Source organism: Agrococcus sp. SL85 (genome assembly GCF_026625845.1).
Lineage (GTDB): Bacteria > Actinomycetota > Actinomycetes > Actinomycetales > Microbacteriaceae > Agrococcus.
The window spans coordinates 1,343,845-1,401,357 of sequence record NZ_CP113066.1; the positions used below are offsets into that span (position 1 = coordinate 1,343,845).

Sequence of the window (57,513 nt, forward strand, 5' to 3'; positions counted from 1 at the left end):
TGCCGAGAACATGCAGGTCGACGGCATCTACGAGATCCAGGTGCCGACCGAGGACGTGCTCGAGACGAAGAACGGCCAGGCCAAGCGCGTGAACCGCGTGCGCGTGCCCGGCTACGTGCTCGTGCGCATGCACCTCGACGAGGACACCTGGTCGGTCGTGCGCCACACGCCCGGCGTCACCGGCTTCGTCGGCAACGCCCACAACCCCGCGCCGCTCCGCTTCGACGAGGCCTTCACGATGCTGAAGCCCATCGCCGACGAGCAGCTCGCCGAGGCGCAGAAGACCTCCGCGTCGCCGCAGCCCAACCAGGTCGCGGTCGAGGTCGACTTCGAGGTCGGCGAGACCATCACGATCACCGAGGGCTCGTTCGCCGGCTTCCCGGGCACGATCAGCGAGATCCAGCCCGCGAGCCGCAAGCTCACCGTGCTCGTGAGCCTGTTCGAGCGCGAGACCCCCGTGGAGCTCGGCTTCGGGCAGGTCAGCAAGCTCTAGTCCCCGCCAGGGACCGGAAGCGGCAGCGCGTCCGTCGCGCGCCGCACACATCGAGAAGGAAGAGACATGGCACCCAAGAAGAAGGTCACGGGTCTGATCAAGCTGCAGATCCAGGCCGGCGCCGCAAACCCCGCCCCGCCCGTCGGCCCGGCGCTCGGTCAGCACGGCGTCAACATCATGGAGTTCTGCAAGGCGTACAACGCGGCGACCGAGTCGCAGCGCGGCAACGTCATCCCGGTCGAGATCACCGTCTACGAGGACCGCTCGTTCGACTTCGTGCTCAAGACCCCGCCGGCTGCGGAGCTCATCAAGAAGGCCGCAGGCGTCAAGAAGGGCTCCGGCGTCCCGCACACGACGAAGGTCGGCAAGCTCTCGATGGCGCAGGTCGAGGAGATCGCGCAGCAGAAGATGCCCGACCTCAACGCGAACGACATCGACGGCGCGAAGAAGATCATCGCCGGCACCGCCCGCTCCATGGGCATCACCGTCGAGGCCTGACCTCGGCACCCGAGCCGCTCGGCTCACCAGTGGGAGCGTCGGCCAGGCGCGCACCACGACCCTGAACAAGGAGAACCTCATGGCACAGAAGTCCAAGGCATACCGCGCCGCAGCTGAGAAGCTCGAGGCCGGCAAGCAGTACACCCCCGCAGAGGCCGTCGCGCTCGCGCGCGAGACCGGCTCGACCAAGACCGACGCCACGGTCGAGGTCGCGCTGAAGCTCGGCGTGGACCCCCGCAAGGCTGACCAGATGGTCCGCGGTACCGTTTCTCTTCCTCACGGCACCGGCAAGACCGCTCGCGTCATCGTCTTCGCGCAGGGCCCCGCGGCCGAGGCCGCCATCGCGGCGGGCGCCGACGAGGTCGGCTCGGACGAGCTCATCGAGAAGGTGGCCGCCGGCTGGACCCAGTTCGACGCCGCCGTCGCGAGCCCGGAGCTCATGGGCAAGGTCGGCCGCCTCGGCAAGGTGCTCGGCCCGCGCGGCCTCATGCCCAACCCGAAGACCGGCACGGTCACCCCGAACGTCGCGCAGGCCGTGACGGACATCAAGGGCGGCCGCATCGAGTTCCGCGTCGACAAGCACGCCAACGTGCACTTCATCGTGGGCAAGGCCTCGTTCTCGGCCGAGCAGCTGGGCGACAACATCCAGGCCGCGCTCGACGAGATCGTGCGCCTCAAGCCGTCGTCGTCGAAGGGCCGCTACGTGCAGAAGGCCACGGTCTCGACGACCTTCGGTCCCGGCATCCCGGTCGACGTCACCGCGATCTGAGACCCGTCTCACCACGAAGGCCCCGCCGCTCGGCGGGGCCTTCGTCGCATCCGGGCGGATGTCGCAGCGTGTTCATCCGGATCGCTTGTCCGTGTCACCGGGATCGGCTTGGCTGGGAGGCGGTGCGCCACGAGCGCAGCCGCATCCGACACCGAGAGAGATCCCATGCACCACCGCAGACGCTCCACCCTGGCCGGCGCCGCAGCCGTCGCCGCCGTCGCGCTGATCGCCCCGGCGACCGCCGCCTCCGCCGCCCCCGGCGACCCGATCGAGCTCACGCTCCTCAGCACCACCGACATCCACGGGCACGTCCTGAACTGGGACTACTTCGCGGATGCGCCCTACGAGGCGGGCGAGGAGCTGGGCCTCGCCCGCGCCGGCACCATCATCGACGAGGTGCGCGCCGAGCGGGGGGCCGAGTCGGTGCTGCTCATGGACAACGGCGACGCCATCCAGGGCACGCCGCTCACCTACCTCACGGGCGTGCGCGAGCCCATCTCCGAGACCGGAGACACCCACCCGATCGCTGCGGGGTTCAACGAGCTCGGCTACGACGCCGCCGTCGTCGGCAACCACGAGTACAACTACGGCCTCGAGCTGCTCGACGCCTACGACGCCCAGCTCGAGGCGCCGCTGCTCGGCGCGAACGCCGTCGACGCGACGACCGGCGAGCCGGTGCTGCCGCCCACGACGATGCTCGAGCGCACCATCGACGGCCAGACCGTGCAGATCGGCGTCGTCGGCGTCGTCACGCCGGGCGTGCGCGTCTGGGACCGCCAGATCGTCGAGGGCGTCCTCCGGTTCGAGGACCAGGTGCAGACGGTCGAGCGCTACGTCCCCGAGCTCGAGGCGGCGGGCGCCGACCTCGTGGTGGTGCTCGCCCACACGGGCCTCGACCCGGAGGCGCAGACCTACGACCCGACGGCGCTGCAGGAGAACCTCGCGACCTCGGTCGCCGAGGTGCCCGGCGTCGACGTCGTGGTGGCGGGCCACTCGCACCAGGACGAGCCCCAGACGATCGTCGAGCAGGCGGACGGCGGCCGCGCGATCGTCACGCAGCCCTACTACTGGGGCCGCGGCGTCTCCGACCTGCAGCTCACGCTCGTGCCCTCGGGCGACGGCTTCGAGGTCGACTGGAGCGCGGGCGCGGCGCCCACCGCGGTGCAGCGCTACACCTCGGGCGACGTCGAGGAGCACCCGGGCGTCGTCGCCGCGGTGCAGGCGCAGCACGACGCGACGGTCGCGTACGTGAACACCGAGATCGCGAGCGCCACCGAGACGATGTCGGGCGCGACGAGCCGCTACGAGGACACCGCGCTCATCGACTTCGTGAACGCCGTGCAGACCGAGACGGTGCGCGCGGGGCTCGTGGGCACCGAGTGGGAGGACGCGACCGTCATCTCGCAGGCCTCGCCGTTCAACCGCGCCGTCGTGGTCGAGGAGGGTCCGGTCACCGTGCGCGACATGGCCGCGCTCTACATCTACGAGAACACGCTGCTGGCGGTCGAGCTCACGGGCGCGGAGCTCCGCGACTACCTCGAGCACTCGGCGCGCTACTTCATCCAGCAGGAGGAGGGCGCGCCGATCACCGCGGACGTCGCGGGCGCCTTCGACCCGGCGGCGAACCGGCCGATCCCCGACTACTCGTACGACGTGGTCGACGGCATCCGGTACGCGTTCGACATCTCGCAGCCCGTGGGGGAGCGCCTCGTGCGCTTCGAGCAGGCCGACGGCACCCCGATCGCCGACGACGACACGTTCGTCATGGGCATCAACAACTATCGCCAGTCGGGCGGCTCCGGCTACCCGCACGTTGCCGACGCGCCCGTGGTGTGGAACGGCCTGCTCGAGCTGCGGCAGCTGCTCATCGACTGGTCGGTGGAGCGCGGGGAGCTCGACCCGGCCGACTTCGCGGCGGTGAACTGGACGCTCACCACGACGCCGCTCGCGGCCTCGCCCGAGCCCACGGCGCCCGGCGAGGAGACCGCCGAGCCCACGCCCACCGACGGAGGCCCGGGCGCGACCGCCCCGGGGTCGAGCGAGGAGGCCGGTGCCGGCGCGGGCGAGGGCTCGCTGCCCGAGACCGGCCAGTCGCCGGCGCTGTGGCTGCTGGCGCTCGCGCTCGCACTCGTGGGCGGCGGCGCGCTCGTCGCCGTGCGCGCGCGACGGCGGGCCTAGGCGCCCGCCGCCCCGCCCTCTGGTCGAGGAGGCCGCGCCCTGGCCTCGGCGCCCTCCGCTGGTCGAGGAGGCCGCGCCCGGAGGGCGCAGCCGTCACGAGACCCCACGCGCGCACGGGGTCTCGTGACGCGAGCGGCCTGCGGCCGCGCGCGCCTCGACCAGCGGGAGGCTCGACGAGGAGGTCGCCGCGCTCAGTCGAGCAGGCGGTGCTCGTGCGCGAGCGCGATGAGCTGCACGCGGGAGGCGGCGCCGAGCTTCGCGAGGATCGCGCGCATGTGGGTCTTCACCGTCGTCTCCGCGAGCCACAGCCGCCGCGCGATCTCGGCGTTGGGGAGGCCGCGCGCGGCGAGGTCGAAGAGCTCCCGCTCGCGCTCCGTGAGCGGCTCGAGCAGCGAGCGGTCGGGCGCGGGGCGCACGGGCGCGAAGGCCCGCAGCAGGTCGAAGGTCTCGGCCGGCGCGATCACCTGCTGGCCGTCGACGACGGCGCGGATCGACTGCACGAGGAACTCCGGGCGCGCGTCCTTCAGCAGGAAGCCGCTCGCGCCCGCGCGGAGCGCGTCGACGACCGCGCGGTCCTGCCGGATGGTCGTGAGCACCACGACGTGCGGCGGCGGCCCGGGCAGCTCGCGCCGGATGGCTGCGGTCGCGGCGACGCCGTCGACGCGGGGCATCCGGATGTCCATGAGCACGACGTCGGGTGCGGACTCGCGCACGAGACCCACCGCCTCGGCGCCGTCGAGCGCGGTGCCGACGACCTCGATGCCGTCCTGCGCCTCGAGGATCATCGCGAGCCCCTCGAGGAACAGCGGCTGGTCGTCGACCAGCGCGACCCGGATCATGGCCGCCCGTCGGGCGCGGTCGGGTTCGGCACGCGGCCGTCGGGCGCGGGCGCCGAGACGCGGCGGCCGTTCGGGAGCCCCGGCCCCAGGTCGATCGTCGTCGCCGTCGACCAGTCCTCGGGGGCGGCCTGGCGCGCCCGCCTGCGCCCCTCGGCGCGGCGGGTCGCCTCGACGATCCACGGCGCCACGACGGCCTCAGGCGCTGCCCGCTGCAGCGGCACGGGCAGCGTCGCGAGCTGGTCCTCGCCGAGCGGCGGCGTCGGCCCCTCGTGCACGGGGGAGTACGGCAGGTGCGCGCTCACGACGAAGCGGTCGCCCTCCGCGTCGACCTCGAGCGCGCCGCCCGCGAGCCGCGCGCGCTCGTGCATGCCGGCGATGCCGCGGCCGGCGGGCCGCAGCGTCTCGCGGTCGCGGATGGGGGAGGACACCGCGATCGCGAGCCCGGGCCCCGTCCAGGTGAGCCAGACGGCGACGTCGACGTCGGGCCCGCCGTGGCGGAGCGCGTTCGTGAGGCTCTCCTGCACGATCCGGTAGGCGGCGATGTCGGCGATGCGCGAGAGGTGCCCGTGCCGGCCGGAGTCCTGGAGCGACACCGCGGGCCCCGCGGAGCGCAGCTGCGCGACGAGGCCGGGGATGTCGGCGCTCGTGGGCTGCGGGCGGCGCTCGTCGTCGTCGACGCGCTCGAGCAGCTGCCGCAGCTCCACGAGCGCGAGCCGCGCCGTGTCGGAGATGGTGGTGAGCACCGGTCCGATCCGCTCGGGGTGCTGCTCGTACGAGAGGCGGAGGCCCTCCGCCTGCGCGGCGAGCACCGCGAGCGAGTGCGCCATGACGTCGTGGAAGTCGTGGGTGAGGTCGGCGCGCAGGCGCTCGTCGCGCAGCTCCGACTCGACGACGCTCGTGCGGGCGACCGCGACCTCCACGTGCTGCTCGGCGCGGGCCGCGTCGAGCAGGGCGCGCAGGCCCAGCACGGCCCCCCAGCCGACCATCACGAGGATCCAGACGACGAGCCCTTGCGTGTTCTGGAAGGCGCTGCCGAACGGGCTGCGCTCCTGCGTCGTCGAGTAGACGACCAGCACGATCGCGACGAGGATCGCGACGGGCACGATGCTCAGCGCGCGCGCCAGCGCCGGCTCGAAGCGCCAGGTCGCGATGAGCAGTGCCGCGTAGGCGACGAGCAGCAGCAGCCAGGTCGGGTCGCCCTCGGAGGCGGCCGAGACGAGCGCCCCGAGCGCCGCGACGCCCGCCGCGTGGAGGGGGAACCGCACGGAGATCGCCAGCGCGGTGCCCACGGTCGCGAGCGCGATCAGCACGAGCCAGGTGTAGATCGGCAGCACGGTGAGCAGCACGAGCGTCACGGCCACCGCGAGGGCCGCGGGCCACCAGACGCGGAGGATCCGGGCGGACGACGTGGAGGTCATGCTCCGGAGGCTAGCTCCGCAGCCTCCGGATCCTGGCCGTGACCGGGCGGATCTCCTCCCGGGGGAGGAGGCCCGGCGCCCGACGGGAGGAGCCATCGCAACACATCCGTAACCCTGTCGAAGCAACCCCGCCTCAAGGAAGTCGCTAGGTTGTCCCTACGCAGCCTCACGGTCGAGCCGCGCGGCGTGCGTCCTTGCTCCCAGAAGGAAAGGTCACAGCACCGTGAACACCTCAGCACGACGGCGCTTGCTCGTCGGCGTCGCGGCGGCCTCCGCCGCCACGCTCGCCCTCACCGGCTGCATCCAGAGCCAGCGGGGCGACGGCGACGAGTCCGCCGCTCCGAGCGACGTGGACTCGACGTTCGTCTTCGCCTCGTCCTCCGACCCGGCGGGCCTCGACCCGGCGTTCGCGTCGGACGGCGAGACGTTCCGCATCTCGCGGCAGATCTTCGAGGGCCTCGTCGGCGTCGAGCCCGGCACGGCCGACCCGGCCCCGCTGCTCGCGACGGAGTGGACCTCGAACGACGAGGGCACGTCGTACACGTTCACCCTGCAGGAGGGCGTGCAGTTCCACGACGGCACGGCGTTCGACGCCGAGGCCGTGTGCGCCAACTTCGACCGCTGGTACAACTGGACCGGCCTCACCGCGACCGAGAGCCTCTCGTACTACTACGGCTCGCTCTTCGGCGGCTTCGCCGGCGACGACGGCGCGCTCTACGAGTCGTGCTCGGCCGACGACGCGGGCACCGCGACCATCGACCTCACGCGCCCGTTCTCCGGCTTCATCGCCGCGCTGTCGCTCCCGGCCTTCGCGATGCAGTCGCCCACGGCCCTCGAGGAGTACGGCGCCGACGACGTCGGCGGCAGCGAGGAGGCCCCCGAGTACAGCGAGTACGGCGAGGCCCACCCGACCGGCACGGGCCCCTTCGTCTTCGAGTCGTGGTCGCCCGGCAGCGAGGTCGTCCTGACGGCGAACGCCGACTACTGGGGCGAGCAGGGCCAGGTGCAGGAGATCGTGTTCCGCGTGATCGACGAGCCCACCGCGCGCCGCCAGGCGCTCGAGGCGGGCGACATCGACGGCTACGACCTCGTCGCCCCCGCCGACACCGCCGCCCTCGAGGAGGCCGGCTTCAACGTCATGCAGCGCGACCCCTTCACGATCCTCTACCTCGGCATGAACCAGACGGTGCCGGAGCTGCAGGACCCGCTCGTGCGCGAGGCGATCGCGCACGCGATCGACCGCGAGGCGCTCGTCACGCAGGTGCTCCCCGAGGGCACCGAGGTCGCGTCGCAGTTCATCCCGCCGGTCGTCAACGGCTACAACGACAGCGTCACCGACTACGCCTACGACCCCGAGCGCGCGCGCGAGCTGCTCGCCGAGGCCGGCTACGAGGACGGCCTGGAGCTGCAGTTCAACTACCCGGTGAACGTGTCGCGCCCCTACATGCCGAACCCGGAGCAGATCTTCACCGCGCTGTCGTCGCAGCTCGAGGAGGTCGGCATCACCGTGACGCCCGTCGCCGACGAGTGGACGGACTACCTCGACCGCATGCGCGGCACGGACGACCACGGCATCCACCTGCTCGGCTGGACCGGCGACTACAACGACACCGACAACTTCGTCGGCGTCTTCTTCAACGGCTACTCGAACGAGTGGGGCTTCGAGAACGAGGAGCTGTTCTCGGCGCTGACCGAGGCGCGCCAGATCCCCGACCCCGAGGAGGCCGCCACGGCCTACGAGGCCATCAACGAGCAGATCGCCGAGTTCATCCCCGGCGTGCCGCTCGCGCACCCCGCGCCCTCGCTGGCGTTCGACCCCCGCGTCACGTCCTACCCGGCCAGCCCGGTGAACGACGAGACGTTCAACATGATCGAGCTGAGCGAGTAGCCTCCTCGATCGCCACCCGGATGCCGCGGGCCGACCAGGCCCGCGGCATCCGGCCCGCCCGGACCCCGGCGCGAGCGCGACCCGCGCGCGACCGACACGAGACGACCTGAGAGACACCACGTGCTGCGAACCATCGGCAGGCGGCTGCTGCTGCTGATCCCGACCCTGTTCGGCTTGACCGTCCTCCTCTTCTTCTGGGTGCGCGCGCTCCCGGGAGGTCCCGCCGCCGCCCTGCTGGGCGAGCGCGCGACGCCGGAGGCGATCGAGCGCATCAACGAGGCCTACGGCTTCAACCGGCCGCTGCCCGAGCAGTACATCACCTGGCTCGGCCGCCTCCTCCAGGGCGACTTCGGCAACTCGATCGAGACCCGCCGCCCGGTGCTCGAGGAGTTCGCCAACCGCTTCCCGGCGACGGTCGAGCTCGCGCTCATGGCGCTCATCATCGCCGTCGGCATCGGCATCCCGCTCGGCTACTGGGCGGCGCGCAACCACGGCCGCCTCATCGACCACCTCTCGGTCGGCGGCAGCCTCGTCGGCATCACGATCCCCGTCTTCTTCCTCGCCTTCATGCTGAAGTACGTCTTCGCGGTGCAGCTGGGCTGGCTGCCGACGACGGGCAGGCAGGACCGGAGCATCGACGCGACCCACGCGACGGGCTTCTACGTGCTCGACGGCCTCCTGACGGGCGAGCTCGACGCGTCGCTCGACGCGATCGTGCACCTCATCCTCCCGGCGCTCGCGCTCTCGACCATCCCGCTCGCGATCATCGTGCGCATCACGCGCGCCTCGGTGCTCGAGGTCGTGAACGCCGACTACGTGCGCACCGGCCGGGCGAAGGGCGTCTCGACGGGCGTCATCCGCAACCGCTTCGTGCTGCGGAACGCCATGCTCCCCGTCGTCACCACCATCGGCCTGCAGGCCGGCCTGCTGATCTCCGGCGCCGTGCTCACCGAGACGGTGTTCGCGTTCCCGGGCATCGGCGCGTTCCTCGCCGGCGCGATCTTCGCGCGCGACTTCCCCGTGCTGCAGGGCTTCGTGCTCTTCATCGCGCTCGCGTACGCGCTCATCAACCTGCTCGTCGACATCTCGTACTCCTTCATCGACCCGAGGGTGAGGATCCAGTGACCGCCGCAGACGTCCTCCCTCCCGCCTCCGGCCCGGGAGACGCGAACCAGAGCCCCACCGCCGCGCCGCGCTCCGGCTCCTTCTGGGGCGACGTGCTCCGGCGCCTCCGCCGCAACCCCGCGGCATGGGTGGGTGCCGTCGTCATCGCCGGCTTCGTGCTCGTGGCGCTGCTGGCGCCCTGGATCGCGCCCTACCCCGAGCTCGCCACCCCGGGCCGCGAGTTCCTGCGCCCGACGGCGCTGCCCGGCATCGGCGAGCTCGCGCAGTTCCCGCTCGGCATCGACCGCTTCGGCGGCGACGTCGTCTCGAAGCTCATCTGGGGCGCCCGCGCCTCGCTCGTCATCGGCATCGTCTCGACGATGTTCGGCCTGCTCGGCGGCATGCTGCTGGGTGCGCTCGCCGGCGCGTTCGGCGGCTGGGTCGACACCGTCATCATGCGCGTGGTCGACATCCTGCTCTCGGTGCCGCACCTGCTGCTCGCGGTGTCGATCGCCGCGATCCTCGGCCGCGAGCCGATCGCCGTCATGCTCGCGATCGGCGTCGCGCAGATCCCGATCTTCGCGCGCCTGCTGCGCTCGTCGATGCTGCAGCAGCGGGAGGCCGACTACGTGCTGGCCGCGCGCACGCTGGGCCTCGGCACGGGCCGCATCACGATGTCGCACCTGTTGCCGAACTCGGTGGGCCCGGTCATCGTGCAGGGCACGCTGACGCTCGCGACGGCCGTGATCGACGCCGCGGCGCTGTCGTTCCTCGGCCTCGGCGGCGGCCGCCCGGAGACGGCCGAGTGGGGGCGCATGCTCACCTACGCGCAGCAGGAGCTCGCGATCGCGCCGCACCTCGCGTTCCTGCCGGGCATCTGCATCATGATCACCGCGCTCGGCTTCACGCTGCTCGGCGAGAGCCTCCGCGAGGCGATGGATCCTCGCACGCGGAAGCGCTGACGGCAGACGAGCGGCCCCGGACCGACCGGTCCGGGGCCGCTCGTCTGCGCTCGCGCGCCGCTACGCGATCTTCAGCTCGTTGCCGGGGATCGACGCGAGGAGGGCCCGCGTGTACGGGTCGCGCGGGTTCGTGAAGATCTCCTCCGAGGTCGCGGCCTCGACGAGCCTGCCGTCCTTCATCACGCCGACGTAGTCGGAGATGAGGCGCACGACCGCGAGGTCGTGGGAGATGAAGAGGTACGAGAGGCCCAGCTCGCGCTGCAGGTCCCCCAGCAGCCGAAGGATCTGGTCCTGCACGAGCACGTCGAGCGCCGAGACGGGCTCGTCGCAGACGATGACGTCGGGGTTGAGCGCGAGGGCGCGGGCGATCGCGACGCGCTGGCGCTGACCGCCGGAGAGCTCGGAGGGGTAGCGGCGGGCCATGTCGGAGGGCAGCGCGACGTGGTCGAGCAGCTCGCGCACGCGCTTCGAGCGCTCGATCCGGGAGCCCTTGCCGTAGAACGCGAGCGGCTCCTCGATGATGCGCTCGATCGTGAACATCGGGTTGAGCGACGAGTAGGGGTCCTGGAAGACCGGCTGCACCTTCTGGCGGAACTCGCGCTGCTCGGCGCGCGAGAGCGCGAAGACGTCCTTGCCCTCCCAGCGCACCTGGCCGCTCGTGGGCTCCATCGCCTTCAGGAGCATCCGGGCCGTGGTGGTCTTGCCGGAGCCCGACTCGCCCACGATCGAGACCGTCGTGCCGCGCGGCACGGTGAGCGAGAGGTCGTCGACCGCGACGAACGGCTCCTTCTGCCCGCGCACGGGGAAGTGCTTCGTCACGTGGTCGAACTCGACGATCGCGTCGACCGCCGCGGGCTCCTCGCCCTCGGCGGGCTTCGCGGCGAAGTCCTCGGGGCGCAGGCGCGCCATCGCGACCGAGGGGGCCGCCTTGACGAGCGACTGCGTGTACGGGTGCTGCGGCGCCTCGAGGATCTGCCGCGCGGGGCCCTGCTCGACGACCCGGCCGCGGTGCATGACGACGACCTGCTGCGCGCGCTCGGCGGCGAGGCCGAGGTCGTGCGTGATGAGGAGCACCGAGGTGCCGAGCTCCTGGGTCATCTGCTCGAGCTGGTCGAGGATCGTGCGCTGCACCGTGACGTCGAGGGCGCTCGTGGGCTCGTCGGCGATGAGCAGCTTCGGCCGGCACGCGAGGCCGATGGCGATGAGCGCCCGCTGGCGCATGCCGCCGGAGAACTCGTGCGGGTACTGCTTCGCGCGCCGGGCGGCGTCCGGCAGGCCCGCCGCCTCGAGCGTCGCGACGACCTTCTCGTCGACGTCCTTGCGGTCGGCGAGGCCGTGCGCGAGCAGCGTCTCGGCCACCTGGGTGCCGATGCGCGCGACGGGGTTGAGGTTCGACATCGGGTCCTGCGGCACGAGGCCGATCGACCGGCCGCGGATGCCGCGCATCGTCGCCTCGCTCGCGCCCACGAGCTCCTGCCCGTCGAGGCGGATGGAGCCGGCGGCGACGCGGCCGTTGCCCGGCAGCAGCCCGATGATCGACATCGCGGTCGTCGACTTGCCGGAGCCCGACTCGCCCACGATCGCGAGCGTCTCGCCCGCCCCGAGGGTCAGGCTGGCCTCGTGGACCGCGGTGACCGGTCCGTCCTGGGTGGTGAACGCCACCTGCAGGCCCGAGACCTCCAGGAGCGGCTTCGTCGCGTCGCTCATGCCGACATCCTGCACGACGCCGCCCGTCATCGCACCTTGAGCACGAGCTTGCCGCGCACGTGGCCGCCCCGCAGCTCGGCGAGGGCCTCGTGGACCTCGTCCATGCGGTACGCGTGCTGCAGCTCGACGCGCACGTCGCCCGCGTCGATGAGGCGCCCGATGATGCCGAGGTTCGAGCCGTCGGCCTCGACCTTCACGGCCGAGGAGCGCAGGCCCCGCTCGGCGCTCGCGGCCGCGTACTCGGGCCACGAGCCCGTGGGCACGTTGAGGTAGAGCCCGCCGTGCTTCAGCACGTCGAGCGAGCGCGTGCCGGTGTCGTGCGAGGCGTTGCCGACGAGGTCGACGACGACGTCGACCTTCTGCAGGGCGTCCTCGAAGCGGTCGCGCGTGTAGTCGACCACCTCGTCGGCGCCGAGCGAGCGCGCGAAGTCGACGTTGCGCGAGGAGACCGTGGTGGCGACGTGCGCGCCGAAGTACTTCGCGAGCTGCACCGCGAAGTGGCCCACGCCGCCCGCACCCGCGTGGATCAGGATGCGCTGGCCGGCGCGCGCCTTCGCGATGCGCACGACGGCGTCCCAGGCGGTGAGCGCGGCGCACGGCACGGCTGCCGCGAGCTCGAAGCTGAGCGACTCGGGCTTGGGGGCGAGCGCGAGGCTCGGCACCGACGCCTGCTCGGCGAAGGAGCCGTGGGTGCGCCAGTGGTTCGCGATGCCGTAGACCGCGTCGCCCGGCTGGAGGTCGTGCGCCTCGTAGGGCGCCTCCGCGACGACGCCGGCGACGTCGCCGCCGGGGATCCACGGCAGGAGCGGCGCGACGGCCGCGGCCGCACCCTTGCCGGCGATCGTCTTCCAGTCGATGGGGTTCATGCCCGCGGCGTGCACGTCGACGACCACCTCGGTGCCGAGCCGCAGCGGTGCCTCGGCCTCACCGACCTCGACGTCGTCCGTCGGGCCGAACGCCCTCACCAGCACAGCGCGCATGGGCACCTCCTCGTCGTGCTCGACGCTAGCAAGCGGATGTGACGGCGACGTGTCCGGCAGGAGTCGTGCGCGGCCGCGCGACCGGATAGCGTTCGCTGGTGCGCATGCGTCCCCGCCTCGCCGACGCCGTCGTCGGCGCCCTCGCCGTCGCGTGCCTCGTCGCCGGGGCCGTCCTCATCGGCCGGGCGCGCGCGATGGTCGACCGCTTCCTCTACATCTCGGAGCTCGGGGCGCAGTACATGCTCTCCGCGCCGCTCTTCCAGGTGGGCTTCTCGCTCGTCGTGGTCGGCATCCTGCTCGTCGCGGTCTCGGTGCGCGAGGTGCGCACGAGCCTGCCGGTGCTGCGCCGCTGGGCGCCCGCCGCCTCGCTCGTGGTGGCCGCCGCGCTGTTCGCGGTCGCGGCCGCGGTGCCGTGCTCGCCCGGGTGCCCCTCGCTCCTGACGGACGGCGCCGAGTGGCGCGACTGGACCCACATCGCCGCGGCGGTGCTCGCCTTCGTCGCCGGGTGCGTCGCGATGCTGCAGTTCGCCACGGCGCGCGACCGCTGGGTGGCGCGGCTGTCGACCGTCGGCGGGCTGCTCGTGGGCGTCATCGCCGCGACGGGCGGCATCATCTCGCTCGCGCGCGGCAACACCGACCTCGGCTCGACGCTCGAGTACGTGGCCGCCGCGATCGGCGTGCTCTGGATGATCGCGATGGTCGTCGTGCACGCGGTGCCTCGGCGCGCGCCCCTGCCGCGCCCCGGCGCGGCGACGCCCGTGGCGGCGTCGATCGGCCTCGCGCCGACCGTCGCCGAGGAGTGAGCGCGGCGGCCCGGAGCCGGGGGCGAGGCCCGCGGTCGCGGCCGCGTCAGCGGATGCCGACGAGGAAGCTGCCGAGCTGCTGGCGGAACCACGCGTGCATCGCCTCCTCGCCGGCATCGCGCGCGGGGGAGACGCGCATCGGCGCGCCCAGCTCGTCGCGCCACGCCTCGGCGACGTGCAGGGGGTGGATGGGGTCGCGCTCGCTCGCGAGCACGACCGAGGGCACTGGGAGGCGCAGCTCGCCCGGCCGGTAGGCGGCGTTCCGCGGCGCCTCGAGCAGCCGGATCCTGCGCTCCGCGGCGCGCGGCTGCGTGAGCTGCAGCTCGAGGCCGCGGGCGTGCGCCGGCGAGACGTGCGCGATCGCGCGCCACGCGCCCGTGCGCTGCAGCTCCTCCCATGCCCGCGCGGGCGCGCGCTCGCCGAGCAGCCGCCCGATGACGGGGAAGACGCCCAGGTGCTCGGGGAGCGACCGATCGGTGAGCGCCGGGCGCACGAAGGCGACGCGGTCGAGCGGGAAGCGTCCCGAGCGAGCGATGGTGGCCCCGATGGCGGCACCCAGCGAGACGCCGACGATCGTGACGGGGCTGCCGTCGCCGACGCGCACGAGCTCGTCGGCCACCTCGCGGGCGAGGGCCTCGAGCGCGAAGTCGTCGGCCTCGCCGACGAGCGGGCTCGCGCCGTGCGCGCGGAGGTCGGGCGCGAGGACCTGCACGCCCGGCGGCACCGCGCCCTCGAGGTAGGCGCGCATCGATCCGCGATCGCTCCCGAGGCCGTGGATCGCGAGCAGCATCAGCGCGTGAGCAGCTCGAGCAGGCGGTCGGCGCGGCCGACGAGCGCCTCGATCTCACGCTCGTCGCGCTCGATCCACACGTGCTTCGGCGGCCCGACGGGCACGAAGTCGTCGTGCTGCTCCCACACGAAGAGCGTGCGCTCGGCGCCCAGCACGTGCTGCTGCCACCAGATCTGCCGCAGGTAGTGCTTCGGCACGCCCGTGAAGGGCTTCGAGGTCGTCTTTATCTCGGCGAGCGTTGCGCCGTCGTCGCTGATGCAGTCGGGCGTCGCGAGGTGCAGGCGCTGCGCGACGGAGTGGAAGAGCGCGTCGGAGGGCGAGAGCGAGAAGTGGTCGTGCACCCAGCTCGCGATGTGCGGCTCCCGCGCCCTGCCGTGGTCGGTGTACCGGTTGCCGGAGAAGAGGCGGCCGAAGCCGCGCTTCTCCTCCGCGACGGCGATGATCGAGCGCTGGGTGCCCAGGCGTGCGGCGTCGGTCGCGGTGACGCCCTGCGAGCGTGCGCGCAGCCACGCGACCCGGTCGCTCGAGCGGGCGACGATGCGGCTCGTGTGCGCCGTGCGCACCGCTTCGTCGCCGAAGATGTCGAGCTGCAGGTCCACGCCCCCATCGTCCCACGCTCCGCCGACGCGGCGCGGCGCCGAGCCGCGCGTCGCCCCGCCGCCCGAGCGATGCTCGCGTGGTTCGATGGCCCGATGGAGACCCCCTACGACGACCTGCCCGAGGCGGCGCAGGTCGAGGCGCTGCGGCCCGCCGCGCTCGCCGCGGCGACGGCCTTCGGCCTCGAGGTCGAGCGGCTCGAGGTCGTGCTCCACGGCTACAACACGACGTTCGCGGTCGACGGCGCCGACGGCGTCCGCCGGGCGCTCCGCCTCGGCACCAACTCGCAGAGCACGCGCGCGCACGCGATCGCGCAGCAGGCGTGGCAGCGCGCGATCGCGGCCGAGACCGAGGTGCGGGTGCCGGTGCCGCTCGCGACCCCCGGCGGCGAGTGGTGCGTCGAGGTCGACACCGCCGCGCTCGGCCGACCCCTCCTCGTGACCGTCTCCTCCTGGCTCGACGGCCCCGACGCCGAGCGGCTCGACCCCGACGCCGCGCGCGCCCTCGGCCGTGCCATGGCGATCCTCCACGAGCATGCCGCCACCTGGCCGCTCCCCGAGGGCGGCGGGCTGCCCCGCTTCGTCGAGCCGCTGTTCGGCGACCGCGACGTGCTCGCGGAGGCGCCGCTCGACGCCGCCGGGCGCGCCGTGCTCGCCGAGGCGCGCGAGCGGACGGGCGCAGCCTTCGCGCGCCTCCACGACGGCGCGGCCCTCCGCCCGCTGCACGCCGACCTCCACGGCGGCAACCTCAAGTGGCACGAGGGCCGGCTCGCGATCTTCGACTTCGACGACGCGGGCCTCGGCATCCCCGCGCTCGACCTCGCGATCGCATCCTTCTATGTCCGCTCGGCGGAGGGCGCGCCGCTCGAGGCGGCGCTCCTCGCGGGCTACGCCGAGGTCGCGCCGCTGCCCGACATCGCGTCCGCGGATCACGAGGCGCTCGTCGCCGCGCGCCAGATCCTGCTGCTCAACGCCATCCTCGTCTCCTCCACGGCCGAGCTCCGCGGGCGGGCCGCCGAGTACGCGCCGCTCGCCGTGCGCCGGCTCGACGGCTGGCTCCGGTCCGGCACCTTCGCGCGCGACGCCTGAGCCGTCGAGCAGCGGGTCGGAGGGCGCCTCGCTGTGGGACAGTGAGCGCACAGGAAGCGCAAAGGCTCGCTCGTGCTCCGCGCATAGGAGGCTCTGGCCGAATGGATGGCATGACCGACACCGCTCAGCAGCAGCTGCGTGCGCAGCCCCGCCTCACGCGTCCGGACGGCTCGCCCATCCGGATCGTCGTCGTCGACGACGAGCAGAGCCTCGCAGACCTCGTGGCCATGGGCCTCAAGTACGAGGGCTGGGAGGTCAAGACCGCCGCCAACGGGCAGCAGGCCCTGCAGGCGGTGCGCGAGTTCCGTCCCGACGCGGTCGTGCTCGACATCATGCTCCCCGACTTCGACGGCCTCACCGTGCTGCAGCGCCTGCGCTCGGCCGGCTTCGACGTGCCCGTGCTCTTCCTCACGGCGAAGGACTCGCTCGACGACCGCGTCGCGGGCCTCACCGCCGGCGGCGACGACTACGTCACGAAGCCCTTCGGCCTCGAGGAGGTCGTGGCGCGCCTCCGCGGCCTCATCCGCCGCACCGCCGCTGCCGCCGAGGAGTCGAGCGTGCTCTGGGTGGGCGACCTCATGATGGACGAGGACTCCTACGAGGTGCGCCGCGGCGGCACGCAGGTCGACCTCACGGCGACCGAGTTCGAGCTGCTCCGCTACCTCATGCGCAACCCCCGCCGCGTGCTCTCGAAGGCGCAGATCCTCGACCGCGTGTGGTCGTACGACTTCGGCGGCCGCGCGAGCGTCGTCGAGCTCTACATCTCCTACCTGCGCAAGAAGATCGACACGCTCGGCCCCGCGATGATCCACACCGTCCGCGGCGTCGGCTACCAGCTGCGCGCCGCCGAGTAGGGCCCCGAGGGGTGACGCAGCAGATCCGCCGCATCCAGAAGCCGTCGACGTGGTCGCTCCGTCGGCGGCTCCTGGTCGTCGTGGCCGCGCTCTTCGCGCTGCTCACGGCGGCGGTCGCGATCGCGAGCGTCATGACCATGAAGGTCATCCTCGAGAGCCGCGTCGACGAGCAGCTCGCGCAGGTCGCGCAGCGCACGGTCGTCGCCGCGACCGGGGGCATGCGGATCGAGGCGCAGTCGCTGCCGACGGGCTCGCTCATCGCCGTCGAGCAGGAGGGCGAGCTGACCCAGGCCGCCATCCTCAACCACATCGGGCAGCAGCTCGCGCTGCCCGCGGGCGACGAGCGGGTGCTGCAGGAGGTCGTCTCGGGGGAGCGCACGAGCGTGACGCTGCCCTCCTACGGCAGCTACCGCGTCGAGGCGGTCGACGTGCAGGGCGCGAGGATCATCGTCGGGCTCTCGCTCGGCGACACGAACCAGACGCTCGCGGCCCTCGCCTTCGTCATCGCCATCTCGGCGCTCGCGGCGGTGATCCTCGTCCTCATGCTGGGCGACACGATCATCCGGCGGGCGCTGCGGCCCCTCGTCGCGATGATCGCGACGACCGAGCGCATCTCGCAGCTGCCGCTCGCCTCCGGCGACGTGCAGCTCGCCAACCGCGTGCGCATCGAGGAGCCGGCCTCCGAGGTCGGTCGCGTGCAGGAGTCGATGAACCGCATGCTCGCGCACATCGAGGAGGCGTTCGAGGCCCGGGCGCTCAGCGAGCGGCGCGTGCGCCAGTTCGTCGCCGACGCCTCCCATGAGCTGCGCACGCCGCTCGCCGCGGTGCGGGGCTACGCCGAGGTCACGCGCAAGCACGACACCGCGCTGCAGCCGCAGACGCAGGAGTCGCTCGAGCGCATCGAGGCCGCCGCGCACCGCATGCAGGCGCTCGTCGACGACCTCCTGCTGCTCGCGCGGCTCGACGAGGGCCGCGACGTCGACCTGCGGGAGGTCGACCTGTCGCTCCTCGTCGTCGAGGCCGTCGCCGACGCGCAGGCCGCCGGCCGCGCGCACCCCATCGCGCTCGAGCTGCCCGAGGAGCCCGTCGTGGTGGCCGGCGACCAGCTGCGGCTGCAGCAGGTGGTCGCGAACCTGCTCGCGAACGCGCGCGTGCACACGCCCGACGGCACCGCGATCGACGTCGCGCTGCGCGCAGAGGGCGCGCAGGCGGTCATCGACGTCGTCGACGCGGGCCCCGGCATCCCGGAGGACCTGCAGCGCACCGTCTTCGAGCGGTTCGCCCGCGGCGACTCCTCGCGCTCGCGCGCGACCGGATCCTCGGGGCTCGGCCTCGCGATCGTGAAGGCGCTCGTCGAGGCGCACCAGGGCACGATCGCGCTCGAGAGCGCGCCGGGCCGGACGGCGTTCACCATCCGGCTGCCGCTGTGGGCGGAGGCCGACCGCGCGCCCTCGCCGGACGCGCAGGTGCCCTCGGTCGCGTAGTTGCGCGGCGGCGTGCGGCGCCGCTACAGTGGGGGCATACCAAAGACCGCTGGTCGTTGGCGTGCGCCCGAGAGGGAGCGCGGCAACCGAAGGTTCGCTCGAAGAGCGTCGTCCCGCGCAGGTGCCGAAGATCCGTCGAGATCCCAGAGCTCCGTGCGCGTGCGCCGGAGCTCTTTCCCATGTTCGGGCCGGGGCAGCCAGCATTGAAGCAAGGAGCACCATGGCGAACAAGGAAGCTGCGGTCGCCGAGCTCTCGAACCTCTTCGAGACCTCGAACGCCGTCCTGCTGACCGAGTACCGCGGTCTCACCGTCGGCCAGCTGAAGACGCTGCGCCGTTCGATCAGTGAGCACGCGACGTACGCCGTGGTGAAGAACACGCTCACCAAGATCGCCGCCAACAAGGCTGGCATCGACGCGTTCGACGACTCGCTCGTCGGCCCGTCGGCGATCGCATTCGTGCACGGCGACCCTGTCGCCGTCGCGAAGGAGCTGCGTGCCTTCGCCAAGGCGAACCCGGCGCTCGTGGTCAAGAACGGTTTCTTCGACGGGAACCCGCTCTCGACCGAGGACGTCAACAAGCTCGCCGATCTCGAGTCGCGGGAGGTGCTGCTGGCGAAGCTGGCCGGTGCCTTCAAGGCCTCGCTGTTCGGCGCTGCCTACATGTTCAACGCCCCGCTCGCCCAGGCCGCTCGCGCGGTCGACGCGCTGCGGGTCAAGCAGGAGTCCGCGGCCGAGTAAGGCCCGGTCGGTACCAGAAACAAGGAGAAGACGATGGCAAAGCTGTCGACTGAGGAGCTGCTCGAGCAGTTCAAGGAGCTCACCCTCATCGAGCTCAGCGAGTTCGTGAAGGCCTTCGAGGAGACCTTCGAGGTCACCGCCGCCGCTCCGGTCGCGGTCGCCGCGGCCCCCGCCGCCGGTGGCGCTGCCGCCGAGGAGGTCGAGGAGAAGACGGAGTTCGACGTCGTCCTCGAGTCGGCCGGTTCCGCCAAGATCCAGGTCATCAAGGTCGTCCGCGCGCTCACGTCGCTCGGCCTCGGCGAGGCCAAGGCGCTCGTCGACGGCGCTCCCTCGAACGTGCTCGAGGGCGCGAAGAAGGAGGACGCCGAGAAGGCGAAGGCCGACCTCGAGGAGGCCGGCGCGACGGTGACGCTCAAGTAGCGTCCCCCGCCCCTGCACGTCGGGCCGCATCCCCTCGGGGATGCGGCCCTTCGTCATGCCCCGCTCCGTGCGATGCTCGGTCCATGTCGACGAAGCACCTGCCCGAGCGCATCGGAGATCTCCCGGCGATCGGCCGACCCGCCAACGGCGCGCTCCTCGCGCACGGCACGACGACGCTCGCGGGGGTGGCGGCGCTCGGCGAGCGGGGGCTGCTGGCGCTCCACGGCGTCGGCCCGCGGGTGGTGCGCCTCCTGCGCGAGGCGCTCGCCGAGCGGGGCGTGGAGCTCGCGCCGTGACGCTCGAGCGCATCGCTCCCGGCATCGACCGCTGGGTGATGGCCGAGGCGTCGATGAGCGCCGTGGTCGTCGCCGACGCTGGGGAGGCGCTCGTCGTGGACCCCGGCACGCTGCCCGAGCGGGCGGCGGAGCTGCGGGCGGCCGTGGAGGCGCGCGGGGACCGCGTCGTCGCCGTCGCGATCACGCACGCGCACTGGGACCACTGCTTCGCGCTGTCGGCGTTCGAGGGCGTGCCGATGCTCGCGCATCCGGTCGCGGTCGACGAGCTGCGCGAGCACGGGGAGGCCCAGCGGCAGGCGGTGCTGGGCTTCGCGCGCCCGGCGACCGCGGAGGGCGTGCGCGCGCTGCGCATCGTGCTGCCGGACGTCGCCGTGCCCGAGCGGCGCGCGCTGCGCGTGGGCGGCCTGGAGGTCGTGCTCGAGCCGCTCGGACCGGCCCACACGGGCGGCGACCTCGTGGTGCACGTGCCGAGCGCCGGCGCCTCGATCGTCGGCGACCTCGTCGAGACCGCCGACGATCCGCAGGCCGACGACTCCACCGACGTCGCGGGCTGGATCGCGGCGCTCGACGCGCTCGCGGCCGGCGCGCAGCCGCTGCTCGTGCCGGGGCACGGCGATCCGTGCGGCCACGAGCGGCTCGCGCACCACCGCGCGCTCCTCGGCGGCTAGCGCTCCGGCCAGGCCGCCCCGCCCCGGCCGCGCACCCGCGAGAGCACCGCCTCGGCGAGCCCCTCGGCGGCGCGCTCGAGCGGCTCGTCGCAGGCGTCGCAGCCGCAGATGGGCGCGGCCGCCGGCACGTCGAGCCCCACCTCGGCGACGACGCCGGGGAAGTCGGTCCAGGCGATGCGCACGGGTGCGGTGCCCGGCACCGAGGCGATGCGAACGGCGCGGAGCTCCTGCGCGCCCAGGTCGCGGGGAGGCTCCTCGACGGCCTCGCAGTCATAGGTCGCGAGCAGGTGCGCGACGAGCGCGTCGGCGACCTCGTGCAGCTGCGCGTAGCGCTCCGGGTGCGTGACGACCGAGTACGCCTCGGCAGGCGTCTCGGGCAGGTCGCTCCAGCGCTCGCCGAAGTGGATGGGCGCGCCGTCGTCGCCCTGGATCAGCACCGGCCGCAGCGCCGGCATCCACGCTCGCATGCCGACATCGTGCCGGGGCAGGCTGAGCGGGCTCGGGGAGCGCGCTCGATCGGGCTGAGCGTGGCGCGAGGCGCATCATGCAGCCGGTGCGGCGCTGCGGCCGATCGAGCGCGGCGCAGGCCCGACGGAGGACCGCCCGCGGGCCCTCTGCGGGCGCGACGTGCGGGCCCCGGCGCGAGGCCGAGCGCGCGCCCTCGGCGAACGCGCGCGGCGCGGTGGGCGGCCGCCGCTAGCGTTGGTCCCGATGAGCATGATGGGCGGCGGCGCTCGCCGCGGGGGTCGGGTCGCGATGCGCGACGAGTCGGCGCAGCGCGCCGCGAACGAGGACGCGCCGGCGATCGAGGGCCTCGGCCGGCGCGTCGTCGCGCTCTTCGCGCCGCACCGCGCATCCATCGCGCTGACGATCGTGCTCGTGCTCGTGGAGGCCGCGATCGCGGTCGTGCCGCCGCTGCTCATCCAGCGCGTCTTCGACGAGGCGCTCTTCCCGCCCAGCGGCATGGCGAACCTCCAGCTGCTGTGGGTGCTCGTGCTCACGATGGTGGGCCTCTGGATCGTCGCGAACGCGCTGAGCGTGTGGCAGACGTGGCTCACCGCGAAGGTCGGCAACACCGTCATGGGCGGCCTGCGCACGAAGCTGTTCGAGCGCCTGCAGGGCATGGAGCTCGCGTTCTTCACGCGCACGAAGACGGGCGTCATCCAGTCCCGCCTGCAGAACGACGTCGGCGGCGTCGCGGGCGTGCTCTCGAACACCATCTCGTCGATCGTCGGCAACGTCGTCACGGTCATCGCGAGCCTCGTGACGATGCTCATCCTGTCGTGGCAGCTCACGATCGTCTCGGTGATCCTCGTGCCGCTGCTCGTCATCATGCAGCGCCGCGTCGGCCAGGTGCGCGCGCGCATCGCCACGCGCACGCAGGAGTCGCTGAGCGACATGACCGCGATCACGCAGGAGTCGCTCTCGGTCTCGGGCATCCTGCTCGCGAAGGCCTTCGGCCGGCAGGACGACGAGCTGCGCCGCTACGGCGTCGAGAACGACAAGCAGATCGACCTGCAGGTGCGGCTCACGATGAGCGGCCAGACGTTCTTCGCCGTCGTCTCGGTCTTCATCTCGATCCTGCCCTCGATGGTCTACCTCATCGGCGGCTACCTCGTCGCGGGCGGCGACGGGCTCATCACCGCGGGCACGATCGTCGCCTTCACGACGGTGCAGGCGCGCCTCCTCATGCCGCTCATGGGGCTGCTGCGCGTCGCGCTCGACCTGCAGACCTCCTCCGCGCTCTTCGCCCGCATCTTCGAGTACCTCGACCTGCGGCCCGCGATCGACCCGCCGGCCGAGCCCCGGCCGCTCGACCCCGCGCGGCTCGGCGAGGTCGAGCTCGACGACGTCACCTTCCGCTACCCCGACGCGAAGGACGAGGAGCGCCCGACCCTCGACGGCGTCTCGTTCCGGCTCGAGCCCGGCACCTTCGCGGCGTTCGTCGGCCCCTCGGGCGCGGGCAAGACCACGATCGGCTACCTCGTGCCGCGGCTGTACGAGGTGAGCGGCGGCAGCCTGCGCTTCGCGGGCGCCGACGTGCGCGAGCTCGCGCCCGACGCGCTCTCGGACCACATCGGCATCGTCAGCCAGGAGCCCTACCTCTTCCACGCCTCCATCGCCGAGAACCTCCGCTACGCGAAGCCCGACGCGACCGACGACGAGCTCGAAGCGGCCGCGCGCGCAGCGAGCATCCACGACACGATCGCGGGGTTCCCCGACGGCTACGGCACGATCGTGGGCGAGCGCGGCTACCGGCTCTCGGGCGGCGAGAAGCAGCGCGTCGCCATCGCCCGCGTCATGCTCAAGGATCCCGCGGTGCTCATCCTCGACGAGGCGACGAGCGCGCTCGACACCGTCTCGGAGCGGGTGGTGCAGCAGGCGCTCGACGCCGCCGCGCGCGGCCGCACGACGATCGCGATCGCCCACCGCCTCTCGACCATCCGGCACGCCGACGTCATCCACGTCGTCGACAGCGGCCGCATCGTCGAGCGCGGCACGCACGACGAGCTGCTCGCCCTCGGCGGCACCTACGCGTCGCTGTTCGCGCAGCAGGCGCGGGTCTGAGCCGGGCCGCGCCGGCGCGCGCGGCCTAGTCCTCGACGTCGTCCGGGAGCGGGAGGTCGGCCACGGCCGCGCGCCACCGCCGCTCGAGCTCGTCCAGGTCGGCCGCGAAGTCGGCGTAGCGGCAGCCGAGGCCGTTCGGCTTCACGACGATGCCCTCCGCCCGCCAGTGGGGGAGCGCGCGCTGCAGCAGGTCGCCGCCGAAGTCGCCCGCGTGGCTCGTGATGCGCCACCACGGCAGGCCCTCGCTCCAGTGGCGCAGGATCGAGCCCACCTGGCGCGGTCCGATGCCGCAGATGCGCGCGATCGCGCCGTAGGAGGCGACGCGACCGGGCGGCACGAGCTCGACCGCGCGCAGCACCCGCTCGATCACGAGCTCGCGCCGCCGGTCCATCGAGCGCGCGTCCATCGCCCCATCGTGCCCCATCCGCGCCGATAGGCTGGGGCGTCACCCAGGAGGCAGGATGCGCTACGCAGAGTCGATCCTCGAGACGATCGGCGACACCCCCCTCGTGCGGCTCACGAAGGTCGCCGAGGGCATCGCGGCGACGGTGCTCGCGAAGGTCGAGTTCCTGAACCCCGGCGGCTCGGTGAAGGACCGCATCGCGCAGTCGATGATCGACGACGCCGAGGCGCGCGGACTGCTGCGCCCCGGCGGCACGATCGTCGAGCCGACGAGCGGCAACACGGGCGTGGGCCTGGCGCTCGTCGCGCAGCAGCGCGGCTACCGCTGCGTCTTCGTCTGCCCCGACAAGGTGGCCGAGGACAAGCGGGCCACGCTGCGCGCCTACGGCGCGGAGGTCGTCGTGACGCCCACGGCGGTCGCGCCCGACAGCCCGGAGTCGTACTACGGCGTCGCGAACCGCCTCACCGACGAGATCGAGGGCGCCTTCCAGCCCAACCAGTTCTTCAACCCCGCCGCCCCCGCGGCGCACGAGGCGACGACCGGTCCCGAGATCTGGCGCGACACGGAGGGGCGCATCACGCACTTCGTCGCCGGCATCGGCACGGGCGGCACGATCACCGGCACCGCGCGCTACCTGAAGCGCGCCTCCGAGGGCCGTGTGCGGATCGTGGGCGCCGACCCCGAGGGCTCGATCTACTCCGGCGGCACCGGCCGGCCCTACCTCGTGGAGGGCGTGGGCGAGGACATGTGGCCGGGCAACTACGACCCCTCGCTCGTCGACGAGGTCGTCGCGGTCGACGACGCGGCCTCCTTCGCCATGACCCGCCGCCTCGCCCGCGAGGAGGGGCTGCTCGTGGGCGGCTCGAGCGGCATGGCCGTCGTCGTCGCCCTCGAGGCCGCCCGGTCGCTCCCCGCCGACGCCGTCGTGGTCGTGCTGCTGCCCGACTCCGGCCGCGGCTACCTGCAGAAGGTCTACTCCGACGCCTGGATGCGCGCGCACGGCTTCGCCGACGCGGCCGAGGGCACCACGGTGCGCGACGTGCTCGCCGCGAAGGGCGCCGCGGCGCCCGCGCTCGTGCACGCGCATCCCACCGACACGGTGCACGAGGCGATCGAGATCATGCGCGAGCACGGCGTGAGCCAGCTGCCCGTGCTGCGCGCCGAGCCGCCCGTCGTGCTCGGCGAGGTCGCAGGATCCGTCGACGAGCGCCACCTGCTCGACGCCGTCTTCACCCGCCGCGCGCGGCTCGCCGACCCCGTCGCCGAGCACCTCGGCCCCCAGCTGCCGCGCATCGGCGCCGGCGAGGGCACCGACGCCCTCCAGGCCGCGCTCGCCGAGGCCGACGCCCTGCTCGTGCTCGACGAGGCGAAGCCCGTCGGCGTCGTCACCCGCACCGATCTGCTCACGTTCCTCGCGAAGGAGGCCTGATGACCGACCCCCGCGGCTTCTCGACCCGTGCCATCCACGCCGGGCAGCCCTTCGACCCCCGCACCGGCGCGGTGATCCCGCCGATCTTCATGTCGTCGACGTTCGTGCAGGACGGCGTGGGCGGCTTCCGCGACGGCTATGAGTACGCGCGCGGCGGCAACCCCTCGCGCGACGCGCTGCAGGAGCAGCTCGCGAGCCTCGAGGGCGGCACGCACGGCTACGCCTTCGGCTCCGGCCTCGCCGCCGAGGACGCCGTGCTGCGCGCGGTGCTGCAGCCCGGCGACCACGTGCTCATGGGCAACGACGTCTACGGTGGCACCCATCGCCTCGTCTCGAAGGTGTGGGAGCGCTGGGGCGTCTCGATCACGACGGCCGACGCCTCCGACCTCGACGCCGTGCGCGCGGGGCTCCGTCCCGAGACGCGCATCCTGTGGGTGGAGACGCCGTCGAACCCGCTCATGAAGGTCGCGGACATCGCGGGCCTGGCGCAGATCGGCCACGAGGCGGGCGCCGTCGTCATCGCCGACAACACCTTCGCGACGCCGTACCTGCAGCAGCCGCTCGCGCTCGGCGCCGACGTCGTGCTGCACTCGACGACGAAGTACATCGGCGGCCACTCCGACCTCGTCGGCGGCGCCGTCGTCACGGCCGACGCCGAGCTCGCCGAGCGGATCGCCTTCCAGCAGTTCGCGGTCGGGGCCGTCAACAGCCCCTTCGACGCGTGGCTCACGACGCGATCGCTCAAGACGCTCGCCGTGCGCATGGAGCGCCACAGCGACACGGCGCAGGCGGTGGCGGAGTCGCTCGTCGGGCACCCCGCGCTCACGGCCGTGCACTACCCGGGCCTGCCGGATCACCCCGGCCACGACCTCGCGGCGCGGCAGATGCGGCGCTTCGGCGGCATGGTCTCGATGCAGCTCGCGGGCGGTGCGCCGGCGGCGCTCGAGCTCGTGCGGCGGACGCGGCTGTTCCAGCTGGCGGAGTCGCTCGGCGGCGTCGAGAGCCTCGTCTGCTACCCGAGCGAGATGACGCACGCCTCGGTCAAGGGCACCGAGCTGGCCGTGCCGGAGGACCTCCTGCGCCTCTCGGTGGGCCTCGAGGACGCCGACGACCTGATCACCGACCTGCGGCAGGCGCTCGACTCGCTCTAGGCCATCCCGCAGTGGTGTGGTCGCTTCGCACCCTCCCAGGCGGCGAGGAAGGGCGCGAAGCGACCACAGCCGGCCGGCCGAGCCGGGGTGTGGTCAGCTGAGGCCCGTTCCGCGTGTGCGAAGGGGCGCGAAGCGACCACAGCCTGGGCGGCGGGCCGGGGTGTGGTCAGCTGAGGCCCGCAGGCGGCCGGGGGATGGGCGCGAAGCGACCACACCGCGGGTGGGGCGCGCGGCGCGGGCGGGGTGCGCGGCGCGGGCGCGGCGCGGCGCGCGTGCGCGGGACTAGGCGAGCCTGGAGGCGGCCGACTACCCGGCGGGCGGCGCGGCGAGCGGCCTCGGGGAGCGAGGCGTCGCTGACGAGCACGTCGAGCTCGTCGAGCGGCGCGAAGGTCGCGAGCGCGTGCACGCCCCACTTCGAGGCGTCGACGAGCGCGACCGTCGTGCGCGCCGCCGCCATGAGCGCGCGGTTGGTCTCGGCCTCCGCGAGGTTCGGCGCGGTGCAGCCGCGCTCGGCGTCGATGCCGTGCGCGCCCAGGAAGAGCACGTCGAGCCCGATGGATGCGGCGGCGCGGTTGGCGACGGGCCCGACGAGCGCATCGGAGCGCGTGCGCTCGCCGCCCGTGAGCACGACGCCGTCGCGTCCCTCGAGCGCGAGCGCCACCTGCAGCGAGTTCGTGACGATCGTGACCCCCTCGACCGCGGCGGCGAGGCGCGCGAGCGCGAGGGTCGTCGAGCCGGCGCCGATGCCGATGGCGCTGCCGGGGCGGACGAGCGCGGCGGCCGCGGCGGCGATCCGCGCCTTCTCGTCGCGGTGCAGCGCGGCCTTCGCGAGCGGCGCCGGCTCCTCGGTGAGCGGCGGCCGGACCGCGCGCACGCCGCCGCGCACCCGCTCCACGAGCCCGTCGGCGACGAGCCGGTCGGCGTCCCGTCGCAGCGTCATGGCCGAGACGCCGAGGCCCGCCGCGAGTTCGGCGACGCGGGCGACGCCGCCCGAGCGGAGCGCCGCGACGATGCGGTCGCGGCGCTCGACGTCGTGGAGGCCGGCCTCGAGGGCGGCGGTGCTCGCGGCGGCGGGTGTGCGCATCGGATCCATACGCACACCTTCGCACAAATCCGCGCATGCACGCACGGGATGCGGCATGCTCGTCGGGTGACCGCGATCCGCCAGACTTCCACGCGCCTCGCCGACGGCCGCGAGCTCGTCTACTTCGACGACGCCGGGAGCCCCGAGCGCGAGCGCCGCGCCGACGAGCGCGCCCTCGACCCGCGCCCCGCGACGCCGACGATGCGCTTCGATGCGCTGAGCGCCGAGTGGATCACCGTCGCGACCGCTCGGCAGGGCCGCGTGCACCTGCCGCCCGCCGAGTTCGATCCGCTCGCCCCGCAGACCGCGACGAACCCGAGCGAGATCCCCGACGACTACGACGTCGCCGTGTTCGAGAACCGCTCGCCCTCCTTCGGCCCGGGCGTCCTCGGCGACGACCTGCCCGAGCCCGCGACGCCCGTCGCGACGGGCCGCGAGGGCTCGCGGATCGCGATCGGCGCCGCGCGCCCCGCGATCGGCCGCTGCGAGGTGGTGTGCTTCAGCCCCGACCGCGAGGGCTCGTTCGGCACCCAGTCGACGCTGCGCGCCCGCACCGTCGTCGAGGCCTGGGCCGAGCGCACCCGCGCGCTCTCGGCCGTGCCGGGCATCGAGCAGGTCTTCCCCTTCGAGAACCGCGGCGTCGAGATCGGCGTGACGCTCCACCACCCGCACGGGCAGATCTACGGCTACCCCTCCGTGCCACAGCGCATCCGCCGCATCTGCGCCTCGGTGGAGGAGTACGGGCCCGCCCTGTTCGCCGACGTGCTCGACAGCGAGCGGCAGGGCCCGCGCGTGCTCATCGCGGGCGAGCACTTCACCGCCTTCGTGCCCTTCGCGGCGCGCTGGCCCGTGGAGGTGCAGCTCATGGCGCACCGGCAGGTGCCCGACCTCGCCGCGACGACGCCGGAGGAGCGCGACGAGCTCGCCGTGCTCACGCTGCGCCTCGCCCGCGGCCTCGACGCGCTCTACGACGCGCCCCTGCCGTACATCGCGGGCTGGCTGCAGGCCCCCGTGGCCGCGCACCGCGACGACGTGCGGCTCACCTGGCACGTGACGAGCCCGCGCCGCGCGGCCGACAAGCTGAAGTTCCTCGCCGGCAGCGAGGCGGCGATGGGCGCTTGGGTGGGCGACATCGCGTCCGAGGAGGGCGCCGCGCGGCTGCGCGATGCGATCGCACGCGCCGACGAGCTGCGCCCGGTCGAGGCGCTGGCGGTGCCCCGTGCGTGAGGCGTTCGCGGCCCTGTTCGGTGCCGAGCCCACGGGCGTCTGGTCGGCGCCCGGCCGCGTCAACCTCATCGGGGAGCACACCGACTACAACGGCGGCCTCGCGCTGCCCTTCGGCATCGACCGCCGCACGCGGGTCGCGGTGCGCCTCCGGGACGATGACGCGGTGCGCGTGGCCTCGGGGTTCGCGCAGGGCGACGGCGTGATCGCCACGCGCCTCGACCGCGCGCTCGACGCGCAGGGCTGGAGCCGGTACGTGCTGGGCGCCGCGCACGTGCTGCGGCGCGAGCTCGGGGTGGAGGGCACGGGCTTCGACGCGCTCGTCGCGAGCGACGTGCCCGTGGGCGTCGGCGTCTCGTCCTCGGCGGCGCTCGAGTCCGCCGTGCTCGTGGCGCTCGTGGAGCTGTGGGGCCTGGACGCCGACGCGCACGCGCTCATCCGCATCGGGCAGCTCGTCGAGAACGAGGTCGTGGGCGCCCCGACCGGCACGCTCGACCAGTCGGCGGTGCTGCTCGCCCGGCGCGACCACGCGGTGCTGCTCGACTTCGCCGCGGGCTCTGCCGAGCAGGTGCCGCTCGGCTTCGAGGCCGCAGGGCTCGAGATCCTCGTCATCGACTCCCTCGTGCGGCACGACCACGCCACCGGAGGCTACGGCGACCGCCGCCGCGAGTGCGAGGAGGCCGCCCGGATCGCGGGCGTCGGCACGCTGCGCGAGATCGCTCCGGAGGCGGTGGAGGGCTGGGCGGCCCGGATGCCCGCAGCGGTGCACCGGCGGATGCGGCACGTCGTGACCGACACGGCGCGCGCGGCGCAGGTCGCGGCGCTCGTCCGCGCCGGCCGGCCGCGCGAGATCGGGCCGATCCTCACCGACGGGCACCGCTCGCAGCGCGACGACTTCGAGGACTCCGTGCCCGCGATCGACGCGGCCGTGGAGGTCGCGGTCGCGGCCGGCGCGCTCGGCGCGCGGCTCACGGGCGGCGGCTTCGGCGGCGCGGCGATCGCGCTCGTCGACGTCGCCGAGTCGACGCGCATCCAGGCGGAGGTCGCGGACGCGGTCGAGGCCGCGGGGCACGCCCGCCCGACCGTGTTCGCCGTGCACGCCTCGCAGGGCGCGCGCCGCGACCCGGAGCCTGCGCCCTAGGCCGCCCCACCCGTTGGCCGAGCCGCGCCGCGGCCTCCCCGCCCGCGGCGCGACTACGCGAGCGGCTTGCCGCGATGCTCGGGGATGCGCCAGGCGGCGACCGCGGCGATCGCGAAGGCCGCGGCGAAGACGCCGAAGAGCAGCGCCTCGCCGCCGAACCCCAGGAGCGGCGGCACCGCGAGCGGCGCGAGGATCGAGGCGATGCGGCCGAAGCCCGCCGCCGCGCCCGTGCCCGTGCCGCGCACCGTCGTCGGGTAGAGCTCCGGCCCCACGGCGTACAGCGCGCCCCACGCGCCGAGGTTGCAGAACGACAGCGCGCAGCCCGCGGCGATGATCGCGGCCTCGGCGTCGGCGGTGCCGTACCAGCCGGCCGCGAGCGCCGAGCCCACGAGGAAGAGCGTGAGCGTGGGGCGGCGGCCCCAGCGCTCGATGAGGAACGCGGCGGTCGCGTAGCCCGGCAGCTGCGCGAGCGTGATGATGAGCGTGAACTGGAACGAGCGCACGAGGTCGAAGCCCTGCGCGACGAGCAGCGTCGGGATCCAGATGAAGGCGCCGTAGTAGGAGAAGTTCACGCAGAACCACACCGTCCAGAGCGCAGCGGTGCGGCCGCGCAGCTCGCGGGACCAGATCGAGGTGCGCTCGGCCTCCGGCACCGCCTCGGCGACCACGACCTCCGGCACGTCGGCCGGCGCGGGCACGCCCGCGGCCTCCTCGAACGACCGAACGGTGCGCTCGGCCTCCGGCAGGCGGCCGCGCGACTCGAGGTACCGCACCGACTCGGGCACGCCGAAGCGGATGACGATCGAGAAGATCGCGGGCGCCATGCCGATCGCGAGGCCCCAGCGCCAGCCGTCGTCGGAGGCGCCGATCACGAAGGTGCCGATGACCGCCGAGGCGATCCAGCCCACGGCCCAGAAGGCCTCGAGCCACACGACGACGCGGCCGCGGATGCGCTTGGGGGCGAACTCGCTCACGAGGGTCGAGGCGACGGGCAGCTCGGCCCCGAGGCCGAGGCCGACGACGAAGCGCAGCGCGAGGAGCGCCGCGAGGCCCGTGACGAGCGCGGAGGCTCCGGTGGCGAGGCCGTACACCACGAGCGTGAGTGCGAAGACGCTGCGGCGCCCGATGCGGTCGGCGAGCAGGCCGCCGACGGTCGCGCCGATGGCCATGCCGACGAAGCCCATCGAGGCGATCCACGAGGTCTCGGTGGGCTCGAGCTGCCACTGCTGCGAGAGCGCGGCGATCACGAACGAGACGAGGCCGACGTCCATCGCGTCGAGCGCCCAGCCGATGCCGGAGGTGCCGAGCAGGCGTCCGTGCCTGCGGGTGAACGGCAGCCGGTCGAGGCGCTCAGAGCGCGTGAGGCCGTCGGCAGGGGGGAGGGCGGTCATGCAGGGGGCCTCTCGAGCGCGGCGCCAGGGTCTCGCACCGTTCGACCCACGATAGCCCCGCAGCGGGCGCGGCCGGATACGGTGGCGGCATGACGGACTGGAGCGGCACGGGCCACGACGAGCGCGCGGTCGTCGACGCGTGGGTGGATGCCCCCGTCGACGAGGTCTGGGACCTGTGGACGACCCCGGCGGGCCTCGAGCGCTGGTGGTGGCCGATGTTCGACGACGCCCGCTACGAGGCCGAAGCGCGCGTCGGCGGGTGGTACCGCTTCCGCACGGCGTCGGGCGGCGTCGGCGTGCAGGGCCGCTACGTCGCGGTCGAGGAGGGCAGGCGCCTGCTCTTCAGCTGGGACTGGCTCGCCGCCGAGGGATCGCAGGGCGAGCAGCTCGTCGAGGTGCGCTTCGCCGAGCAGGACGGCGGCACGCTCGTGCACGTCGAGCAGTCGGCGCCGCTCGATGAGGTCGACGACATCCGCGACGGCTGGCAGGACTCCCTCACGCGCCTCGAGGAGCTCGCCGACAGCTGGTGAGCATTCGGCGCCCCCATCCGTGCGAAACGGTCACCACGCAGGGCGGCGAGGTGGGATGCTGGGGGAGCGCGACGAGTGCGCACCGGGAGGCACGATGGCGAGCGAGCGGGAGCGGCGGCCCAACATCCGCGACGTCGCCGCGCGCGCCGGGGTCAGCTACCAGACGGTCTCCCGCGCCCTGAACCGGCACCCCAACGTGAAGGCCGAGACGCTCGCGCGCGTCGAGGCGGCGATCGTCGAGCTCGGCTACCGGCCGAACGCCGCGGCGCGCGCGCTCGTGCGCCGGAGCTCCCGGACCATCGGCCTGCTCACGCTGCCGACGACCGACTACGGCCCGCAGACCCAGCAGATCGCGATCGAGACGGCCGCGCGCGACGCCGGCTACCGGATCGCGCTCACGAACGCCGCCTCCGGCAGCGTCGACGACCTCGCTGCGGGCCTCACCTTCCTGCGCGAGACGAACATCGACGCGCTCGTCGTCTCGGTCGCCGAGACCGCGGTGCTCGAGGCGCTCGGGCAGCTGCGGGTCGAGGTGCCCTACGTGACGCTCGAGCCGACGGGCCTCGCCTTCGGCCACTCCGTCGCGATCGACCAGCGGCTCGGGGCCCGGATGGCGGTCGACCACCTCGCCGGCCTCGGGCATCGCCGCATCGCGCAGCTGCGCGGGCCGCAGGGCTCGATCGACGCGAGCGCCCGCGCGCGCGGCGTCGAGGAGCGCGTCGCGGAGCTCGGGCTCGAGCTCGTCGGCACGCTCGAGGGCGACTGGACGCCGGACTCCGGCTACGCCGAGGGGCCCGCGGCGCTCGCGCTCGGGGCCACGGGGATCGCGGTCGGCAACGACCAGATGGCCCTCGGCCTCCTGCACGCGTGCCGCGACGCCGGGGTGCGGGTGCCCGAGGACGTCTCGGTCGTGGGCTTCGACGACGTGCCGGAGGCGCCGCACTACCCGACGGCGCTCACGACCGTGCGGCAGGAGTTCCAGGAGGTGGGGTCGGCCGCGATGCGGGTGCTGCTCGACGACCTCGGCGGGGGCTCCGGCCTCGTGCACCTGCGGATCCCGCCGACGCTGGTCGAGCGCGCCTCGACCGCACGGCCGCGCGGCTAGCCCGCGCGCGGCGACGGGCCGCACCGATCAGATGTCACGATCCGATCACGGTGTCGCGAAGTTGTGACCGTTTCGCATACAGTGGCCGCACTGCACTGCGGCAGCTGCCGCACGAGACGACGGAGTCACCATGCGAGAGAGCGCGCAGCCCAGCGCGGCCGCCGGCGCCCAGGCCGACCGCCACGTGATCGGCATCGACTTCGGGACGCTCTCGGGCCGCGCGATCGTCGTCCGCGTGGCCGACGGCGCCGAGCTCGGCAGCGCCGTCCACGAGTACGCGCACGCGGTGATCGACGACCGCCTCCCCGCCACCGGCGAGCGGCTCGCGCCCGAGTGGGCGCTGCAGGAGCCCAACGACTGGCTCGAGGTCCTGCGCCGCGCGGTGCCGGCCGCCGTCCGCGCCTCCGGCATCGACCCGGCGAGCGTCATCGGCGTCGGGACCGACTTCACGGCGTCCACCCCGATGCCCGTGACCGACGATGGCACCCCGCTCTGCCGCCTCGACGGCCTCGGCGGCCGGCCGCACGCCTACCCGAAGCTCTGGAAGCACCACGCCGCGCAGGGGCAGGCCGACCGCATCAACGCGATCGCGGCCGAGCGCGGCGAGCCGTGGCTCGCGCGCTACGGCGGCGCCATCTCGAGCGAGTGGGAGTTCGCCAAGGCCCTGCAGGTGCTCGAGGAGGACCCCGAGGTCTACGCCCGCATCGACCGCTGGGTCGAGGCCGCCGACTGGATCGTGTGGCAGCTCACCGGCCGCTACGTGCGCAACGCCTGCTCGGCCGGCTACAAGGGCATCCTGCAGGACGGCGCCTACCCGAGCCGCGACTACCTGGCCGCCCTCAACCCCGGCTTCGCGGCCTTCACCGAGAAGCTCGAGGCCGAGATCGGCGCGCTCGGCGCGGCCGCCGGCCATCTCACGGCCGAGGCCGCGGCGCTCACGGGCCTCCCCGCCGGCATCCCCGTCGCGGTCGGCAACGTCGACGCGCACGTCACGGCCCCCGCCGCGAAGGCGACGGCGCCCGGCAGCATGCTCGCGATCATGGGCACCTCGACGTGCCACGTCATGTCGAGCGAGACGCTCGCCGAGGTGCCCGGCATGTGCGGCGTCGTCGACGGCGGCATCGTCGACGGCCTCTGGGGCTATGAGGCCGGGCAGTCGGGCGTCGGTGACATCCTCGCCTGGTACGTCGCCAACCAGGTGCCGCCCGCCATCCACGACGCGGCCGCGGCCGCCGGCCGCAGCGTGCACGAGCACCTCACCGAGCTCGCCTGGGCCGAGCCGGTCGGCGCGCACGGCCTCGTCGCCCTCGACTGGCACTCGGGCAACCGCTCGGTGCTCGTCGACACCAACCTCTCGGGCCTGCTCATCGGCGCGACCATCACGACGCGGCCCGAGGAGATCTACCGCGCGCTCGTGGAGGCCACGGCCTTCGGCACGCGCGTCATCGTCGAGGCCTTCGACGGCTCGGGCGTGACGGTGGAGCGCTTCGTCGCCGCCGGCGGCCTGCTGCGCAACCGACGCCTCATGCAGACCTACGCCGACGTGCTGCGCATGCCCATCTCGGTCATCGCGAGCGAGCAGGGCCCGGCGCTCGGCTCGGCGATCCACGCGGCCGTCGCCGCGGGCGCCTACCCCGACACGATCGCGGCGGGGGAGGCCATGGGCGCCGCCGACGAGGACGCCTACGTGCCCGACCCCGCGGCTGCCGACGCCTACGACGCCCTCTACGCCGAGTACCTGGCCCTCCACGACCGCTTCGGCCGCGGCGGCGACGACGTCATGCGCCGCCTCAAGGCCATGAAGCGCGAGGCGCGCGCGTCGGCCGCCGTCGCGGAGCCCGCCCGCGAGACCGCGGAGGCCACGGCATGAGCGCGGTCGAGACGGGCGCGGTCGAGACCGACGCCGTCCGCCGCGCCCGCGAGGAGGTCGCCGCGCTGCACGCCCAGCTCACCCGCTACGGCCTCGTGGTGTGGACGGGCGGCAACGTCTCGGGCCGCGTCGAGGGCGAGGACCGCTTCGTCATCAAGCCCTCGGGCGTCGACTACGACGACCTCACCCCCGAGTCGATGATCCTCTGCGAGCTCGACGGCAGCGTCGTGCCCGGCAGCCTCGGCGCCGAGCGCTCGCCCTCGAGCGACACCGCCGCGCACGCCTACGTCTACCGCCACATGCCCGAGGTCGGCGGCGTCGTGCACACGCACTCCACGTACGCGACCGCGTGGGCGGCGCGCGGCGAGGCGATCCCGTGCCACATCACCGCGATGGCCGACGAGTTCGGCGGCGAGATCCCCGTGGGCCCCTTCGCGATCATCGGCGACGACTCGATCGGCCGCGGCATCGTCGAGACGCTCCAGGGCCACCGCTCGCGCGCGGTGCTCATGCAGAACCACGGCCCGTTCACGATCGGGCGCGACGCGCGCGACGCGGTGAAGGCCGCGGTGATGTGCGAGGACGTCGCCCGCACCATGCACCTCGCGCGACAGGGCGGGGCGACGATCCCGATCGTCCCCGGGCACCTCGACCGCCTCTTCGACCGATACCAGAACGTCTACGGCCAGCAGGCCGCGAGCACCACGGAGGACACCGAGTGACGAGCATCATCCCCGACCCCGCGTCGAAGGTCGTCTGGTTCCTCACGGGGAGCCAGGGGCTGTACGGCGAGGAGACGCTCGCGCAGGTGGCCGCGCAGTCGGAGGAGGTCGCCGGCCTCCTGCAGGGCGCCGACGAGATCCCGGTCACGGTCGAGCACCGCCCCGTGCTCACCTCGCCCGAGGCGATCCGCCGCGCGATGCTCGAGGCGAACGCCGACGACCGCGTGATCGGCGTCGTCGCGTGGATGCACACCTTCAGCCCCGCGAAGATGTGGATCGGCGGGCTCGAGGCGCTGCAGAAGCCGCTCCTGCACCTGCACACGCAGCACGAGGCGGCGCTGCCCTGGAGCGAGATCGACTTCGACTTCATGAACCTCAACCAGGCCGCGCACGGCGATCGCGAGTTCGGCTACATCGCCGCACGCCTGGGCACGCCCCGCACGATCGTCGTCGGCCACGCCGCGAGCCCGCGCGTGCGCGCCGAGATCGGCACGTGGTCGCGCGCGGCCCTCGGCACCGCGGCGCTGCGCAGCCTGAAGGTCGCGCGCTTCGGCGACAACATGCGCTTCGTCGCGGTGACGGAGGGCGACAAGACCGAGGCCGAGGTCAGGCTCGGCGTGCAGGTCAACACCTGGGGCGTCACCGAGCTCGCCGACGCCGTCGAGGCGGTGCCGGACGCCGCGGTCGACGCGCTCGTCGCCGAGTACCTCGAGGCCTACGACGTCGCCGACGAGCTGCGCCCGGGCGGCGAGCGCCACGCGTCGCTCCGCGACGGCGCCCGCATCGAGGCGGGGCTCCGCGGCTTCCTGGAGGCGGGCGGGTTCGGCGCCTTCACGACGAGCTTCGAGGACCTCGCCGGCCTCCCGCAGCTGCCCGGCCTCGCGGTGCAGCGACTCATGGCCGACGGCTACGGCTTCGGCGCCGAGGGCGACTGGAAGACCGCGATCCTCGTGCACGCCGCGGCCCACATGGGTGCGGGCCTGCCGGGCGGCGCCTCGCTCATGGAGGACTACACGTACCACCTCGTCGAGGGCGAGGAGCTGATCCTCGGCGCGCACATGCTCGAGGTGAGCCCGAGCCTCACGAGCGAGCGGCCGCGCCTCGAGGTGCATCCGCTCGGCATCGGCGGCAAGGACGACCCCGTGCGGCTCGTGTTCACCGCCGACCCGGGCCCGGCCGTCGTCGTCGCGCTGAGCGACATGCGCGAGCGCTTCCGCATGGTCGCCAACGTGGTCGAGAACGTCGCGCTGCCCGAGCCGATGCCGAAGCTGCCCGTCGGGCACGCCGTGTGGCGGCCCGCCCCCGACCTCGCGACCTCCGCGGCCGCGTGGCTCACCGCGGGGGCGGCGCACCACACCGTCATGTCGACGCAGGTCGGCATCGACGCCTTCCGCGAGCTCGCCCGCCAGACCGGCATCGAGCTCCTCGAGATCCACGAGGGCACCACCGTCCAGGCCTTCGAGCGCGAGGTGCGCTGGAACGCCGCCTACCACCGACTCGCACAGGGCCTCGGCTGACGCCGGACCCTCGCCGCGACCCTCCCGGTCGCACCACCCACAGCCGCACCGCGGCACCAGGAAAGGAACCACAGTGAAGAAGCACCGCATCCTCGGCGCTGTCGCTGCCGCAGGCATGATCGCGCTCATCGCGACCGGCTGCGGCCGCGGCGGCACCGCTGAGCCGGCAGGCAGCGACGGCGCTGCCGAGCCGGGCGGCCAGGGCCAGATCGTCGGCGTCGCGATGCCGACGCAGCAGTCGGAGCGCTGGATCGCCGACGGCGACAACGTGCGCTCGCAGCTCGAGGACCTCGGCTACACCGTCGACCTGCAGTACGCGAACGACGACATCCCCACCCAGGTGTCGCAGATCGAGAACATGATCTCCTCGGGCGCCGAGGCGCTCATCATCGCCTCGATCGACGGCACGACGCTCACCGACGTGCTGCAGCAGGCCGGCGACGCGGGCATCCCCGTCATCGCCTACGACCGCCTCATCAACGGCAGCCCGAACGTCGACTACTACACGACCTTCGACAACTACCAGGTGGGCGTGCAGCAGGCGACGAGCCTCCTCACGGGGCTCGGCGTCGTCGACGAGAACGGCGAGCGCACCGACGAGGCCGGCCCGTTCAACATCGAGCTCTTCGCGGGCAGCCCGGACGACAACAACGCGACGTTCTTCTGGAACGGCGCGATCGACACCCTCCAGCCGCTCATCGACGACGGCACGCTCGTCGTGCCGTCGGGCCAGACCGACTTCGAGCAGGCGGCGATCCTCCGCTGGCTGCCCGAGACGGCGCAGGAGCGCATGGAGAACATCCTCACCGTCATCGGCGACACGGAGCTCGACGGCGTGCTCTCGCCCTACGACGGCCTCTCGATCGGCATCATCTCGGCGCTGACCTCCGGCGGCTACTCGACCGACGCCCTGCCCGTCATCACGGGACAGGACGCGGAGGTCGGCTCGGTGCAGTCGATCATCGCCGGCGAGCAGTACTCGACCATCTTCAAGGACACCCGCCTCCTCGCGGAGCAGGCCGTCTCGATGGTCGACGCGCTCCTCACGGGCGGCGAGCCCGAGGTGAACGACACCGAGACGTACGACAACGGCGAGCTCATCGTCCCGTCGTACCTGCTCGAGTCGACCATCGTCACGGTCGACAACTACGAGGAAGTGCTCATCGACTCCGGGTACTACACCGCGGACGAGCTCTAGCGAGCACCGGTGCGGGGCGGGGGTCCGCCCCTGCCCCGCACCACCCCACCGGCCCCGGCGCGACCGCGCCGGCCCACGCTTGGAAGGGAGGGCGCCATGACGGCGATCCTCGAGATGCGCGGCATCACCAAGGAGTTCCCGGGCGTCAAGGCGCTCTCGGACGTCACCCTCACCGTCGAGCGCGGCGAGGTGCACGCGATCTGCGGCGAGAACGGCGCCGGGAAGTCCACCCTCATGAAGGTGCTCTCGGGCGTGTACCCGCACGGCACCTACGAGGGCGAGATCGTCTACGAGGCCGAGCCCGTGGCGTTCCACTCCATCAACGACTCCGAGCGCGCCGGCGTGGTGATCATCCACCAGGAGCTCGCGCTCAGCCCCCACCTCTCGCTCGCCGAGAACATCTTCCTCGGCAACGAGCGCGTCGGCCGCGGCGGCCTCATCGACTGGCACGCCACGAACAAGGAGGCCCAGCAGCTGCTCGCGCGCGTGGGCCTCGGCGACAACCCGGCGGTGAAGGCCAACGAGGTGGGCGTCGGCAAGCAGCAGCTCGTCGAGATCGCGAAGGCGCTCTCGAAGGACGTGAAGCTGCTCATCCTCGACGAGCCGACGGCGGCGCTCAACGACGACGACTCCGCCCACCTGCTCGACCTGATCCGGCACCTCAAGGGCCAGGGCATCACGTCGATCATCATCAGCCACAAGCTCAACGAGATCAAGGCGATCGCCGACAAGGTCACGGTCATCCGCGACGGCCGCACGATCGAGACGCTCGTCACCTCCGAGGTCACCGAGGACCGCATCATCAAGGGCATGGTCGGCCGCGACCTCGAGTCGCGCTACCCGGAGCGCACCCCGAGCATCGGCGAGGAGGTGCTGCGCATCGAGGACTGGCGGGTGCACCACCCCACCGAGTCCGACCGCGTGGTCATCCACGACGCGAACCTCACGGTGCGCGCGGGCGAGGTGGTCGGCATCGCGGGCCTCATGGGCGCCGGCCGCACCGAGCTCGCGATGAGCGTCTTCGGCCGCTCCTACGGCTCGCGCATCTCGGGTACGGCCTACGTCCACGGCAAGCAGGTCGACCTGCGCTCGGTGCCCGCGGCGATCCGCGCGGGCCTCGCCTACGCGACCGAGGACCGCAAGGCCTACGGCCTCAACCTCATCGAGGACATCAAGCGCAACATCTCGGCCGCGGCGCTCTCGAAGCTCATGAGGCGCGGGCTCGTCGACGGCGACGAGGAGACGATCGTCGCCGAGGGCTACCGGAGGAGCATGCGGATCAAGACCCCCAACGTCGGCGCGGTGGTCGGCAAGCTCTCGGGCGGCAACCAGCAGAAGGTCGTGCTCTCGAAGTGGCTCTTCACCGACCCCGAGGTGCTCATCCTCGACGAGCCCACGCGCGGCATCGACGTGGGCGCCAAGTACGAGATCTACACGATCATCAACCAGCTCGTCGCCGACGGGAAGGCCGTCGTCGTCATCTCGTCGGAGCTGCCGGAGCTGCTCGGCATCTGCGACCGCATCTACACGCTCTCGGAGGGCCGGATCACGGGCGAGTTCCCGATCGCCTCGGCCACCCCGGAGGCCCTCATGCAGCGCATGACCCAGGAGAAGGAGGCGGACCATGTCCTCGCCCAGTGACACGAAGCGCGACGACGCGGCGCGCGACCTCAAGCCCTCGGCCCTGCGCACGGGAGGCGCCTTCCTGCTCTCGCGCGTGCAGCAGATCGGCATCTTCATCGCGCTCGTCGTGATCATCCTGCTGTTCCAGGGCCTCACGGGCGGCCGCCTGCTCACCGCCGGCAACGTCGCGAACATCATCGTCCAGAACAGCTACATCCTGATCCTCGCGATCGGCATGGTGATGATCATCATCGCCGGCCACATCGACCTCTCGGTCGGCTCGGTCGCGGCCTTCGTCGGCGCTGCGACGGGCGTGATGATCGTGCAGTGGGGCTGGCCCTGGTGGGCCGGCATCCTCGTCGGCATCCTGCTCGGCGCGCTCGTGGGCGCGTGGCAGGGCTTCTGGGTGGCGGTGGTCGGGATCCCGGCCTTCATCGTGACGCTCGCGGGCATGCTCATCTTCCGCGGCCTCACGCAGATCACGCTCGGCAACACCCAGATCACGCCCTTCCCCACCGAGTACCGGCAGCTGGGCGGCGGCTACCTGTTCCCGCAGCTGTTCCCGGCGGCGACGAGCCCTGCGGAGTGGATCACGGTGGGCCTCGGCGTGCTCACGCTCGTGCTGTTCGTCGGCTCGCAGCTGCGCGGCCGCGCGAAGCGCGTGAAGCTGGGCGTCGAGGGCGAGCCCGCCTGGTGGTTCTGGACCCGCACGGGCTTCGGCATCCTGCTCATCGTCCTCATCACCTACCTGCTGGGCCTCGCGGAGGGCTCGCGCGGCACGCCGATCGTGCTCGTGGTGCTCGGCGTGCTCGTGGTCGCGTACACCGTCGTGATGACGCGCACGCGCTTCGGCCGCCACATCTACGCGGTCGGCGGCAACCGGCATGCGGCCGACCTCTCGGGCATCCGCTCGAAGCGCATCGACTTCATGCTCTTCGTCAACATGGGCATGCTCGCGGCGCTCGCGGGCATCGTGTTCACGGGCCGCCTGAACTCGGCCGGCCCCGGCGCCGGCAACCTGTTCGAGCTCGACGCCATCGCGGCGGCGTTCATCGGCGGCGCGGCGGTGCAGGGCGGCATCGGCACCGTGATCGGCGCGATCACGGGCGGCCTCATCATGGGCGTGCTGAACAACGGCATGTCGCTCATGGGCGTCGAGACCGACGTGCAGCAGTTCGTGAAGGGCATGGTGCTGCTGCTCGCCGTGGCCTTCGACGTCTACAACAAGCGCCGCGCGCGCTCGCTGGGCTAGGCCCACTCCTCGACGGCCCCGGCTCCGCGCCGGGGCCGTCGTCGTGCTCGCCCCGGCGTCGGATGCCGTCGGCGGCGTCTGGCATGCTTGGGCGCATCGAGCGAGGAGGCGACGATGGCGGAGCTGGTGGTCGAGCAGGCGGTGCCCGCGGGGCGCGAGGTGGTGTGGGCGGCCTGGACCGACCCGGCGGCGATCGCGCGCTGGTGGTGGCGCGCCATCCCGGGCACGAGCATCGCGGCCGAGGCGCGCGAGGGCGGCCGCTACCGCTTCGACGCGGGCGCCGGCTTCGGAGTGCGCGGCGAGTACCGCGCGCTCGCGCCGCACGAGCGCCTCGTGCTCACGTGGCAGTGGATCGACGAGGGTCGGCCGGAGCCGGAGGTCGACGAGGTCGAGGTGCTGCTCGCCGAGGCGGTGGGCGGCACCCTCGTGACCGTGCGGCACACGACGCGGGAGGCCGCGAGGGACGCCTACGAGGAGGGGTGGCGCGACACCCTCGCGCACCTGCCGGGCGCCTGCGCCTGATCCCTCCCGCCGGTGCATGTCGTTCGCCGGGCTAACGAGGGCGTAGGCTGGGGGCACCGCACCCCACTCGAAGAGGACCCCATGCTGCTCGCCATCGTCAACGCCCGCGTCGTGCCCGTCGAGGGCGAGGAGTTCGAGGGGACGATCGTCGTCCGCGACGGCAGGATCGAGGTGCTCGGCGCCGACGTCGCGGTGCCCGAGGGCGCCGAGGTGCTCGACGTCGCGGGCGCGCAGGTCACGCCCGGCCTCGTCGACGCCCACGTGCACCTCGGCGTGCACCCCGAGGGCGACGGCGGCGGCGCGAGCGACACGAACGAGATGACGAACCCCAACACCGCGGGCGTGCGCACGATCGACGCGATCGACCCCTTCGACGAGGGCTTCGACCTCGCGCTCGCGGGCGGCGTGACGACCGTCAACGTCAACCCCGGCTCCGGCAACCCGATCGGCGGGCAGGCGACGACGCTCCACACCCACGGCCGCATCGTCGACCACATGGTGCTGCGCGAGCCCGCGGGCGTGAAGTCGGCGCTCGGCGAGAACCCCAAGCGGGTGTACGGCGAGAAGAAGCAGACGCCTTCGACGCGCCTCGGCACGGCGAAGATCATCCGCGACGCCTTCGTCGCCGCCCAGAACTACGCGCGCAAGCAGGCCGACCCCGACCGCCCCGTCGAGGTCGACCTCACGATGGAGGCGCTCGGCAAGGTGCTCCGCCGCGAGATCCCGTGGCGGCAGCACGCGCACCGCGCCGACGACATCGTCACGGCGCTGCGCATCCAGGCGGAGTTCGGCTACGACCTCGTCATCGACCACGGCACCGAGGCGCACGTGGTGGCCGACCTCCTCGCCGAGCGCGGCGTGCCCGTGCTCATCGGACCGCTCTTCACCACGAAGTCGAAGATGGAGCTGCGGAAGCGCTCGATCGCCAACCCCGGCAAGCTCGCGAAGGCGGGCGTCGAGCTCTCGATCATCACCGACCACCCCGTGATCCCGATCTCGTTCCTCGTGCACCAGGCCTCGCTCGCCGTGCGCGAGGGCCTCGACCGCGAGACGGCCCTGCGCTCCATCACGATCAACCCGGCCAAGGTGCTCGGCGTCGCCGCCGAGGTCGGCTCGCTCGAGCCCGGCAAGCGCGCCGACATCGTGGTCTGGGGCGGCGACTGGATGGACCCGATGGTGCGTCCGCGCACCGTCCTCATCGACGGCCGCGTGGTCTTCGAGCACGACCCCGCCACAGGGGAGGAGCGCGTCGCCGACCGTGCCGAGGCGCCGCTCGTGCTCGAGCGCGGCGAGTGACCGGGCACCCCGGAGACCAGCTCACCCGCAGCCGCCGCATCACGACCCTCGTCGTGCTCGGCCTGCTGGCCGGGCTCGGCCCCTTCACGATCGACCTCTACCTCCCGGCCTTCCCGGAGCTGAAGTCGGAGTTCGCCACCACCGACGCGACCGTCCAGCTGACGCTCTCGGCGACGACGCTCGGCTTCGCGCTCGGCCAGCTCGTCGTCGGGCCGCTCTCGGACCGCGTGGGCCGGCGGGTGCCGCTGCTCGTCGCGACGAGCGTGCACGTGCTCGCGAGCGTCGGCGTGGCGGTCGCGCCCGACATCGCGAGCCTCCTGCTGCTGCGCGTGCTGCAGGGCTTCGGCGCCGCGGCCGGGACGGTCGTCGCGATGGCGATGGTGCGCGACCTCTTCAGCGGCAGCCGCCTCGTGACGGCGCTCTCGCGCCTCGCGCTCGTCATCGGCCTCGCGCCGATCGCGGCGCCCGTGCTCGGCTCGTGGCTGCTCGGCGTGCTCCACTGGCGCGGGCTGTTCTGGGTGCTCGCGGGCTACGCGGTGCTCGTGATCGTGCTGCAGCTGCTGTTCCTCCGCGAGACGCTCCCGAAGCACCTGCGCGCGGAGCCCGGGCACTCGACGCTCGCGCAGCGCTACCGCGCCGTGCTCACCGACCGCGTGTTCGTCGGCGTCGCGATCATCGGCGCGAGCATCTTCGGCGGCATGTTCGCCTACCTCTCCACCTCGTCCCTGCTGCTGCAGGAGGTCTACGGCTTCTCGCCCGGCGGCTTCGGCCTCGTCTTCGCGCTGTGCTCGGTCGCCGTCACGATCGGCACGCAGGTGGCAGGTCGCGCCGCGCGCAGCGTCGGGCCGCAGTGGGTGCTCGCGGTCTCGACCGTGCTGCTCGTCGTCGGCGCGACGCTCATCGTCGCCCTCGACCTCGCGGGCGCGGGCGTCGCGGGCCTCATCCCCTCGCTCATGGTCTTCACCTTCGGCTTCGGCCTCTCGATGCCGTGCGTGCAGACGCTCGCGCTCGCGCACCACGCGCGCGAGGCGGGCACGGCCGCATCGCTGCTGGGCGCGCTCAACATGTCGATCGCGGGGCTCATCAGCCCCGTGGTGGGCCTGTTCCGCATCGAGGACGCCATCCCGATGGGCGTCGTGATGCTCGCGTGCGGCGTCCTCGCGCTCGCCGCGCTCTGGCTCGTGGTGCAGCCGCGACGCGTCGCGCCGATCGAGTGAGGCGCCCGGGGCGCGGCGGCCCCGGCGCCTAGGATGTGCGCATGAGCGACGAGCCTGGCGGCTGCCGAGGCGCAGGTCGAGGAGGCCCGGCGGGCCGAGGCCGAGGCCGAGGCGAGGCTCGCGGCCCTGCGCGATGCGGCGGCCGCGGAGTCCGCTGCCGCGACGGCGGACGCCTCGCCGGAACCTGCGGTCGCGGAGGCGGCCCCGAGGGGCCCGCTCGAGACCGCCGAGGTCGACGCGATCCGTCGCGGCTACGCCTTCGAGGGCCGGGCGCTCGAGCTCGGCGCGCTCGTCAACGGCGACCCCGACCCCGGCACGCAGGTGCGGATCCCGCTGCGGATGCTCAACCGCCACGGCCTCGTCGCCGGCGCGACCGGCACGGGCAAGACGAAGACGCTGCAGGGGCTCGCGGAGCAGCTCTCCGCCGCGGGCGTGCCGGTGTTCGCCGCCGACATCAAGGGCGACCTCTCGGGCCTCGCGACGCCGGGCGCCCCGAGCGAGCAGCTGCTCGCACGCACGGCCGGCATCGGCCAGGCCTGGGAGCCGCGCGCCTTCCCCACGGAGTTCTACGCGCTCGGCGGCGAGGGCGTCGGCATCCCGATCCGCGCGACCGTGCTCTCCTTCGGGCCCGTGCTGCTCTCGAAGGTGCTCGGCCTCAACGCCACCCAGGAGTCGAGCCTCGGCATCGTCTTCGCCTACGCCGACGAGCAGCGGCTGCCGCTCCTCGACCTCAAGGACCTCCGCGAGCTGCTGCTGTGGCTCACGGGCGACGAGGGCAAGGCCGAGCTCAAGCGGCTCGGCGGCATCTCGACGCAGACGGCGGGCGTCATCCTGCGGGAGCTCACCGCCTTCAGCGAGCAGGGCGCCGACGTCTTCTTCGGCGAGACCGAGTTCTCGCCCCGCGAGCTGCTGCGCACGACGCCCGAGGGACTCGGCGTCGTCTCGATGCTCGAGCTGCCGGGCGTCGCGAGCCGGCCCGCGCTCTTCTCGACCTTCCTCATGTGGCTGCTCGCCGACCTCTTCGAGGACCTGCCGGAGGTGGGCGACCTCGACGCGCCGAAGCTCGTCTTCTTCTTCGACGAGGCGCACCTGCTGTTCCAGGACGCCTCGAAGGACTTCCTCGCCGCCATCACGCAGACGGTGCGCCTCATCCGCTCGAAGGGCGTCGGCATCGTGTTCGTCACGCAGACGCCGAAGGACGTGCCCGTCGACGTGCTCGCCCAGCTCGGCTCGCGCATCCAGCACCAGCTGCGCGCCCACACGCCCGACGACGCGACCGCGCTGCGCGCGACGGTGCGCACCTACCCGAGGTCGGGCTACGACCTCGAGCAGGTGCTCACGAGCCTCGGCATCGGCGAGGCGATCGTGACCGTCATGGACGAGCGAGGCGCCCCCACGCCCGTCGCGTGGACGCGGCTGCGCGCCCCGCAGGGCTCGATGCAGCCGACGCCGGAGACCGCGATGCGGCAGGCGGTGCAGGCGTCGCCGCTGCTCGCGACCTACGGCCCCGCGATCGACCGGGAGTCCGCCTACGAGCTGCTGCGGGCCCGGCTCGAGGCCGCGGAGGCCGCGGAGGCCACGGCGCGCGAGGTCGCCGCCCGGCAGGAGGCGGCCGAGGAGGAGGCGGCGCGGCTCGAGCGCGAGGCGCGGGCGAACCGCGGCTCCGGCTCGCGCACGCGCGCCGGCTCGGGCGGCGCGCGCCGGGAGGGCAACGTCGTCACCGACTTCATCGGCTCGCGCACCGGCCAGACGATCCTCCGCGAGATCGTGCGCGGCGTCTTCGGCACCCGACGCCGGTGACGCCCGCGACCCTGCTCGGCGCCGGCGGCGGCGATCGCGACGCCGAGGCGCAGCCCCACCAGGAGGCGCTGCGCCTGCAGCTCGTGTTCCTCTGCTCCGTCGCGCTCGTGCTCGGCGTCATGACGCTCGTGAGCCCCGCGGTGTGGGCAGGGCCGTGGGTGCCGATCGGCGGCGGTGTCCTGCTCGCCGCGACCGCGCTCGCCGCGGCCCTCGCGCTCGGGCGCCGCGAGCGCCCGACGCACTGGCTCGTCGCAGTGCCGCTGCTCGATCTCGCGGCGGTCGTCGCGCTGCTCGGCGCCGACGACGTGCCCCGCACACTGGCGCTGCTGGCCGTCTACCCGTCGTTCTGGCTGGGGTTCAGCGCGCGATGGCAGGGGGTCGCCGTCGTGGGCGTCGCCGCCGCGGTCATCACCGCGGGCATGCTCGCCCGTGTCGCGACCGCGACCGGCGTGACCCTGACGGCGAACGCCGTCGGCGCCGTGCTCGTGCCGCTGAGCCTCGTCGGCGCGGCGTGGCTCGCGCTGCGCACCGTGCGACGCGTCGAGCGGCAGCAGGCGGTGCTGCTGCAGCGCGAGCAGGAGCGGGGCGCGCTGCTCGGGCGGTCGGCCGTCGACGGCGCGCTCCTCGACGCGATCTTCGAGACCGTGCGGATCGGGCTCGTGCTGCTCGACCCCGACGGCCGCGTCGAGCGCATGAACCCGACGCTCGCGCGGCACCCGGCGATGGCGGGGGAGACGCCCGAGGGCGCGATGGCCGACGCGATCTTCCTCGACCTCGAGAGCCGCGAGCCCATCGAGCGCTCGAGCACCCCGTTCATCCGCGCCGCGCGCGGGGAGTCCTTCGACAACGCCGTGCAGTGGGCGCATCGGCCGGGCCAGGACATGCTCGCCATCACGGTCTCGTCGCGCCCGCTCATCGTCGACGGCGCGTTCCGCGGCTCGATCGTCGCGGTCGACGACGTCACGACGTACATGCGCATGCTCGCCGACCGCGACGACTTCGTCGCGCTCGTCTCGCACGAGCTGCGCACGCCGCTCACCTCGATCGCCGGGTACGTCGAGCTCGTGCTCGAGGAGGAGCTGCCCGAGCGCATCGCCGACTGGCTGCAGACGGTGCGACGCAACTCCACGCGCCTGCAGGGCCTCGTGGAGGACCTCCTCATCGTCGGCGAGATGACACGGGGGGAGCTGCGCCTCGCGCGCGCCCCCATCGACCTGCGGGCCGTGGCGGAGGAGACCGTGGCGCTGCTGGAGCACCGCGCGCGCCGGCGCGACGTGCGCCTCCGGCTCCTCCCGGGGCCGGGCGTCCTCGTCGACGCCGACCCGCGCCGCATCGCGCAGGTCGCCGAGAACCTCGTCTCGAACGCGATCAAGTACGTCGACGAGGGCGGCAGCATCGACGTGCTGGTCGAGGGGGTTGCGGAGCGCGCGACCCTCGCGGTCGTCGACGACGGGCCCGGCGTCGCCCCGGAGGAGGCGGCCCGCGTGTTCGAGCGCTTCTACCGCTCGGCCGAGGCGCGCGCGTCCGGCGTGCAGGGGGCAGGGCTCGGGCTCTGGATCTGCAGCATGATCATGCGCGCGCACGACGGCTCGATCCGCTTCGACAGCACGCCGGGCGCGGGATCCACGGCGTCGTTCTCGCTGCCGCGCTGAGCGGCCGGCCGGGCTCGGGGGCCCGCTGCCCGCGCCGCGCTCCGCCGCTCAGGTGCGCGGCGCCTGCGCCTCTGCCGCCTCATCGCCCTCGGCGAAGCCCGAGCGGGTCATCACGCCCCACACCTGCTGCTTGCCGGTGAGCGCCGCCCACCAGCCCTGCACGCGCCAGACCGCCGTCAGCTGCCGGTAGCCGAAGCTCTCGGCGAGCACGGCCAGCAGCGTCGCGCCCAGGTCGCGCCATCGCTCGTAGCGATGGAAGCTCGCCTCCTCCACGACGACCGCGGCGAGCGTCACGAGCGTGCCGAAGACGTACGAGACGACGAGGAGCAGCAGCGCGAAGCCGGGATCGACGATGCCGAGCAGGAGCCCGAGGGGCACGAGCACGAGGCCCGCGAGCTCCACGACCGGCGCGAGCAGCTCGAACAGCCAGTAGTAGGGGAGCGCGAGCATGCCGACGCGCCCGTAGCGCGGGTTGAGGAGCATGCCGCGGTACTTCCAGAGCACCTCCCACAGGCCGCGGTGCCAGCGGCGCCGCTGCCGGGCGAGCACGGCCATGGTCGACGGCGCCTCCGTCCAGCTCACCGGCTCCGCGACGAACTCGACGCGATGGTCGCGGCGGCCCTCGAGGATCCACCGCTGGATCCGCATGACGAGCTCGAAGTCCTCGCCGATCGAGTCGGCGTCGAGGCCGCCGGTCTCGATGAGGACGTCGCGTCGGAACATCCCGAACGCGCCCGAGATCAGGATGAGCGCGCCGAGGTCGGACCACGCGGTGCGGCCGAGCAGGAAGGCCCGCAGGTACTCCACGACCTGGATGCGCGCGATGAGCTGCTTCGGCATCCGCACGTCGACGATGCGCCCGCCCTGCACGCGCGAGTTGTTGACGATGCGCACCACGCCGCCCGTGGCGACGACGCGCTCCGGATCGTCGGCGAAGGGCTTCGACACCGACAGCAGCGCGTCGGGCTCGAGGATCGAGTCGGCGTCGACCATGACGACGAGGTCCTTCGACGCGAGGTCGAGCCCGAGGTTGACGGAGTCGGAGCGGCCGGAGTTGTCCGTGTCGACGACGATGAGCGGCACGGCCCCGTCGGGGGCGCGCCAGATGCCGCGCACGGCCCCGCGCACCGGGATGCGCCCGGGGATGTCGCGGTCGTCGGGCACGAGGCGGTACGCGTCCTTGAGGCGCGCCATCGTCTCGTCGGCGCTGCCGTCGTTCACGACGATGACCTCGTGGTCGGGGTAGCGGAGGTCCAGCACCGACCGGACGCTCGTGAGGATCACGGCGGCCTCGTTGTAGGCGGGCATGATGACCGTCACGCCGAGGCTCACGGGCGATGCCGCCATCGCGTCCTCGCCGCGATGCTCGCTGCGCCGCAGGTAGCGCGAGAAGTGCGCGGCCGCGATGCAGATGAGCACGAGCATCGCCGTGTTGGCGAGCAGGAAGTAGACGCCCGTCGGCCACATCGTGAGCGCGAACAGCCATTGGAGGGCATCGCGCAGCCAGTCCCAGCTCATGCGGCCTGCCTCGCCGGCAGCCCCGCGGCACGGCGGACCCCGCGCTCGGCGTCGCGCGCGAGCCGCGCGAGCGCCTCCGCCGTCCAGGCTTGCTCGGCATCGCGGCGAGCGTCGTCGCCGCCGCCTCGCCGACGAAGCCGCCGCCCAGGGCGGCCCGCGTCAGCGGCTCCAGCGCGTCGCGGGTGGCGATGCGCTCGAGCGATCGCATCGCTGCGATCCGGACGGAGTCGTGCTCGTCGTCGAGGAGCGCGACGAGCAGCGGGGCGCAGCCCGGCGCCTGGAGGAGGCCGGCGACGCGGGCGGCGCCGCGGCGCACGCCGGCGTCCTGGTCCTCGAGGGCCGCGCGCACGCGCGCGCCCGCGCTCGCGCCCTGCTGGAGCAGGGCGGTCGTCGCGACCGAGGCCGGCACGCCCGAGCCCGTGCGCAGGGACTCGACGATGCGCTCGGTCGCGCCCGCGCCGGCGAAGCCGCCGAGCGCGCGGACCGCGACGGTGCGGACCTCCGCGGAGGGGTCGAGCGCGAGCGCCTGCAGGCGCTCGAGCGCGCCCTCGGGCGCCAGGAGCCCGAGGGCCTCGGCGGCGTCGGCGCGGCGCACCGCGTCGCGGCTGCGGGTCGCCGCCTCGTAGCGGGGCACCGCTCCGGTCGCCGCGGCGACCGCGCGCAGCCGGTCCGCGGCCTCGCCGGTGATCTCGCGCAGCATCTGCGAGCTCGCGCGGCCCACGTGCGCGCGCTCGGCGGGGGAGAGCGCCCGCACGCGCGCGAGGAGCGGCTCGAGCTCGTCCTCCTCGGCGACCGTCGCCGCGAGCACGAGCGAGCGCAGCCTCGCGTCGAGGTCGGCGCGGTGCCGATCCCGCCGGTGCCGCAGCGCCCGCTGCCCGAGCAGCACGACGAGCAGCACGGCGACCAGGATCGATGCCGCCGCGAGCGTGGCCCACAGCAGCTCCGCCGGCAGCGGCGTGGTCATCCCAAGGCGGCCGTGACGCGCGCCAGGAGGGCCCGGGGGCTGAACGGCTTCGTGACGTAGTCGTCGGCGCCGGCGGCGAAGCCCGCCTCGATGTCCTTCTCCTGGCCTCGCGCCGTGAGCAGGATCACGGGCGTCTCGACGCCGCGCTCGCGGAGCGCGCGCAGCACGTCGATGCCGCTCATGCCGGGCATCATGACGTCGAGCACGATCGCCGACCACGGGCCTTCGGCCGCCGCCTCGAGCCCCTGCACGCCGTCGGCGCGGGTCTCGACCTCGAGGCCCGCCGATTCGAGCTTGATGGCGACGAGGTCGCGGATGTCGCGGTCGTCGTCGACGACGAGGATGCGGCCGCTCATGCGCGGGCCGCCGAGCCGTGGCGGGTGCTCGGACGCATCGGGACTCCCTCGTGACGGGCCGGAGGATGCCGGCAGCACCACCGTACAGCGGCAGGGGAGCCGAAGCGGAACGACGCCCCGCCGCTCGAGGGCGGCGGGGCGTCGGTGGCGGAGGATGGGGGATTCGAACCCCCGAGGGCTTGCACCCAACACGCTTTCCAAGCGTGCGCCATAGGCCACTAGGCGAATCCTCCTGAGCCGGCCGCGAGCGACCGACCTTGCGATCCTACTAGAGCGGGAGGGGCGGGGGCGCACGGCCCCCGCCCCTCCGTCACCGCGTCATCACGGGGTGCCGGGGCGGGGCGGCTGCCCTGCGCCCGAGTCCGTGTAGACGTAGGTGCGCTCGGTCGTCTGGCCCAGGCGGTTCGTCACGATGCCGAGGTACTGCTCGCCCGCGCGGAGGTTGCGCCACCGCACCTCCACCTCGAACGCCTCGCCCGTCGACACCCGCTGCGACGCCCACCGCGGCGTCAGGTCGCCCTGACCACCGTTCGCGCGGACGCCGGCGTGCTCGAGGGTGAACCTCGTGGAGTACGCGCCCTGGAGCGAGTACACCTGCACGGTCGCCCGGTAGCGGCCCGCGGTCGGGTTCTCGATCAGCACCGTCTCGTCGGCCGACTCGGTCGCGCCGACCCACTGCTCGACGGGGTTGCCGCGGTTGTCGAGCCGCTGCACCACGAGATCGAGGTCGGCGACCGACTCGTCCCCCTGGAGCACGATGTCGTGCGCGAGCTCGTTGCGGCCGATCTGGAACTCGAAGGTGCGCTCCTCGCCGGCACCCACCCGAGCTGCGCCGAGGCGCTGGTAGGGCGCGTAGCCTGCGACCGAGGTCTGGAGGCGACCGGACTGCCCGGCGACTCCCTCGATCGTCACGTCGCCGCGGCGACCCTGGCCGGTCACCCAGTCGGGCAGGTCGAGCGCGATGGGCTGCACCGCGATCGGGGAGCGCACGCCCCTGTCCTGCGAGGCCCAGGTGAGCGACCCGGTGCTCCACTGACCGGGCGTCGCGTCGCGCGTCGTGAAGGTCACCTCGTACGACAGCGACTGGCCCGCGGAGGTGAAGTCGAGCACCTGCGGCGAGACGGACACGTCCACGCCGGGGACGCCCTCGACCGAGACCTCGTACCGGCCAGCCTCCAGGGCGGTCAGCGTGCGCGTGATGGTCTGCGACCCGGCGAGCGAGCCGATCCCGATCGAGGGGATGTTGAGGTCGCTCGGATCGATGGCCTCGCCCACCCACGCGTCGGGCAGGCCGTAGCCGAGCCCGCGAAGGTAGCCGTACCAGTCCTCCGTGCCGTTCTCGTACACCAGCCCCGGCTCGAGGAACGAGGGCGAGTCGACGATGCCGGCTCCCTGGTTGAAGGGGTTCGTCTCGCGGCTGCCGTCGGCGAGGAAGGTGTCCTCGGCGCTCGTCATGAGCGCGCTCTTCACCGCTGCGGGCGAGGCGAGCGGGTGCTCCGAGAGGTACACGGCCGCGAGCCCCGCGATGTGCGGAGCCGCCATCGAGGTCCCCGACAGGAACTCGTAGCGGGGGTCCCCGCCGGGCGCCTGGTACGACGCGGCGATGATGCCCACGCCGGGCGCCGCGATGTCGGGCTTGATGACGTCGGAGCCGTCGGCGAGCGCCGGGCCGCGCGAGGAGAAGCCCGCGACGACGGGCGCCACCGTCTCGATGCCGGAGGTGTTGCCCGCCGTCAGCGTCACGGTCTCACCGGCAGCTGCTGCGGCCGAGAGCGCCTCGAAGTACGGCGCGTCGACGTGGACCGTCGGGATCGCGTGGTCGTCGAGGTCGATCGAGCCGGGCGTGACGTTCACGAGGACGACGCCGATCGCGCCCGCGTCGGCGGCCACCTGCGACTTCTCGACACGCGCGTTCACGCCGCGCTCGCACAGCACCACCTTGCCGGCCGCCGCAGCGGCGTCGAGGGTCCCGGGCAGGCACAGCGCGGCGTCGGCCGCAGCCGCGCCGGATGCGGGGATCGACCGTGCCGCGACGAGCGTCCCGGTCACCTCGCCCTCGAAGGGCACGGTGATGGAGCCGCCGGGGTAGGCGTCGCCGCCGACCGTCACGGTGGCCTCGTAGTTCGGGATCGTCGTGGCGGCGACGGTCGAGTACCACGGCGAGGCGTGGTCGAGCGTCGAGGCTCCCGGGCCCGAGTTGCCGGCCGATGCGGAGACGAACACGCCCGCCGCGGCGGCACCGAGGAACGAGAGGTCGGTGGCCGAGACCACCGAGGTCGCCGCACCGCCGCCGATCGAGTAGTTGATGACGTCGACGCCGTCGAGCACCGCCTGGTCGATCGCTTCGACGAGGTCGGTCGACGCGCAGCCGTCGTCGTCGGTCGCCGCGGGATCCGGTCCGGACCAGCAGACCTTGTAGGCCGCGATGCGGGCCTCGGGCGCGACGCCGGACATCGTGCCGAGGTCGGTGCCGCCCACCGTCGAGATCGGGACGTCCGCGTTGCCCGCGGCCGTCGACGCCGTGTGCGATCCGTGGCCGTCGCCGTCGCGCGGCGACAGGTACTCGCCAGGGACCTGGGCCTCGGTGCCGATGTTCGCTGCGCCGAACCCGTCGACGTAGTAGCGCGCGCCGACGATCTTCGTGGAGCAGTCGCTCGCCTGGAAGCCCGGGCCGGTCTGGCACAGGCCGGTGAACGTCTGGCCGTCGCCCTTCTGGTACGTGATGACGTCGCCCGCGCGGTAGGGCTCGCTGCCGGGCGCAGTGCCGAGGGGCTGGCCCGCGAAGAAGGGGTTCTCGGGCGCGATGCCCGTGTCGAGCACGCCGACGACGACGCCGTCGCCCGCCTCGCCCATGCCGCCGACCTGCTGCCACAGCTCCGGCAGCTCGAGGTAGTCGTTGGCGGGGGAGCTCGTGATCTGGAGGATCTCGTTCGGCTCGACGGCGCGCACGCCGGAGCGCGAGGACAGCGCCTGCGCCTGCGCCGCGGTGAGGTCGGCGACGAAGCCGTTGACCGTGGCCGTCAGGCTCGCCGAGACGTCTGCGCCGACGGAGTCGGCCACCTGCTGGTGGCGATCGCCGAGGTGCGCGCGATAGGCGCGCGCGGCGCGCGAGTCGGCGTCGAGGTCCTGGCCTGGCTGCGGGGCGGTCCGAGCGAGGCCCTGCACGCCGCCGTCGTAGGTGGCGAGCGAGTCCTCCGCCAGCACGACCACGTAGCGGCCGTCCTGGAAGGCGGGCGTCGGAGTCGCTGGCGGTGCCGCGGTCGCGGACGCGGCGCCGAGCACGGCGGCGGACGTCGCGACCGCGACGCCCGTGCCGATCGCGAGCAGCCGTCGTGCGGCCGTCCTCGCGCTGCTGTGATGGGTCACGGTGTTCCCTTCGATGGATGACGTCGTCGTTGGCGTCGGCGTCAATCTTCACCCTGTGCTGAGGGTGTGTTGAGGCTGTGTCTGCTTTGTTACCACTTCGTGACCTCGGGACGTCCGTCCGATTCCACAGGCCGTCGTCGCCCCGGATGGCTAGCCTTGCCCCGTGCCCACACGCATCGTGATCGCCTCCCCCGAGGGCCACGCCGGCAAGTCGATCGTGGCGCTCGGCGTGCTCGACGCCCTGAGCCGCCGCGTCGGCCGGGTCGGCGTCTTCCGGCCCGTCGCGCGCTCGGTCGAGGAGCCCGACGCCGTGCTCGAGCTGCTGCTCGCGCACGACGCCGTCGACCTCGCCTACGACGACGCCGTGGGCGCGAGCTACGCGCAGGTGCACGAGGACGCCGAGGCCGCGCTCGCGACCATCGTCGACCGCTTCCACCGCATCGACGACCGCTTCGACGCCGTCGTCGTGCTCGGCTCGGACTACACCGACGTCGGCAGCCCCACCGAGCTCGGCTTCAACGCGCGGGTCGCCGCGAACCTCGGCGCCTCGGTGCTGCTCGTGCTCGGCGGCCGCGACCCCGAGACCGACGCGCCGCGCACCGCGCAGGAGCCTGCGCCAGCCTGGCCGACGTCACGACGGCGGAGCTCGCGGCCGCGCACGCCTCGATCGCGGGCGTCGTCGTCAACCGCGCGGACCCGGCCGCGATCGAGGGCATCCCGGCCGCCCTCGCCGACGCCGTGCCCGAGGGCGTGCCCATCTGGTCGATCCCCGAGGACCGCCTGCTGAGCGCCCCGAGCGTCGCCACGCTGTTCGCGGCCGTCGACGCCGAGCTCGTGCGCGGCGACCCCGACCTGCTCTCGCGCGAGTCGCTCGGCACCGTCGTCGCCGGCATGTCGATGGAGCACGTGCTCGAGCGGCTCATCGAGGGCGGCCTCCTCGTGCTCCCGGGCGACCGCTCCGACGTGGTCGTCGGCACGCTGCTCGCGCAGCAGTCGGAGACCTTCCCCTCGATCGCAGGCATCGTGCTGAACGGCGGCTTCGCGCTCCACCCCTCGGTGCAGCGCCTCCTCGACGGGCTCGACCTCGACCTGCCGATCGGCAACAGCCCCCACGGCACCTACGAGACCGCCCGACGCATCGCCACCACGCGCGGCTCGCTCGCCGACGGCACGCAGCGCAAGCGCGACCTCGCCCTCTCGCTCTTCGAGGAGCACGTCGACGCCGAGGCGCTCCTCGCGAGGCTCGAGGTCACGGGCGACGGCGTCGTCACGCCGCTCATCTTCGAGCACTCGCTCGTCGAGCGCGCCCGCGGCGACCTCCGCCACATCGTGCTCCCGGAGGGCGACGACGACCGGATCCTGCAGGCCGCCTCCACCGTGCTCGCGCGCGGCATCGCGCGGCTCACGATCCTCGGCGACGAGGCCGCCATCCGCCAGCGCGCCGCCGCCCTCGGCCTCGACCTCTCGGCCGCCGCGATCGTCGCGACCGACGACGCCGAGCTGCTGCCGCGCTACGCCGCGGAGTACCAGCGCCTCCGCGCCCACAAGGGCGTCACGATCGAGCAGGCCACCGAGCGCCTCCGCGACGTCAGCTACTTCGGCACGCTCATGGTGCACACGGGCGACGCCGACGGCATGGTCTCGGGCGCCGCGCACACGACGGCGCACACCATCAAGCCCTCCTTCGAGACGATCAAGACGGCGCCGGGCGTCTCGGTCGTCTCCAGCGTGTTCCTCATGGCGCTCGCCGACCGCGTGCTCGTCTACGGCGACTGCGCCGTGATCCCCGAGCCCACGGTCGAGGAGCTCGCCGACATCGCCGTCTCGTCCGCGCGGACGGCCGCCGAGTTCGGCATCGAGCCCCGCGTCGCGATGCTGTCGTACTCGACGGGGGAGTCAGGCACGGGCGCCGAGGTCGACCGCGTGCGGGCGGCGACGCGGCTCGTGCGCGAGCGCGCCCCCGAGCTGCTCGTCGAGGGCCCCATCCAGTACGATGCGGCGGCCGACGCCGCCGTCGCGGCGAAGAAGATGCCGGGCTCCGAGGTCGCGGGCCGCGCCACCGTGTTCGTCTTCCCCGACCTCAACACCGGCAACAACACGTACAAGGCCGTGCAGCGATCCGCGGGCGCCCTCGCGATCGGACCGGTGCTGCAGGGCCTCGCGAAGCCCGTCAACGACCTCTCGCGGGGCGCGCTCGTCTCGGACATCGTCAACACGATCGCCATCACGGCGATCCAGGCGCAGTCGCGCGCCGAGCGCCCCGCCGCGACCTGGGAGGTCGACGCATGACCCGCTCCGTCTTCGTCATCAACGCGGGCTCCTCGAGCCTCAAGTACCAGCTCGTCGACGTCGACGCGGGCACGGCGCTCGCGAGCGGCGTCGTCGAGCGGATCGGCGAGACTGCCGCGGTCGCTTCGCACGAGGCGCCCGGCATCGAGGCGGTGCGCGAGGAGCGCATGATCCTCGACCACGAGCGCGCCTTCGCCTGGGTGCTGCGGCAGTTCGAGGCGCACGGGCCCTCGCTCGGCGAGGCGGGGCTCATCGGCGTCGGACACCGCGTCGTCCAGGGCGGGGCGCGCTTCGACCGCGCCGTGCTCGTCGACGACGACGTCGAGGCGCAGATCGACGAGCTCTCGCCGCTCGCGCCGCTCCACAACCCCGCGAACCTGCAGGGCATCCGCTCTGCCCGCGCGACGTTCCCCGGCCACCCGCACGTCGCCGTCTTCGACACCGCCTTCCACCTGACGATCCCGCCGGCCGCGCACCGCTACGCGATCGATGCGACGATCGCCGCGGAGCACCGGATCCGCAAGTACGGCTTCCACGGCACGAGCCACCAGTACGTCTCGCGGCGGCTCGCCGAGCTGCTCGGCAGGCCGCTCGAGGACGTCAGGCTCGATCGTGCTGCACCTGGGCAACGGCGCCTCGGCCTCGGCGGTGCGCGGCGGTCGCAGCATCGAGACGTCGATGGGCATGACGCCGCTCGCGGGGCTCGTCATGGGCACGCGCTCGGGCGACGTCGACCCGGGCGTGCTCATCCACCTGCACCGGGTCGCCGGCCTGTCCGTCGACGAGATCGACGCCCTCCTCAACAAGCGCTCGGGACTCCTCGGCCTCACCGGCACGGGCGACATGCGCGACGTGCAGCAGGCGGCCGACGCAGGCATCCCGCGCGCGGTCGAGGCGCTCGAGATCGTCGCGCACCGCATCCGCGGCACCGTCGGCGCCTACCTCGCGCACCTCGGCCGCACCGACGCGATCGCCTTCACGGCGGGCATCGGCGAGCACGCCGCCCCCGTGCGCGCGGCGGCGCTCGCGGGCCTCGAGGGCCTCGGCATCGTGCTCGACCCCGAGCGGAACGCGGGCCGCGGCGAGCGCCGCATCTCGGCCGACTCCTCGGCCGTCGAGGTGTGGGTCGTGCCGACGAAGGAGGAGCTCGAGATCGCCCGGCAGGTGGCGGCGGTCGTCGCGGCCTAGGCCGTCGCGGGGGAGGCCGTCACGCGGCCGGCGGCCGCGAGGCGGTCCGTGGCATCGGTGGTGCGCGGCCTCAGCGCGCGCTCGCGGCGAGCAGCGCGTCGAGCTCGACCTCGGCGAGCGAGGCGATGCTGCGCGTCGCGAAGGCCGGCGCCTCGCTGTGCGTGCGCACGAACCACACCTCGAGCCCCGCGGCGTGCGCGGCCGTCGCTCCGGACAGGGAGTCCTCGAAGGCGATGCCGCGCTCGACGCCGCGCTCGGCGGCGAGCCGCGCGAGGGCCGTCGCGTAGGGCTCGGGATGCGGCTTGGGGCGCGCGACCTCGTCGCCCGTCACGGCGAACGCGAGCGCGCCCGCCGGTGCGGCGTCGAGCATGCCGGAGGCGTTCCGCCGATCGGAGTTCGTCACGAGCGCGGCGGGCAGGCCCCGCTCCGCGACGGCCGCGAGCAGGCTCGCGCGCGCCCGGCAGCCACGGCATCCGCGCGCGCACCTCCGCCGCGACGCCCGCGCCGAGCTCCGCGAGCAGCGCCTCGGGCTCGAGCACCACGCCCCGCGCGCGCATGCGGG

The 57,513-nt window shown here is 73.6% G+C and carries 46 protein-coding genes, 1 tRNA gene and 4 pseudogenes (1 of these 51 only partly in view); 35 read left to right on the forward strand and 16 right to left on the reverse strand.

Features of this window, described 5'->3' with window-relative positions; translation table 11 throughout:
• The 4 genes and pseudogenes from nusG to OVA14_RS06630 form a co-directional block, all read left to right on the forward strand.
• Nucleotides 1-493: pseudogene (gene nusG / locus OVA14_RS06615) on the forward strand (transcription termination/antitermination protein NusG); its annotated part reaches 116 nt to the left of the window's first position; the annotation flags it as partial.
• A 66-nt stretch (nt 494-559) separates the two neighbouring features.
• A complete protein-coding gene (gene rplK, locus OVA14_RS06620) occupies nt 560-991 on the forward strand; it encodes a 50S ribosomal protein L11 (protein WP_267505441.1) in 432 nt (143 codons plus the stop codon).
• A gap of 79 nt (nt 992-1,070) precedes the next feature.
• A complete protein-coding gene (gene rplA, locus OVA14_RS06625; RefSeq protein ID WP_267505442.1) occupies nt 1,071-1,760 on the forward strand; it encodes a 50S ribosomal protein L1 in 690 nt (229 codons plus the stop codon).
• A gap of 165 nt (nt 1,761-1,925) precedes the next feature.
• The gene (locus tag OVA14_RS06630) at nt 1,926-3,938 is read left to right on the forward strand and encodes a bifunctional metallophosphatase/5'-nucleotidase (protein ID WP_267505443.1); all 2,013 of its coding nucleotides are present in this window, start codon (nt 1,926-1,928) and stop codon (nt 3,936-3,938) included.
• 191 nt (nt 3,939-4,129) lie between these two features.
• Here OVA14_RS06630 and OVA14_RS06635 read toward each other — a convergent pair whose 3' ends face one another.
• Together OVA14_RS06635 and OVA14_RS06640 are read right to left on the reverse strand one after the other, a co-directional pair.
• A complete protein-coding gene (locus tag OVA14_RS06635; protein WP_267505444.1) occupies nt 4,130-4,777 on the reverse strand; it encodes a response regulator in 648 nt (215 codons plus the stop codon).
• Nucleotides 4,774-6,195: a sensor histidine kinase gene (locus tag OVA14_RS06640; RefSeq protein WP_267505445.1), complete on the reverse strand. Its 1,422-nt coding sequence runs from the start codon at nt 6,193-6,195 to the stop codon at nt 4,774-4,776. The genes OVA14_RS06635 and OVA14_RS06640 overlap by 4 nt, the downstream gene beginning before the upstream one ends.
• 223 nt (nt 6,196-6,418) lie before the next feature.
• Here OVA14_RS06640 and OVA14_RS06645 point away from each other — a divergent pair, with 223 nt between their 5' ends.
• The 3 genes from OVA14_RS06645 (at nt 6,419) to OVA14_RS06655 (ending at nt 10,149) form a co-directional block, all read left to right on the forward strand.
• A complete protein-coding gene (locus tag OVA14_RS06645) occupies nt 6,419-8,083 on the forward strand; it encodes an ABC transporter substrate-binding protein (protein ID WP_267505446.1) in 1,665 nt (554 codons plus the stop codon).
• A gap of 120 nt (nt 8,084-8,203) precedes the next feature.
• Entirely contained in the window at nt 8,204-9,208 is a 1,005-nt protein-coding gene (locus OVA14_RS06650; protein ID WP_267505447.1) for an ABC transporter permease, read from the forward strand.
• Nucleotides 9,205-10,149: an ABC transporter permease gene (locus OVA14_RS06655; protein WP_267503159.1), complete on the forward strand. Its 945-nt coding sequence runs from the start codon at nt 9,205-9,207 to the stop codon at nt 10,147-10,149. Before OVA14_RS06650 ends, OVA14_RS06655 begins: the two co-directional genes overlap by 4 nt.
• Before the next feature lie 60 nt (nt 10,150-10,209).
• On the opposite strand, the gene OVA14_RS06660 is transcribed toward OVA14_RS06655, so the two are convergent.
• Entirely contained in the window at nt 10,210-11,856 is a 1,647-nt protein-coding gene (locus tag OVA14_RS06660) for an ABC transporter ATP-binding protein (protein WP_267503160.1), read from the reverse strand.
• 26 nt (nt 11,857-11,882) lie between these two features.
• Entirely contained in the window at nt 11,883-12,836 is a 954-nt protein-coding gene (locus OVA14_RS06665) for an NADP-dependent oxidoreductase (protein ID WP_267503161.1), read from the reverse strand.
• A gap of 104 nt (nt 12,837-12,940) precedes the next feature.
• On the opposite strand from OVA14_RS06665, the gene OVA14_RS06670 reads away from it, so the two are divergent.
• Nucleotides 12,941-13,639 (forward strand): DUF998 domain-containing protein, encoded by a 699-nt coding sequence (locus tag OVA14_RS06670; protein WP_267505517.1) that lies wholly within the window; start codon nt 12,941-12,943, stop codon nt 13,637-13,639.
• Nucleotides 13,640-13,685: 46 nt separating this feature from the next.
• On the opposite strand, the gene OVA14_RS06675 is transcribed toward OVA14_RS06670, so the two are convergent.
• A complete protein-coding gene (locus OVA14_RS06675; RefSeq protein ID WP_267503162.1) occupies nt 13,686-14,429 on the reverse strand; it encodes an alpha/beta fold hydrolase in 744 nt (247 codons plus the stop codon).
• Complete coding sequence (locus tag OVA14_RS06680) at nt 14,429-15,028, reverse strand: YqaJ viral recombinase family protein (RefSeq protein WP_267503163.1); 600 nt, start codon at nt 15,026-15,028, stop codon at nt 14,429-14,431. Before OVA14_RS06680 ends, OVA14_RS06675 begins: the two co-directional genes overlap by 1 nt.
• A 93-nt stretch (nt 15,029-15,121) precedes the next feature.
• On the opposite strand from OVA14_RS06680, the gene OVA14_RS06685 reads away from it, so the two are divergent.
• The 7 genes from OVA14_RS06685 to OVA14_RS06715 all read left to right on the forward strand — a co-directional run bounded on the left by OVA14_RS06685 (nt 15,122) and on the right by OVA14_RS06715 (nt 20,575).
• A complete protein-coding gene (locus OVA14_RS06685) occupies nt 15,122-16,114 on the forward strand; it encodes a phosphotransferase enzyme family protein (RefSeq protein ID WP_267503164.1) in 993 nt (330 codons plus the stop codon).
• Nucleotides 16,115-16,224: 110 nt separating this feature from the next.
• A complete protein-coding gene (locus OVA14_RS06690; protein ID WP_267503165.1) occupies nt 16,225-16,968 on the forward strand; it encodes a response regulator transcription factor in 744 nt (247 codons plus the stop codon).
• Between the two features lie 11 nt (nt 16,969-16,979).
• Nucleotides 16,980-18,452 (forward strand): sensor histidine kinase, encoded by a 1,473-nt coding sequence (locus tag OVA14_RS06695; protein WP_267503166.1) that lies wholly within the window; start codon nt 16,980-16,982, stop codon nt 18,450-18,452.
• 220 nt (nt 18,453-18,672) lie between these two features.
• Nucleotides 18,673-19,191, forward strand: a complete 519-nt coding sequence (gene rplJ, locus OVA14_RS06700; protein WP_267503167.1) for a 50S ribosomal protein L10 — start codon at nt 18,673-18,675, stop codon at nt 19,189-19,191.
• A gap of 33 nt (nt 19,192-19,224) precedes the next feature.
• Nucleotides 19,225-19,611 carry a 50S ribosomal protein L7/L12 gene (gene rplL / locus OVA14_RS06705; protein WP_188718455.1) on the forward strand — a complete coding sequence of 129 codons (387 nt, stop codon included), beginning with the start codon at nt 19,225-19,227 and terminating at the stop codon, nt 19,609-19,611.
• A gap of 83 nt (nt 19,612-19,694) precedes the next feature.
• Entirely contained in the window at nt 19,695-19,907 is a 213-nt protein-coding gene (locus OVA14_RS06710) for a hypothetical protein (protein ID WP_267503168.1), read from the forward strand.
• Nucleotides 19,904-20,575, forward strand: a complete 672-nt coding sequence (locus OVA14_RS06715) for an MBL fold metallo-hydrolase (protein ID WP_267503169.1) — start codon at nt 19,904-19,906, stop codon at nt 20,573-20,575. Before OVA14_RS06710 ends, OVA14_RS06715 begins: the two co-directional genes overlap by 4 nt.
• Here OVA14_RS06715 and OVA14_RS06720 read toward each other — a convergent pair.
• The gene (locus OVA14_RS06720; RefSeq protein ID WP_267503170.1) at nt 20,572-21,042 is read right to left on the reverse strand and encodes a DUF6226 family protein; all 471 of its coding nucleotides are present in this window, start codon (nt 21,040-21,042) and stop codon (nt 20,572-20,574) included. The genes OVA14_RS06715 and OVA14_RS06720 overlap by 4 nt on opposite strands.
• Nucleotides 21,043-21,286: 244 nt before the next feature.
• On the opposite strand from OVA14_RS06720, the gene OVA14_RS06725 reads away from it, so the two are divergent.
• A complete protein-coding gene (locus OVA14_RS06725) occupies nt 21,287-23,143 on the forward strand; it encodes an ABC transporter ATP-binding protein (RefSeq protein ID WP_267503171.1) in 1,857 nt (618 codons plus the stop codon).
• Nucleotides 23,144-23,168: 25 nt separating this feature from the next.
• On the opposite strand, the gene OVA14_RS06730 is transcribed toward OVA14_RS06725, so the two are convergent.
• A complete protein-coding gene (locus OVA14_RS06730; protein WP_267503172.1) occupies nt 23,169-23,549 on the reverse strand; it encodes an MGMT family protein in 381 nt (126 codons plus the stop codon).
• A 55-nt stretch (nt 23,550-23,604) separates the two neighbouring features.
• Here OVA14_RS06730 and OVA14_RS06735 point away from each other — a divergent pair, with 55 nt between their 5' ends.
• Nucleotides 23,605-24,975 (forward strand): cystathionine beta-synthase, encoded by a 1,371-nt coding sequence (locus tag OVA14_RS06735; RefSeq protein ID WP_267503173.1) that lies wholly within the window; start codon nt 23,605-23,607, stop codon nt 24,973-24,975.
• Nucleotides 24,975-26,126, forward strand: a complete 1,152-nt coding sequence (locus OVA14_RS06740; protein WP_267503174.1) for a cystathionine gamma-synthase — start codon at nt 24,975-24,977, stop codon at nt 26,124-26,126. Before OVA14_RS06735 ends, OVA14_RS06740 begins: the two co-directional genes overlap by 1 nt.
• Before the next feature lie 166 nt (nt 26,127-26,292).
• Here the strand turns inward: OVA14_RS06740 and OVA14_RS06745 are convergent, their stop codons facing one another.
• Entirely contained in the window at nt 26,293-27,210 is a 918-nt protein-coding gene (locus tag OVA14_RS06745) for a DeoR/GlpR family DNA-binding transcription regulator (protein ID WP_267503175.1), read from the reverse strand.
• 48 nt (nt 27,211-27,258) lie between these two features.
• Between OVA14_RS06745 and galT the strand changes: the two genes are divergently transcribed.
• Both galT and galK read left to right on the forward strand, forming a co-directional pair.
• Nucleotides 27,259-28,437 (forward strand): galactose-1-phosphate uridylyltransferase, encoded by a 1,179-nt coding sequence (galT, locus tag OVA14_RS06750; RefSeq protein ID WP_420710566.1) that lies wholly within the window; start codon nt 27,259-27,261, stop codon nt 28,435-28,437.
• Entirely contained in the window at nt 28,430-29,575 is a 1,146-nt protein-coding gene (galK, locus tag OVA14_RS06755; protein ID WP_267503177.1) for a galactokinase, read from the forward strand. The genes galT and galK overlap by 8 nt, the downstream gene beginning before the upstream one ends.
• A 53-nt stretch (nt 29,576-29,628) precedes the next feature.
• Here galK and OVA14_RS06760 read toward each other — a convergent pair whose 3' ends face one another.
• Entirely contained in the window at nt 29,629-30,966 is a 1,338-nt protein-coding gene (locus tag OVA14_RS06760) for an MFS transporter (protein ID WP_267503178.1), read from the reverse strand.
• A gap of 89 nt (nt 30,967-31,055) precedes the next feature.
• Between OVA14_RS06760 and OVA14_RS06765 the strand changes: the two genes are divergently transcribed.
• From OVA14_RS06765 to OVA14_RS06825, 13 genes are all read left to right on the forward strand, one after another.
• Nucleotides 31,056-31,496 carry an SRPBCC family protein gene (locus tag OVA14_RS06765; RefSeq protein ID WP_267503179.1) on the forward strand — a complete coding sequence of 147 codons (441 nt, stop codon included), beginning with the start codon at nt 31,056-31,058 and terminating at the stop codon, nt 31,494-31,496.
• Nucleotides 31,497-31,590: 94 nt separating this feature from the next.
• Complete coding sequence (locus tag OVA14_RS06770) at nt 31,591-32,601, forward strand: LacI family DNA-binding transcriptional regulator (protein ID WP_267503180.1); 1,011 nt, start codon at nt 31,591-31,593, stop codon at nt 32,599-32,601.
• Nucleotides 32,602-32,731: 130 nt separating this feature from the next.
• Nucleotides 32,732-34,471 carry a ribulokinase gene (araB, locus tag OVA14_RS06775; RefSeq protein WP_267503181.1) on the forward strand — a complete coding sequence of 580 codons (1,740 nt, stop codon included), beginning with the start codon at nt 32,732-32,734 and terminating at the stop codon, nt 34,469-34,471.
• Nucleotides 34,468-35,193: an L-ribulose-5-phosphate 4-epimerase gene (locus OVA14_RS06780; protein ID WP_267503182.1), complete on the forward strand. Its 726-nt coding sequence runs from the start codon at nt 34,468-34,470 to the stop codon at nt 35,191-35,193. Before araB ends, OVA14_RS06780 begins: the two co-directional genes overlap by 4 nt.
• Nucleotides 35,190-36,710 (forward strand): L-arabinose isomerase, encoded by a 1,521-nt coding sequence (gene araA, locus OVA14_RS06785; RefSeq protein ID WP_267503183.1) that lies wholly within the window; start codon nt 35,190-35,192, stop codon nt 36,708-36,710. The genes OVA14_RS06780 and araA overlap by 4 nt, the downstream gene beginning before the upstream one ends.
• A gap of 73 nt (nt 36,711-36,783) precedes the next feature.
• Nucleotides 36,784-37,908 (forward strand): multiple monosaccharide ABC transporter substrate-binding protein, encoded by a 1,125-nt coding sequence (gene chvE, locus OVA14_RS06790; protein ID WP_267503184.1) that lies wholly within the window; start codon nt 36,784-36,786, stop codon nt 37,906-37,908.
• Between the two features lie 96 nt (nt 37,909-38,004).
• Nucleotides 38,005-39,549: a multiple monosaccharide ABC transporter ATP-binding protein gene (gene mmsA, locus OVA14_RS06795; protein WP_267503185.1), complete on the forward strand. Its 1,545-nt coding sequence runs from the start codon at nt 38,005-38,007 to the stop codon at nt 39,547-39,549.
• Nucleotides 39,533-40,783, forward strand: coding sequence for a multiple monosaccharide ABC transporter permease (gene mmsB, locus OVA14_RS06800; protein ID WP_267503186.1), 1,251 nt, complete (start codon nt 39,533-39,535; stop codon nt 40,781-40,783). Before mmsA ends, mmsB begins: the two co-directional genes overlap by 17 nt.
• 114 nt (nt 40,784-40,897) lie before the next feature.
• Nucleotides 40,898-41,305: an SRPBCC family protein gene (locus OVA14_RS06805; protein ID WP_267503187.1), complete on the forward strand. Its 408-nt coding sequence runs from the start codon at nt 40,898-40,900 to the stop codon at nt 41,303-41,305.
• Nucleotides 41,306-41,386: 81 nt separating this feature from the next.
• Nucleotides 41,387-42,601: an amidohydrolase gene (locus OVA14_RS06810; RefSeq protein WP_267503188.1), complete on the forward strand. Its 1,215-nt coding sequence runs from the start codon at nt 41,387-41,389 to the stop codon at nt 42,599-42,601.
• Nucleotides 42,598-43,818, forward strand: coding sequence for a multidrug effflux MFS transporter (locus OVA14_RS06815; RefSeq protein ID WP_267503189.1), 1,221 nt, complete (start codon nt 42,598-42,600; stop codon nt 43,816-43,818). Before OVA14_RS06810 ends, OVA14_RS06815 begins: the two co-directional genes overlap by 4 nt.
• A 54-nt stretch (nt 43,819-43,872) precedes the next feature.
• On the forward strand, nt 43,873-45,618 hold the full coding sequence (locus OVA14_RS06820; RefSeq protein ID WP_267505518.1) for a helicase HerA-like domain-containing protein: 1,746 nt from the start codon (nt 43,873-43,875) through the stop codon (nt 45,616-45,618).
• Nucleotides 45,615-47,270 carry a sensor histidine kinase gene (locus tag OVA14_RS06825; protein WP_267503190.1) on the forward strand — a complete coding sequence of 552 codons (1,656 nt, stop codon included), beginning with the start codon at nt 45,615-45,617 and terminating at the stop codon, nt 47,268-47,270. The genes OVA14_RS06820 and OVA14_RS06825 overlap by 4 nt, the downstream gene beginning before the upstream one ends.
• A gap of 48 nt (nt 47,271-47,318) precedes the next feature.
• Here OVA14_RS06825 and OVA14_RS06830 read toward each other — a convergent pair whose 3' ends face one another.
• From OVA14_RS06830 to OVA14_RS06850, 5 genes and pseudogenes are all read right to left on the reverse strand, one after another.
• Nucleotides 47,319-48,788 (reverse strand): glycosyltransferase family 2 protein, encoded by a 1,470-nt coding sequence (locus OVA14_RS06830; RefSeq protein ID WP_267503191.1) that lies wholly within the window; start codon nt 48,786-48,788, stop codon nt 47,319-47,321.
• A gap of 205 nt (nt 48,789-48,993) precedes the next feature.
• Nucleotides 48,994-49,752, reverse strand: a pseudogene (locus tag OVA14_RS13815) (HEAT repeat domain-containing protein); the annotation flags it as partial.
• Nucleotides 49,749-50,108, reverse strand: coding sequence for a response regulator transcription factor (locus OVA14_RS06840; RefSeq protein WP_267503193.1), 360 nt, complete (start codon nt 50,106-50,108; stop codon nt 49,749-49,751). The pseudogene OVA14_RS13815 and the gene OVA14_RS06840, both read right to left, overlap by 4 nt.
• Nucleotides 50,109-50,253: 145 nt before the next feature.
• Nucleotides 50,254-50,341 (reverse strand) — tRNA-Ser (locus OVA14_RS06845).
• An 88-nt stretch (nt 50,342-50,429) separates the two neighbouring features.
• Nucleotides 50,430-53,474 (reverse strand): S8 family serine peptidase, encoded by a 3,045-nt coding sequence (locus OVA14_RS06850; RefSeq protein ID WP_267503194.1) that lies wholly within the window; start codon nt 53,472-53,474, stop codon nt 50,430-50,432.
• Nucleotides 53,475-53,637: 163 nt separating this feature from the next.
• On the opposite strand from OVA14_RS06850, the pseudogene pta reads away from it, so the two are divergent.
• Both pta and OVA14_RS06860 read left to right on the forward strand, forming a co-directional pair.
• Nucleotides 53,638-55,763 (forward strand): annotated as a pseudogene (pta, locus tag OVA14_RS06855) (phosphate acetyltransferase).
• Nucleotides 55,760-56,951: pseudogene (locus OVA14_RS06860) on the forward strand (acetate/propionate family kinase). The pseudogenes pta and OVA14_RS06860 overlap by 4 nt, the downstream one beginning before the upstream one ends.
• A gap of 70 nt (nt 56,952-57,021) precedes the next feature.
• Here OVA14_RS06860 and OVA14_RS06865 read toward each other — a convergent pair.
• Nucleotides 57,022-57,396: an HAD family hydrolase gene (locus OVA14_RS06865; RefSeq protein WP_267505519.1), complete on the reverse strand. Its 375-nt coding sequence runs from the start codon at nt 57,394-57,396 to the stop codon at nt 57,022-57,024.
• Nucleotides 57,397-57,513 lie beyond the last annotated feature (117 nt).

Coding starts and splice junctions, on each gene's coding strand:
- rplK (WP_267505441.1), top strand. CDS start 560: ATGGCACCCAAGAAGAAGGTCACGGGTCTGATCAAGCTGCAGATCCAG.
- rplA (WP_267505442.1), top strand. CDS start 1,071: ATGGCACAGAAGTCCAAGGCATACCGCGCCGCAGCTGAGAAGCTCGAG.
- OVA14_RS06630 (WP_267505443.1), top strand. CDS start 1,926: ATGCACCACCGCAGACGCTCCACCCTGGCCGGCGCCGCAGCCGTCGCC.
- OVA14_RS06635 (WP_267505444.1), bottom strand. CDS start 4,777: ATGATCCGGGTCGCGCTGGTCGACGACCAGCCGCTGTTCCTCGAGGGG.
- OVA14_RS06640 (WP_267505445.1), bottom strand. CDS start 6,195: ATGACCTCCACGTCGTCCGCCCGGATCCTCCGCGTCTGGTGGCCCGCG.
- OVA14_RS06660 (WP_267503160.1), bottom strand. CDS start 11,856: ATGAGCGACGCGACGAAGCCGCTCCTGGAGGTCTCGGGCCTGCAGGTG.
- OVA14_RS06665 (WP_267503161.1), bottom strand. CDS start 12,836: ATGCGCGCTGTGCTGGTGAGGGCGTTCGGCCCGACGGACGACGTCGAG.
- OVA14_RS06670 (WP_267505517.1), top strand. CDS start 12,941: ATGCGTCCCCGCCTCGCCGACGCCGTCGTCGGCGCCCTCGCCGTCGCG.
- OVA14_RS06675 (WP_267503162.1), bottom strand. CDS start 14,429: ATGCTGCTCGCGATCCACGGCCTCGGGAGCGATCGCGGATCGATGCGC.
- OVA14_RS06685 (WP_267503164.1), top strand. CDS start 15,122: ATGGAGACCCCCTACGACGACCTGCCCGAGGCGGCGCAGGTCGAGGCG.
- OVA14_RS06690 (WP_267503165.1), top strand. CDS start 16,225: ATGACCGACACCGCTCAGCAGCAGCTGCGTGCGCAGCCCCGCCTCACG.
- rplJ (WP_267503167.1), top strand. CDS start 18,673: ATGGCGAACAAGGAAGCTGCGGTCGCCGAGCTCTCGAACCTCTTCGAG.
- rplL (WP_188718455.1), top strand. CDS start 19,225: ATGGCAAAGCTGTCGACTGAGGAGCTGCTCGAGCAGTTCAAGGAGCTC.
- OVA14_RS06710 (WP_267503168.1), top strand. CDS start 19,695: ATGTCGACGAAGCACCTGCCCGAGCGCATCGGAGATCTCCCGGCGATC.
- OVA14_RS06720 (WP_267503170.1), bottom strand. CDS start 21,042: ATGCGAGCGTGGATGCCGGCGCTGCGGCCGGTGCTGATCCAGGGCGAC.
- OVA14_RS06725 (WP_267503171.1), top strand. CDS start 21,287: ATGAGCATGATGGGCGGCGGCGCTCGCCGCGGGGGTCGGGTCGCGATG.
- OVA14_RS06730 (WP_267503172.1), bottom strand. CDS start 23,549: ATGGACGCGCGCTCGATGGACCGGCGGCGCGAGCTCGTGATCGAGCGG.
- OVA14_RS06735 (WP_267503173.1), top strand. CDS start 23,605: ATGCGCTACGCAGAGTCGATCCTCGAGACGATCGGCGACACCCCCCTC.
- OVA14_RS06740 (WP_267503174.1), top strand. CDS start 24,975: ATGACCGACCCCCGCGGCTTCTCGACCCGTGCCATCCACGCCGGGCAG.
- OVA14_RS06745 (WP_267503175.1), bottom strand. CDS start 27,210: ATGCGCACACCCGCCGCCGCGAGCACCGCCGCCCTCGAGGCCGGCCTC.
- galT (WP_420710566.1), top strand. CDS start 27,259: ATGCGGCATGCTCGTCGGGTGACCGCGATCCGCCAGACTTCCACGCGC.
- OVA14_RS06760 (WP_267503178.1), bottom strand. CDS start 30,966: ATGACCGCCCTCCCCCCTGCCGACGGCCTCACGCGCTCTGAGCGCCTC.
- OVA14_RS06765 (WP_267503179.1), top strand. CDS start 31,056: ATGACGGACTGGAGCGGCACGGGCCACGACGAGCGCGCGGTCGTCGAC.
- OVA14_RS06770 (WP_267503180.1), top strand. CDS start 31,591: ATGGCGAGCGAGCGGGAGCGGCGGCCCAACATCCGCGACGTCGCCGCG.
- araB (WP_267503181.1), top strand. CDS start 32,732: ATGCGAGAGAGCGCGCAGCCCAGCGCGGCCGCCGGCGCCCAGGCCGAC.
- OVA14_RS06780 (WP_267503182.1), top strand. CDS start 34,468: ATGAGCGCGGTCGAGACGGGCGCGGTCGAGACCGACGCCGTCCGCCGC.
- mmsA (WP_267503185.1), top strand. CDS start 38,005: ATGACGGCGATCCTCGAGATGCGCGGCATCACCAAGGAGTTCCCGGGC.
- mmsB (WP_267503186.1), top strand. CDS start 39,533: ATGTCCTCGCCCAGTGACACGAAGCGCGACGACGCGGCGCGCGACCTC.
- OVA14_RS06805 (WP_267503187.1), top strand. CDS start 40,898: ATGGCGGAGCTGGTGGTCGAGCAGGCGGTGCCCGCGGGGCGCGAGGTG.
- OVA14_RS06810 (WP_267503188.1), top strand. CDS start 41,387: ATGCTGCTCGCCATCGTCAACGCCCGCGTCGTGCCCGTCGAGGGCGAG.
- OVA14_RS06830 (WP_267503191.1), bottom strand. CDS start 48,788: ATGAGCTGGGACTGGCTGCGCGATGCCCTCCAATGGCTGTTCGCGCTC.
- OVA14_RS06840 (WP_267503193.1), bottom strand. CDS start 50,108: ATGAGCGGCCGCATCCTCGTCGTCGACGACGACCGCGACATCCGCGAC.